The sequence below is a fragment of the Streptomyces jumonjinensis genome (assembly GCF_009600885.1).
GTDB lineage: Bacteria > Actinomycetota > Actinomycetes > Streptomycetales > Streptomycetaceae > Streptomyces > Streptomyces jumonjinensis.
This window is the reverse complement of sequence record NZ_VCLA01000191.1, coordinates 1-56,105: the sequence shown is the minus strand read 5'-3', so window position 1 is coordinate 56,105 and position 56,105 is coordinate 1. Positions and strand designations below refer to the sequence as shown.

Here is a 56,105-nt window from a genome sequence, read left to right as displayed (position 1 = left end):
AGACCGGCGACTCGTCCCCGGTGCCGTGTACGGGCACCGGGGACTCGCCGTCAGGGGCGGGGCGGCCGGCCCTTGCCGTACAGCCATGTCCTCCACACCCCGGACAGCTCGCGCCCCGAGACCCGCTCCGCGTACGCGGTGAAGTCCCCGGTCGAGGCGTTGCCGTGCCGGTGCTCCCGGGCCCAGCCCCTGAGCAGCGCCGAGAAGGCCCGCTCGCCCACCGCCTGGCGGACCTGGTGCAGCACCATCGCGCCCCGCCCGTACACCGGCGCGTCCGAGATCCGTGCCGCGGACGGCGGCGCGGCCGGGGGGAAGGCCCAGTTGTCCTTCTCCGCGAACGCCTCGGCGAAGCTCTCGCTCACCGGTGTGCCGGCGGACTCCTCCGCCCACATCCACTCCGCGTAGGTCGCGAAGCCCTCGTTGAGCCACATGTCCCGCCAGGACTCGGGCGTCACCGAGTTTCCGAACCACTGGTGGGCGATCTCGTGGACCAGGGTCTCCGGATTGAGCTGACCGGCCGGGAGGACGGGCCGGTTCTGTGTCTCCAGCGCGTAGTCCACCGCGCCGTCGGGGACCGCGATCGCGCCGATGGAGGAGAAGGGGTACGGGCCGAAGACCTTCTGCGACCACCGCCGGAACTCCGGGATCCGGTCGAGCGGCCGTCGTTTCGCGGGCGGCACCGAGGGGTGCACGGCGGTGACGACCGGCGGCCCCCCGGCCGGCCGGGACGAGGTCAGCTCGTACGCGCCGATCGCCACCGTCGCCAGATAGGTGGCCATCGGCTCCGCCGTCCGCCAGACGAAGGTGCTCTTCGCCGCGGTGGTGGTCTCCCGGGCCGGCTCCCCGTTGGAGACCGCCTTCAGGCCCTTGGGGACGGTGACCGCGAGATCGAAGGTCGCCTTGTCGCTGGGGTGGTGGTTCCCCGGGAACCAGGCCATCGACCCCGCCGGTTCGCCCACCGCCAGGGCCCCGGCCCGGTCGGGCAGCCAGCCCTCCTTCGAGCCGTCCGCGTCGATGACCGTCCGGGGCGTGCCCGAGTAGCGGACGACCGTACGGAAGGTGCTGCCCGCCGTCAGCCCCTCGCGGGGGCGTACGGACAGCTCGTCGCCGGTCACCCCGGCTGCCGCCCGCTCGCCGTCGACCGTCACCTCGTCGGCGGACAGCCGGTGCAGATCGAGATGGAAGGAGCGCAGATCGTCCGTGGCGCGGGCGACGATCTCCGCCGTGCCCGCCAGCAGGCGGGTGCCGGGGTCGTAGTCCAGGGTGAGCCGATAGTGGAGTACGTCGTAGCCGCCGTTGCCGAGCCGGGGGAAGAGCCGGTCGCCGAGCCCGGCGCCGCCCGCCGCGCCCCGGACATCGCCGCGCCCGCCGTCCGAGCACCCCGCGAGGAGCGCCACCGCGACGGCGGGCGACAGGACACTGAGCGGGATCGACCGGCGCACGCGCCCGATCCTAGGCCGCTGGTCGTGGAAGGTCAGCGGCCGAGCGCCGCGACACCCGCCTTCGCGAACTCCTCGTCCTGCGCGCCGCTCGGCGCGCCGGCCACTCCGATGCCCGCGATCGGGGCGCCCTTCACCTGGACGGGAGCGCCGCCGCCCAGGAACAGGGTGCCCGGGATGTCCTTCAGGTTCGGGGTCGACTCAAGGCGCTTGACCAGCTCGGAGGTGGGGGCGTTCCAGGAGACGGCCGTGAACGCCTTCTTCTCGGCCGACTCGTAGGACTGCGGGCCCGCGCCATTGCCGCGCATGGTCACGATGGTGTTGCCGTTGCGGTCGACCACGGCGACCGTCACCCGCTGGCCGGCCCGCTCGGCGGCGTCCAGCGTGGCCTTCGCGGCCTTGTTCGCGGCGTCGATGGTGAGATGGGTGGTCTGCTGGAGATGACGGCTGGAGGGGTCGGCCTTCACCGCGGCGCGGGACTCGGCCGAGGGGGCGGAGGCGCTCGCGGAGACCGCGCCGAAGGCGCCGGCGCTCAGCGCGACGGCAGCGGCGGTGGCGGTGAGGACACGGGTGCGGGTCGACGTCTTCTTCATGATCGGTTCTTCCTCCGGGCTGGGGTTCGGGGACCTTCCGCCATCGATCCTCCAGCGGGGGCGGGCCCTGGGCGGTCGGCGTAGCGGCTGCTCGGCGCAGGCATGATGGATGAGGCGCCGGTCAGCCGATCGGTTGATGCGGGAGCCGGTCCGGCCGGGTCACGATGCGAGAGGAACCGTCCTGGAGCGGCCCCGGTGCCTGCCGTAGGGCAGGCGTCGCACGCACCGCACGCACCGCACGCACCGCACGCACCGCACGCACCGCACGCACCAACAGGTTCAGCAGGCTCAGCAGGTTCAGCAGGAGAGAAGACCCATGTCCCGTCGTACAGCGCCCGCCGCCGCGGGGACGACCTCCCGGCGGCCCCGGCCGCCGTCCGAGGGGGATCCGGCGATACGGGACGCCCAGGGCGCGGACCGGGACGACCGATGGCTCGACACCGTCATGAACACGGCGTTCATCGCCCTGCTCGCCGGGTCCCTGCTGCGCTATCTGATCAAGCACCCGGAGAGCCCCCGGGTCCCCTGGGTCATCGGGCTGAGCGCCGCCCTCGCCGTGTTCCAGCTCGCCGGGCACCGGCTGGCGGCCCGTACGCGCGGCCGGGGCGATCTGGTGCGGCTCGGGCTCGTCGTCGGCTGCTGGGTCGTGATCGTGCTGCTCGCGCCCAGCTTCGCCTGGTGCGCCGTCCCACTCATCTACACCGGGCTGCGCTCCCTGCCGACCCGTGCCGCCGTCGCCCTGGTCGCCGTCCTCTGCGCCCTGGTCATGATCGCCGAGTGGCGGCTGCGGCAGGGCGTCGACCCGCTGCTCCTGCTGCTGCCGCCCGCCGTCGTGGTGCTCGCCACCGCCGTCTTCCTCCATATGCGCCGCCAGGCCGACCGGCTCCGGGCGCTGGTCGACGATCTGCTCCGCACCCGCCGCGAGCTGGCCGCGATCGAACGGCGCGAGGGCGTCCTCGCCGAGCGGCAGCGGCTCTCGATGGAGATCCACGACACCCTCGCGCAGGGCCTGTCCAGCCAGCAGATGCTGCTCCAGGCCGCCGAGCGCGTCTGGGACAGCGACCCGGACAAGGCCCGCGGCCATGTCCGTACCGCCGAGTCCATCGCCGAGCGCAGCCTCGCCGAGGCCCGCCGCTTCGTCCACGATCTGGCCCCCGCCGAGCTGGCGGAGGGCGGCGGTCTCGCGCGGGCGCTGCGCGCCCTCGCCGAACGGGAGAGCACCGACGCGCTCCGGGTCCGGTTCCATCTGGACGGCGTGCCCGTGCCGCTGCCCGACCGGGTGGAGTCGGCGCTGCTGCGGATCGCGCAGGGCGCGCTGGCGAATGTGCGCGAACACGCGGACGCCTCCGCCGCCGCGCTCACCCTGAGCCAGCTCGGCGATCAGGTGGTGCTGGACATCGCGGACGACGGCGCCGGGTTCCTGCCCGTCGAGCGGGCCCCCGGGGTGCGCGGGCACGGTCTCGCGGCGATGCGGGCCCGGCTGCGCCAGCTCGGCGGCGCCCTGACGATCGAGTCGGCGCCGGGCCAGGGCACGGTGGTCTCGGCGGCGATCCCCCTGGAGCGTCCCCGTCCCGTGGACGGCGGCGCCGATTCCCCTCTGGAGCACGGATGACCGCGGTACGGATCCTGTTGTGCGACGACCACGCCGTGGTACGCGCCGGACTGCTCGCGCTGCTCGGCAGCGAACCGGGCATCGAGGTGGTGGGGGAGGCGGGCGGCGGCGAGGAGGCCGTCGCGATGGCCGCGAAGCTCCGGCCCGACGTGGTGCTGATGGATCTTCAGCTCGGCCCGGGCATCGACGGGGTGGAGGCGACCCGGCGGATCGCGGCCCCGGATGTGCATGTGCTGGTGCTGACGACCTATGACACGGACGCGGACGTCACCCGCGCGATCGAGGCGGGCGCGACGGGCTATCTGCTGAAGGCGGAGCGCCCGGAGGAGCTGTTCGCCGCGATCCACGCGGCGGCCCAGGGGCGTACGGCGCTGTCGGCTCCGGTGGCGAGCCGGGTGATGGACCGGATGCGGGGCACGGGCCGTCCGTCGCTCACGGAACGCGAGCTGGACATTCTCGGCCAGCTCGCCCGGGGTCTTGGCAACCGGGAGATCGCGCGGGCGCTGTTCATCAGCGAGGCGACGGTGAAGACGCATCTGGGCCGGATCTACGCCAAGCTCGGGGTGGACACCAGGGCGGGGGCGGTCTCGGTGGCGAAGGAACAGCGGCTGCTGCCGTAGCCCGCTGCGCCGGGTGCGGGCCCGGCGCCTGCGCCGTCCGGTCGTCCTGGGCGCGATCCGGCGGGGCCCAGGGGCCGGGGGAAAACCGGATGCGGATCCGGTGGGCGGTGGTGAGAATCCGGGTATGACTGCCCAGATCGACCGCGTCAACCCCGACCGGCTCCACTCCACCCCCGGCTACCACCACATCACCGTCGTCGAAGCGGCCCGCACCGCCTATCTCGCCGGACAGTGCCCCCTCGATCCCGCCGGGAGCGTGGTGGGCCCCGGCGATCTTCCGGCCCAGATCGATCAGATCGCCGCCAACGCCGTCATCGCCCTGGGCGCGGTCGGCGCCCGGCCCGAGGACGTCGTGCGGTCGGTGATCTACGTCGTCAGCGAGGACGCCGAGGTCCTCGGCGACGCCTGGACCCGGCTCAACGACTCCGTCATCGCCGGGGCGTTCACCACCGCGAGCACCCTGCTCGGGGTGGCTCAGCTCGGCTACCCCGGTCAGCTGATCGAGGTCGACCTCACGGCCGCGCTGTCGGACTGACGGGAGCGACCGGAGCGACCGGATCGACCGGTTCCGTGCACCGGGCCGCGTACCGGTTCCGCGCACCGGGCCTTCGCCGCCGCCATGGAGCCGGCCCGGAGCGGGGAAGCACCCCTCACGGTGCGCGGGTCCATCCGGGACGAAGCCATCGATCCGGGGCACGGCGACCGCGATGTCGACGGCTATCCGGATGACGCGGACGACGAAGACGACGAAGAGGGAACCGGACCCCTGGTGGAGCCCTCTTGCGGGGCGACACCCGGGCCCGTCGGCTGATCGAGGCTGTGCAGCAGGAGGATCTCGCCGCCGACGACCGGACTGCCCCAGTCGACTGAGAGAAGGGGAGTTCCTTGCTTCTGAGCGCCTCCGTGCGGCACGCCTTAACCGCCGCCGCCGTGACCACCGCCCTGTTCGCGAGCGCCGCGCCCGGCTTCGCCGCCGAGCGGCAGCCCACGGTGCAGACGGGTCAGACAGGGCAGACGGGTCAGGCAGCGCAGGCGGGTCAGGCGGGTCACACGGGGAAGTCAGGCCCGTACGCCCAGCTCCACCCGCTCGCCTCGCTCTCCGCCGAGCGGCTGGCCACGGCCGATCTCGTCGCGGCGGCCAAGTGGGGCACCGGCAGCCCCATCGACGACCCGGCCCGCGAGCAGGTCGTCCTGGACACCGTCCGCAAGCAGGCGGTGGAGACCGGGGCCGACCCGGAGGCGACGGTACGCGTCTTCCGCGACCAGATCGAGGCCAACAAGCTCGTCCAGCGGGAACTGCACCGGCTGTGGACCGCCGACCCGTCCAAGGCCCCCGCCGAGCGCCCCGACCTGGCGGAGGTCCGCAAGGAGATCAACCGGGTCAACACCGCGCTGGTGCAGGCCATCGCGGGCTCGGCGACGGCGCGCTCGGCCTCCTACTGCCGTGGTGTGCTCGCGCTCTCCGCCCTTCAGGTGCGACATGAGAAGCAGCTCGACCGGCTGCACTTCAAGGCGCTCGCGCGCGCGGTCCCGTCCGTGTGCGCGGAACAGGACTGACGATCAGGGCTCCCCGACCCGAGTCGTCATGAAGGGAGGGCCCGGGACTGCTCCCCGGGCCCTCATCGCGTTCGGTGTGTGGGCTGAGGGATCGTCCGGCCTGCCTGAATCGAGGCAAGTCCCCGGTTATCCACAGGTCTTGACGGTCGAAAAGCGGCGGACGGATCATCGAGTGCAGACGTGACGGCACGGCGCGGACGAACGACAGACGTGACGGCACGGACAGCAGTCGAGACGAGACGGCACGGACAGAGGAGCGCCCTCATGACCACCCCGCCCCAGCAGCCGCTCTTCATCGACGGCGAATACACCGCCGCGCCGGACGCGCGGAGCTTCGAGGTCATCAGCCCCGCCACCGGCGAACCGGTCGGCTCCATCCCGCTGCCCACCGCCGCCGACCTCGACCGGGCCGTGGCCGCCGCGCACCGGGCGCAGCGCTCCTGGGCCGGGGTGAACGTCTGGGAGCGGGCGGCCGTCTGCCACCGCATAGCCGACGAGATCGACCGGCGGCGGGACGCGCTCGCCCGCCTCCAGACCCTGGAGCAGGGCAAGCCGCTCGCCGAGTCGGTCGCCGACGTCACCGAGGCGGCCCAGCTCTTCCGGCTGCATGCCGAGGACGCCGTACGGCTCAACGGCGAGACGCTGCTCTCCCGCGACAACTCCAAGCGGATGTTCACCTTCCATCGCCCGGTGGGCACCTGGGGGATCATCACCCCCTGGAACTTCCCGCTGCTGATGTTCGCCGAGTTCGCCGCGCCCGGACTCGCCACCGGCAACGCCCTGGTCGTCAAGCCCCCGGCCCACACCCCGCTCACCGTGCTGAAGGCGATGGAGGCCGTGTCCGCCGCCGGACTGCCCGGCGGCCTGGTGAACATCCTCCCCGGCGACGGCTCCTTCGGCGACGCTCTCGTACGCCACCGGGGCATCCATGCCATCGGTTTCATAGGCTCCTCCGCCACCGGCGCCGCGATCCAGGCCGCCGCCGGGCTCAAGCGCTCCCTCATGGAGTGCTCGGGCAACGGGCCGCTCGTCGTCCTCGCCGACGCGGACGTGGACGCCGCCGCCAAGGCCGCCGTCGACGGCGCCTATCCCTGCGCCGGTCAGGTCTGCTGCGCCACCGAGCGCGTCATCGTGCATACGGATGTGCACGACGCCTTCGTCGATGCGGTACTGCGCGAGTCCGAGCGGGTGGTGCTCGGCGACCCGCTCGACGAGCGGACCGTGCTGGGTCCGCTCAACAACGAAGGCGTCGCCCGGAAGATGGACCGGCATATGGCCGACGCGCGCGAGCGCGGCGCCCGGGTCCTCCTGGGCGGACGGCGCCGCGCCGGTATGCCGACCGGGCTCTACTACGAGTTCACCGTCGTGGACGGGGTGCCGGAGGACAGCCTGCTCTCCCAGGAGGAGTCCTTCGGCCCGGTGGTCCCCATCATCACCGGCCGCGACGAGGACGATCTGCTGCGCATAGCCAACGACGACGCCCTCGGACTCCAGGGCGCGGTCTTCACCCGCAGCATGACCTCGGCGTACCGCTTCATCGAGGAGATGGAGGTGGGCCAGGTGATCGTGAACGAGTCCAACAACTGGTGGGACATCAACATGCCGTTCGGCGGGGCCGGGGCCCGGTCCACCGGCTGGGGCCGGATCGGCGGCAAGTGGACGCTGATGGACATGACCGACACCCGCACCGGGGTGATCAGCCTGTAGCCCGCGCCGAGGAGCCGGTCCCGGTTTCGGAGGCGGCGGCTTCGGAGACGCCGGGCCCGGCCTCGGGAGCGCCAGGCCCGGTGCCGGAACCGCCCACCCCCCGGAGGCCGAACCAGTACGTGCAGCAGAACCCGGCCGCGTACCCGGTCAGCAGCCCCCCGGCGTACACCGCGGCCGTCATCCCCAGCCCTCCGCTCCCCTGGAGCAGCGGGAACAGGGCCCAGCCCGAGGGCCCGATCGCCGTCGACCCCACCGTGTCGCCGAACATATGGAAGAGCCCGATGAAGCCGCCGCCGAAGGCCCCGCCCACACAGGCCGTGACGAACGGGCGGCCGAGCGGCAGCGACACCCCGTAGATCAGGGGCTCGCCGACCCCGAGCAGCCCGGCCGGAAGCGCCGAGCGGACCGTGGCCCGTACCGCCGGATCGTGCGGCAGCCGCAGATACACGGCGACCGCCGCGCCGACCTGGCCCGCGCCCGCCATCGCGAGGATGGGCAGCAGCACGGTGAAGCCCTGCTGCTCGATCAGGGTGGCGTGGATCGGGATCAGCGCCTGGTGCAGCCCCAGCATCACCAGCGGCAGGAACAGCCCGCCGAGCACGAAACCGGCGATCGCCCCGCCGCCCGAGAGCAGCAGCCCGGCGAAGTCCCCGATGGCGGTGGAGACCGCGCCCGCCACCAGCATCAGCCCGAAGACGGTGACCAGCCCGGATACGAGCACGGTCACCGTCGGCGTCACCAGCACGTCCAGCGCCGCCGGCACCCGGTTCCGGCACGCCTTCTCCGTGTACACCGCGAGCAGCGCCGCCCCCAGCGCGCCCAGGACGCCGCCCTGGCCGGGGGAGAGCCGGTGCCCGAAGACCGCGATCTGCGCGACGCCGGGAAAGACGACGATCGCGGCGACCGCGCCGCCCAGCACCGGAGTGCCGCCGAACTCCTTGGCCGTCTGATAGCCGACGAAGACCGGGATCAGCGCCATGAATCCGCCCGCCAGCGCGGCGACGGCGGCCGTGAGACCGGGGAGCAGCCCCATATTGACGAGCAGTCCGTTCAGCCCGGCGATGACGCCGCAGCCGATCAGCGCGGGGATCAGCGGTACGAAGACATTCGCGATCCGGCGCAGAAAGGCTTTGAAGGGGGTGGCGTTACGGGCCTTCCGCGCTTCCTTGATGGCCGCGCCCCGCGCCACGAGCGAGGGCCCCCGCGCCACGAGCGAGGGCCCTGCCGCCGCCACCAGCGCCTCGAACGCGGGGGCGACCCGGGCGACCGTGCCCGGGCCGAGGACGATCTGGTACGTATCGTCCTCGACCAGGCCCAGCACGGCGGGCAGCGCCCTCAGCTCCTCCTCGCGCACCAGGGAGCGGTCCTGGAGCCCGAGGCGCAGCCGGGTCATGCAGTGGGCGACGGACGTGACGTTCGCCGCGCCGCCGACGAGGGGAAGGATCGCGGCGGCGACGGCCCGGTTCTCCGATGTAGGCGGTGTGGGCATAGGGGGGAGCCTTGCTGTGCGGTCACTCTCTGGCGGTGGCGACGCGGAGGGCCGCGCGGAGATGGCCGCGGCTCTCGGTGAGCAGCCGGGCGGCGGTGGGGGCGTCGACCGAGCCGAGGATGGTGAGGATGGCGTTCTTGACCTCGCCGCCGGTGGCGGCGAGGGCGGTCTCGATCTCGTCGTCGGACGCGCCGGTGGCGAGCGCGACGATACGGCGCGAGCGGGCGCGCAGCTTCTCGTTGGAGGCGCGTACGTCGACCATCAGATTTCCGTAGGTCTTGCCCAGCCGGATCATGGTGATGGTCGAGAGCATGTTGAGGACCAGCTTCTGCGCCGTGCCCGCCTTCAGCCGGGTCGACGCGGTGAGCAGCTCGGGCCCGACGACGACTTCGATGCCGTGCTCGGCCGCGGCGGCGAGCGGGCTGCCCGCGTTGCAGGAGAGCCCGATGGTGAGCGCGCCGAGGGAGCGGGCGTGCGCGACCGCGCCCACGGCGTAGGGGGTGCGCCCGGAGGCGGAGATTCCCACCACCGTGTCATCGGCGGTCAGCTCCAGTGCCTTGAGGTCCGCGGCGGCGAGTTCTCCGCTGTCCTCCGCGCCTTCGACGGCCTTGACGATGGCGGAGGGGCCGCCCGCGATGAGCCCCACCACCTCGCCGGGGTCGGTGTTGAAGGTGGGCGGGCACTCGCTGGCGTCCAGGATGCCCAGCCGACCGGGGGTGCCCGCGCCCGCGTAGATCAGCCGTCCGCCGCGGGCCATCCGCTCGGCGGTGGCGTCGATGGCGGCGGCGATCCGGGGCAGCTGGGCCGCGACGGCCCGGGGGACGGTCTGGTCCTCGCCGTTCATCAGCCGTGCGAGGTCGAGCGTGGGCAGCCGGTCGATGTCCGCGAGCTCGGGGCGGAACGCCTCGGTGGTGAGCGTGTCGAGCTGGGCGCGGAGTTCACCGGGGGCGGGGGAAGTGGAGGTCATCGGGGACGCTTTCTTCGAGGGTCTCTTCGGTGTGTGGTCTCTGGTCCGTCCGGGTGGCGCTTCAGGTTCAGGGGCGGTCTTCAGCGGGCGGTGCTCAGCGGGCGTTGCTTCAGCGGATGCTGCTCAGCGGGCGTTGCGGGGAGTGTGCCGATGGGCGAGGGCTTCGTACGAGGCGGCGAGTGCGGGCGCGGCGGTCTCATAGGTCCGCTGGGCCACCCCTATGAACAGGCAGTCCACGACGAGGAGCTGACTGGTACGGGAGGACATGGCGGCGGGCCGCAGCTCGCTCTCGCGGGCGGTGGAGGTGGTGAGCACATGGTCGGCGTACTGGGTGACGGGTCCGTCCGGGCGGCCGGTGATCGCGACGGTGGTCGCGCCGCGCTCGAAGGCGACCCGCAGGGGTTCGATCACATCGCCGGTGGAGCCGGAGTGGGTGATGGCGATGGCGACGTCGCCGGAGCGCAGCTGTACGGCGTTGGTGACGGCGAGATGGGGATCGGCGTGGGCGTGGGCGATCAGTCCGATACGGAGCAGTTTCTGTGCCAGGTCCATGCCGACGAGGGAGGACGCGCCGACTCCGTAGACATCGATCCGGCGGGCGGTCGCGGCGGCGGCGACGGCGGCGGCGAGCTGGACGGTGTCGAGTCCGGCGGCGGTGTCGGCGAGGGTCTGCTGTTCGTCGTAGGCGAGTTTGGCGACGACCTCCGAGATCGGGTCGTCGACGGCGATGTCGGCGGTGACGCTGGGGGCGCGGCCGGACTGCTGATGGGCGGCGAGTCCGGCGAGCGCGAGGCGTAGATCGCGGTAGCCGGGGTATCCCAGGAGCCGTGCGGTGCGCACCACGGTGGCTTCGCTGGTGCCGGTGAGCTCGGCGAGGCCGGTGACCGTGAGGGCGGCGCAGCCCGCGGGGTTGTCGGCGACGGCTTCGGCGACGCGCTGCATGGAGCGGGTCAGCGACGGGGTGAGGGTGCGGACCTTGGCGGCGAGGGCCGCGGGGGCGGGCGGCAGACCGGTCGGCTGGGAGGCGTTGAAAATTTCCTTCACATGATCAGTCACATATTGAAAGATATTTTCGTTATACGGGCGGGGTCAACCCCGCCGGGGCGGACGGTGCGACCGCCGGGGGGCGACAATGGCGGCATGAATGACGCCGATCCCCTTGAGCAGGCCCTTCACACGGCCCGTGCCCTGGTCCTCGCGGACCTCGCCGCCCGGGACGCGGCGGACGCGGAGGTGGTGTCCCTGGTCGAGAAGTCGGTGACGCACCGCCGCTGGTGGGTGGAGCAGTGGCCGGACGGGCTGGCGTATCTCACGGGCCTGGTCGCCCAGGATGTGCAGGACGCCCTGCTGGAGAGCCATGGCCGCTGGCCGCTCTGCCCGGTCTGCGACGAGGGCGATCCGCATGCGCTGGAGGTGGAGCCGGAGCTCGGTCCGGACCCGCAGTGGGTGTGCCACAAGGCGGGTGTGGTGGTCGCGCCGGTCGGCGGACTCGTATGACGCGCTCGTACGGCCCGTCGCCGGGCGGCGGTCGCCGGTGACCGTCTACATCGACCCGCCGACCTGGCCGGGCCACGGCAGGATGTGGTCGCATCTGATCAGCGATGTGTCGTACGACGAGCTGCACGCGTTCGCGTCGTTGATCGGCGTGCCGTCGCGCGCGTTCGAGCGGGACCACTACGACGTCCCGTCGCACCGTTACGCGGACGCCGTGGCGGCGGGGGCGGTGGAGGTGTCGAGCCGCGAGGTGGTGCGACTGCTGGTGAAGGCGGGGCTGCGGCGGCCGAAGGGGCGACCGGCGTAAGGCGGTACGGGGCCGGGTCTTCCGGGCGTACGGTGCCGGGTCAGCCGAGTCCGGGCGTACGGCACCGGGGCTGCCGGGTTCGGGCGTACGGCACCGGGGCTGCCGGGTTCGGGTCCTCCGGGTCCGGGCGTACGGCGCACCGGGCGGGCCGCCCCTGGAGACGGCCCGCCCGGCCGGGCTCAGACCCGCTCGCCCGTGGCGGCGGCGGGCACGTCAGCGGGCTTCCGGACGACTGCCGGGGAGGCGGCTACCAGCCGTGACCTGCCGTGCAGCCGCAGCGACACGGCCACAAGACCCAGCGCCACGACCGTCATCGCGGCACCCGCCCAGGCCGTGGACGCGAAGCCGAAGTCCGCGTCGATCACCGTGCCGCCGAGCCATGGCCCGCCCGTGTTGCCGAGGTTGAAGGCCGCCGTCGTGGTCGCGCCCGCCAGGGTCGGGGCCGCGCCCGCCACATTGAACATCCGGGCGTTGAGGGCCGGAGCGGTGAAGAACGCCGAGAGGCCCAGCAGGAAGGCGAGCGCGATCGTCACGGCCGGGCTGGACGCGAAGAGCGCGAGCGCCGCGAGGAACACGGTCGAGGCGGTGATGCCGCTGAGCAGCACCCCGAAGAGATGGGCGTCGGCGACCCGGCCCCCCACCGTCGTACCGATCAGCGCGCCGAGCCCGAAGAGCCCGAGCACCCAGGGCACCCAGCCCTTGTCGAGCCCGGCGACATCGGTGAGCAGCGGCGCGAGATACGAGAACGCGCAGAACACCCCGCCCGCCGCGAGCGCGGTGATCGCGATGGACAGCCAGACCTGCCGGTCGCGGTAGATCGAAAGCTCCCGTCGCAGCACCGGCCGCTCGGCGGGCAGCGGGATGCGCGGAATCAGCGTCACCACGCCGACGAGCGCGATCGCGGACGCGAGGCCCACCGCCCAGAACGCGGACCGCCAGCCCAGATGGTCCCCGAGGAAGGCCCCGGCCGGGACGCCGAGGACATTGGCGATGGAGAGCCCGCCGATCATCACGGCCATCGCCCGCGCCCGCGAGTTCATCGGCACCATCGCGATGGCGACCGCCGCGCCGAGCGCCCAGAACCCGGCGCAGGCGAGCGCGCTGATCACGCGGGAGGCGAAGAGGATCTCGTACGTGGGGGCGAGCGCGCCCGCGACCTGCCCGAGGCCGAAGACGGTGATCAGGGCGATGAGGGTCGCCTTGCGGGGCAGCCGGAGCGTGGCCACGGCGAGCAGCGGCGCGCCGATCACCATGCCGATGGCGAAGGCGGATATGAGCAGACCGGCCTGGGGGATGGTGACGTTCATGTCGTCGGCGATCGGCGGGAGCAGACCGGAGAGCATGAATTCGCTGGTGCCGAGGGCGAAGACGGAGAGGCCGAGGATATAGACGGCGAGGGGCATACGGGGGCGCGGAGGGGCGGCTTCGGGCATGACGTGGCTAACCGTGGGGGTCGCGCCGGGCATTCCCGGGAACGGTGTGTGATTCGCCCTGTTCAGAGCTCGGTCCGGCTCGGTCCGGCTCGACTCGGCTGCTGGTCCGGCTGCCGGTCCGGCCCGGCCCTCGATCCGGCTCAGCTGCCGGTCCGGCCCGGCTCAGTTCGGCCCGCGGCCCGCTCAGCCCTCGGTCTGGCTCAGCCCTCGGCCCCGCTCGGCCGTCGGCCCCGCTCGGCCGTCGGCCCCGCTCGGCCGTCGGCCCCGCTCAGCCGCCGGTCCAGCCCGGCCCGCCCTGCCGCGGCCCATGCCCATGCCCGATCCTGCCTCCGGAGTCCATTCGGTCGTCCCTCGGCCGCCGGAAGGTCAGCGTCAGCCCCCTGGCCCCCTGCACCTGGCCGCCGCCGATCAGCTGGACGCCCCCGCTCGACGTCACCTGGAACCACAGCTGCGCCTCCGCCAGCGGCAGCGTGCCCCCGCGCTCGGCGATCTCCGCGAACACCTGCTGGAGCGCGTCCACCGTGTCCGCGAGATTTCTGCGCAGCGGCCCGAGTGGCACCGACCGCAGTATGGAGCCGCCGTCCCGGCTGAACAGGGCCCGTGCGCCGTCCAGCGCGGTTTCCCCGGCGTCCTGCTCGTTGGCGTCGACCCAGAAGAGGAGGGACTCCACGGCCGGTACGGACGCGTCCGCCGTTTTCTCGCTCATGGCGGGGACTTTAGGGCCTGAGCCCCGGATCCTGGGTGAGCCGTGCCAGCTCCGCCGTCAGATTGCGGCGGGCCGGCTCCTCCCACTCCCGCCGTCCGTACGGGGTGTGGAAGAGCCTCGGCAGCGCGAGGAGCCCGTGGAGCACGGCGGCGCGGCCGGTGCGGAAGGCGTCGTCGGGCACGAAGGCGTACTCCTCCCGTACGGCGGCCGTGTACGCCTCGTACGCCGCAGGTTCCGAGGCGAGGATCGCGAGGTCCGCGTCGCAGAGCACCGCGCCGTTGGCGTCGGACTCCCCGGGGTCGTGGGTGAGGGTGAGCCGGACCAGCCGGGCGACCTCCCCGGCGGCCTCGGGGGAGAGCCCGGCTTCGGGGAGCGCCCGCTCGGCGAGCCGGGCCGAGCGCTCCTCGTTCTCCGAGCGGTCGGGGAGGTAGACGGCGTCGTGGAACCAGGCGGCGAGGCGTACGAGATCGGGGTCGGCCGCATGGGCGGCGAGGGCGTCGACGTGGTCGAGCACCGCGGTGAGGTGGGCGACGGTGTGATAGCGGCGCTGGGGCTCGGCCCAGCGGGCGAGGAGGTTCTCGGCGTAGGGGAGCGGATCGGGTCCGTCCGCGCCGCTGCCGCGTGCGGCGAGCAGGGCGTGCGACCACCGCTGGCTGAGGTCCGGGCTCATACGCCGACTCTAGGCCGTCCGGATTCCGCGGCGGCCCGGTGGCGTGGGCGGCCGGCGGTCTGGCGGCCCGGCGGTGGGAGGGAGCCACTTTCGGCCCCCTTTCGGCCCTCTTTATCGGGGTGAAACGGGAGAAAAAGGTTCACACTGGGGTCAGAGAATGTGTGCCACCCAGTTCGACGGAGGCAGACACCATGGTCACAGTGATCATCGTCATAGGCGTTCTCCTGGTGGTTCTGCTCACCGCGTCCATGTGGTGGGACGCCATCCGCCGGGAGAAGTACGAACCACCGCGCCCCGATGAGCAGCCCGAGGTTCCCGACCACCGGGAGCACCTTGAGGAGATCCGGGAGGCGGACGTGGACGCCTTCCCGCCCGAGGGCGCCGACCGGCTCCTTCCCTACAACATGCACACCCACAGCAGCCACAGCACCGGAAAGGGCCGCGAGTCCCGGCCGGACCACGGCCCGAACGTCGGCGGCGGGGCCTTCGGCAGCGGGGGCCTGGGCGGCTGACCGGCTGGTTTCCCCCATACGTACGACCGCGGGGGCCCGGGTGGCTGACCACCCGGACCCCCGCGTCTGGGGAGGAATCTTTACGACGCTGCCTTGAATCCGCGCAGTCGCAGGCTGTTGCCGACGACGAAGACGGAGGAGAAGGCCATCGCCGCACCCGCGATCATCGGGCTGAGCAGGCCCAGCGCCGCGAGCGGCAGGGCGGCGACGTTGTAGGCGAAGGCCCAGAACAGGTTGGTGCGGATCGTGCCCAGCGTGCGGCGGGCCAGCCGGATGGCGTCGGCCGCCGCCCGCAGGTCGCCGCGGACCAGCGTCAGATCCCCGGCCTCGATGGCCGCGTCCGTGCCGGTGCCCATCGCCAGTCCGAGATCGGCCTGGGCGAGCGCCGCCGCGTCGTTGACCCCGTCGCCGACCATGGCCACGCTGCGGCCCTCGGCCTGGAGGCGCTTGACGACGTCGACCTTGTCCTCGGGCATGACCTCGGCGATGACCTCGTCGATGCCCACCTCGGCGGCCACGGCCTCGGCCACGGCCTTGTTGTCGCCGGTCAGCAGGATCGGGGTCAGGCCCAGCTTCCGCAGCCGGGTGATGGCCTCGGCGCTGGTGTCCTTCACCGCGTCGGCGACCTCCAGGACCGCACGGGCCTCGCCGTCCCAGGCGACCGTGATGGCGGTCCGACCGGCGGCCTCGGCCTGCTGCTTCGCGAGGACCAGCCCGGCCGGCAGGCGGATCTCCCACTCGGCGAGCAGCTTCTCGCGGCCGACCAGGACGGCATGGCCCTCGACGATGCCCTGGACGCCGAGTCCGGGGATGTTGGCGAAGTCCTCGGGGGTCGGGAGCGCCCCGGTCCTGGCGGCGGCTCCGGCGGCGACGGCCTGGGCGATGGGGTGCTCGGAGGCGTTCTCCAGGGCTCCGGCGAGCCGCAGCACCTCGTTCTCGTCGGTGGTCTCGGCGGTGTGGACGGCGAGCAGGGTCATCTTGCCGGTGGTGACGGTGCCGGTCTTGTCCAGGACGACGGTGTCGACCTTGCGGGTGGTCTCCAGGACCTCGGGCCCCTTGATCAGGATGCCGAGCTGAGCGCCCCGGCCGGTGCCGACCATCAGCGCGGTCGGCGTGGCCAGCCCCAGGGCGCAGGGGCAGGCGATGATCAGTACGGCGACGGCGGCGGTGAAGGCGGCGGTCCAGCCCTCTCCGGTGGCCAGCCAGACCCCGAGGGTGCCGAGGGCCAGCAGGATCACGATGGGGACGAAGACGGCGGAGATCCGGTCGGCGAGGCGCTGGGCGGCGGCCTTGCCGTTCTGGGCGTCCTCGACCAGCTTGGCCATCCGGGCGAGCTGGGTGTCGGCGCCGACGCGGGTGGCCTCGACGACCAGCCTGCCGCCGGCGTTCAGGGTGGCTCCGGTGACGCCGTCGCCGGGGGAGACCTCGACGGGCACGGACTCGCCGGTGAGCATGGCGGCGTCCACGGCGGAGGAGCCCTCGACCACGATTCCGTCGGTGGCGATCTTCTCGCCGGGGCGGACCAGGAAGCGGTCGCCGACGGCCAGCTCCGCGGTGGGCACGCGGACCTCCTTGCCGTCGCGGAGTACGGTGACCTCCTTCGCGCCCAGCTCCATCAGCGCCTTGAGCGCGGCGCCCGCCTTGCGCTTGGAGCGGGCCTCGAAGTAGCGCCCGGCCAGGATGAAGGCGGTGACTCCGGCCGCGGCCTCCAGATAGATGTTGGAGGCGCCGTCGCTGCGGGAGATGGTCAGCTCGAACGGGTGGGTCATGCCGGGCATCCCGGCGTGGCCGAAGAACAGCGCGTACAGGGACCAGAGGAAGGCGGCCGAGGTGCCGACCGAGACCAGGGTGTCCATGGTCGCGGCGCCGTGCCGCAGATTCGTCCAGGCGGCGCGGTGGAAAGGCCAGCCCGCGTAGGTGACGACGGGCGCGGCCAGGGTCAGGGAGAGCCACTGCCAGTACTGGAACTGGAGGGCCGGGATCATCGCCATCGCGATGACGGGCACGGAGAGGGCGACCGCGGTGATCACGCGCTGGCGCAGGGTGCGCAGCTCGTGGTCGTCCTCGGGGGCCGGTCCGTCGCCGCTCTTGCCGGGCTCGGCCGCCTGGGCCCGGGGCCTCGGCTCCGTGGCGGTGTATCCGGTCGCCTCGACGGTTCCGATCAGGTCCTGGATGGAGACCTCGTCGCCGACGAAGCTGACCTTGGCCTTCTCCGTGGCGTAATTGACGGTGGCCTCGACGCCGTCCATCCGGTTGAGCTTCTTCTCGATGCGGGCCGCGCAGGAGGCGCACGTCATGCCGCCGATGGCGAGTTCTACCTCTTGGTGGGTGGCTGTGTGCGCCACGGTTCCTCCCTGTCCCGTGATTTATACCCCTGGGGGGTATCCCTTCCGAGTTCATGTATACCCCCTCTAGGTATGGAAAGCAAGTGCGGGCGAGGTTCCGGATCTCCTGGGCGCTGCTGCGCTCGCAGAGCGTGCGCACTAGGCTTGGCATTGGACTAGACCTATTGATGCAGCAGTTCGTCTCCCAGGAGGATTGGGTTCCCATGAGCAACCGTGCGGTCCTGGAGGTGATCGCCCTGGACGCGGCGGACGCGATCGCGGCGCGGTCCGGAGGCGCGGACCGGCTGGAGCTGGTCACGGACATGGCGGCGGACGGGCTGACGCCGTCGCGGGAGACGTTCGGCCGGATCCGGGCGGCGGTGGACATCCCGCTGCGGGTGATGCTCCGGCTGACCGATGGATTCTCGGCCGGTACGCATGACGATGTGGAGGCGCTGGTACGCGTCGCCGGGGAGCTGCGGGCGGAGGGCGCGGAGGAGTTCGTCTTCGGCTTCCTGGACGCGGACGGGAACCCGGACCTGGTGACCGTGGAGCGGCTGGTGGCCGAGATCCAGGGCTGCTCCTGGACGTTCCACCGGGCGATCGACCGCGCGGCCGACCGGGACGAGCTGCGCAAGCACCTGGCGGAGCTGCCGGGCCTCGACACCTTCCTCACGGCGGGGGCGGCGTCCGGTGTGGACGAGGGCCTGCCGACCCTGCTCGCGGAGGCGGAGCGCAAGGGGCAGCCGGGGTACCGGACGCAGATCCTGGTCGGCGGGGGACTGCGGCTGGACCATGTCCCGGTGCTGCTCGGCGCGGGGATCGACGGCTTCCACATCGGCGGCGCGGCACGGCCGAAGGGCTGGGCGGGGCCGGTGGACGCGGAGGCGGTCAGGGAGTGGCGCCGGGTGCTGGACGCGTAGTCCGGCTGTCGCCGGGGGCGGCAGGGTTCCTTTGGATGCGCGAAGGGGCCGGGGGCTGAGCCCCCGGCCCCTTCGGCCGTATCAGGAGGCGCCTCCGGCACCATGGCGCGGGAGGAGGTGCCTCCGGCACCACGGCGCGGCCCGGACGCCGCTCCATGGGACGGATTCACGGCGTCCGGCGGACCGCCTACTGCCGTCCCCGGGCCGGGCCGCCTACCCGGCGGGCCGGTGGAAGACGACCTCCGGGTTCCCCGGGGTCGGCCCGTTGAGCAGCCGCTGCGGGATTCCCTTCAGATGCCGGTCGAAGAAGGCCGAGACATACCCCCGGGTGATCCCGGCGGCCCGCTCGGCGGAGAGCGCGGGCTCCTGTGGTGCGCCCAGCAGCTGCTCCAGCAGGACGGGCGCGTCCGTGAAGCTGCCGTGATCGCTGCCGTTGACCGTGATCCACCGCTTCCAGCCGTCGAGACGCTTCCACGCCTTGCCCCAGCTCGCGTCCGGGCTGCCGGGCACGCTGTCGGCCGCGCCCAGCATCATGAACGGCCGCCCGTCGAGCCCCTTCTTGGGCACGGGGGCGAAGAAAGTGCCGTCCATGTTGATCCCGGCCTTCACCCGCCGGTCGTCGGCCATGGTGCGGGACGCGCTGTTCCCGCCGATGGAGTGCCCGGCCATGCCGATCCGCTTGCGGTCGATCGTCTTCGCGTACCGCCAAGCCGGATCAGGCCCGGTCAGCTCGTCGAGGACGAAGGAGACATCCTTCGAACGCCCCTTGGGCACGGTGGAGAACGGCACTTCTCCCGACTCGGCCTTGTCGCAGGCCACACAGTCCAGCACGCCCCGGCCGGGGAAGGCGGTGGCCAGGGACTCGTACGCGTGGTCGACGGTGGCGACGACATACCCCTTGCTCGCCAGCTCCTCCGCCAGGAGCGTCAGCGTCATCCGGGACATGGTGAACCCGGGCGACAGCACCACCAGCGGGAACTTCCCGCCCTTGGGCCGGGCGTCCTCCCGCGCGTACGTCCGGGTCTTACTCAGCTTCTTCGCCGAGCCGGCCGGGAACGTCATCCCGGCACCGTTCCGCTCCAGCAGCAGCCGGGCCTCCTCGGCGCTCATATACCTCTTGGCGGGGGCGCCGCTCCCCGCCCGCGCCGGGTAGTGCAGCGACACCATCAGCTGCCGCGCCCCCGAGGCGGGCACCCAGTGGTCCACCCGGCCGGCGTCGGTCATCGGGAGCGTGGTCAGCCCCACGGCGTACGGCCCGGTGGGACGCGGCAGCTCCATCCCGGCGGAGACGGAGACGGAGACGGCGGCGGCCACCGGCGCCCCGGACGGGACGGCGGCGGACGCCGCCCCCGCGAGCGGCAACGGCAGGGTCAGCGCGAGCAGTGCGGCGATGGTGCTGCGACGGAGTCTGGTCATGCCCTGGACCGTATGTGCGCCCGCCCCCGCAGATCATCGCCGCCGGGGATGACACCCACTCAGACATTCGTCATAGCTCCGCGCCCGCCGCCTCCACCTCAGGTCTGACCCGCGCCTGTCGCGGTACGACCCGGGGGCGATGCGCGCATATCAGGGCCTGGGCAGACCCCACGGTCATGCAGGCCCCCGCCTTCCTCGACACCCAGCTCCCCGGGGCCCGCGCATGGGCCGGCGTGGTGACGTCACCGGTCTGCTGGAGAGTACGGCCCTTCGGCCAGGGCCGTGTCACCAGGACGGACTCATTTCCGCCGTACCGCTGTACGCGATGGGTGTGACGAGCAGCCGTCAACCTGTCTCAACCTGGAGGTGTCTCAGGTACTCGCTATCGCCTGGCCGCCCGGGAGTACCGTACGGCCAGGCTTCGGCGTGCCAACGGTCACGGACACCCGCCGTGCGGTGTGATCCACCTAACGGTCTTCCGCAGCATCAGGCTGCGGCGGGCAGCTCGGTGCGTGTGCGGTGGATGAGGTCGGCCACCTCGGGCTGTCCTTTCCACGGGGTGAGGGCGCGGGCGGCCTCGTGGAGGTAGCTGTGGGCGCGGCTGGAGCGGACGTTGCTGAGGATGCGCAGTGAGGTGTTTGCGGCGGTGAGGCCGCGTTCGAGGTCGCGGTTTTGGAGGTGGCTGGTGGCCAGGACCGCCATGCGGATGCCGGTGGCGCGGGTGAAGTGGTCTGCGGGCATGGGCTCGGCAAGCTCGTTCCAGGTGAAGGCGCCCTTGGGGTCGTTGAGGTCGCGGTGTACTTCGGTGGCGTCGGCGGCGAGCCGGGCGTGGGTCATGTAGGCGAGCTGCTCAGGGTCGTGGCTGCCTGGCCGGATGGAGTCGAGGAGCTCTTCGGTCCGGCCGAGCGCGGCCTTGGCGGCCTTGGCGTTTCCGGCACGCCCGTGGGCGCGGGCCTCGGTCAGCTTGGCGAAGGCCAGCACCCGTGGTGCGGCGTGTCCGAGACCGCGTTCGTAGGCGCCTTCGGCCATGTCGGCGGCTTGTTCGGGGTAGCCGCGCAGAGTGGTCTGGAGGGCCATGGTGGCCATCACGTAGCAGCCGCTCTCCACATTGCCCGCGGCCCGCGCCAGGCGCAGGGCCTGGACGAAGTGGCGCTGGGCGATGTCGTGGTGGCCGGTGTCGACCGCTGACCAGCCCACGACCCGGGAGAGCTCGGCGGTCGCCGCGAACAGCTCGCGCCCGATGGTCTCGGTGTAGGTGCCGGTCAGCAGCGGTGCGGCGTTCAGGCGCAGACATTCGGTGACCGAGCTGGCCTTCCAGTTCCCGCCGCCGAAGCGCGAGTCCCACAGGCGGGCTTCATCCGCGGCCTTCCACAGTTCGTCGAGGTCGCTACGGCCGACCTGCCGGCCTCCTTCATGCGCGGTCGGGGCGTCGGTCGGTTTGGCCAGCCAGCGGGTGACAGGCGTGGCGAAGGCAGCGATGGCGAAGCCGTTGCTGATGACCTGGCGACGGGAGCGGTCCACGGTTCTCCAGTAGGTGGCGGCGACACGGATTGCATCGACGGGGTCGCGGGCGAAATCCAACCCCATGTCAGGGTTTCCGCCTGACCGGCTATACATGCCGATCTCGGTCACGCTCACCACTCTGCCGAGGCGTTCGCCCAGCGCAGCGGCCAGGAACTCGGGCGTGCGGCCGCGCGGGATCATTCCGAGATTCACCCACCTGGCGACACTGGTGTGCTCGTACCTGAGCGGAACACCGGCCGCGGCACCGATCCTGTTGATCTGCGCGGCCAGGGATTTGTGACTCGCGCCGGCCTGCTTGACGAGCCGGGCCAGATCCTCGTTGGGATCACCCCGGCGGTCCTTCCTGGGCGCCACCGAGCCCCCTCATGCCAGCCGGTGTCCTGCGACGCGGATGCCGCAGGCGCGGGATCCGAGCCTAGGACGCGAGGGCGACGCGTGGAACCGGATGTGCGTTGTTCGCCCCCCTGGTTCGCCTCCCGCGCACACCGGCTCCGGCAGTTCTCTGGATGCAGGCGGTGGCTCGCCGGAGTCCTGGGAGTCCACCGTCCCTTCCCGGTCCACGACCAAGGTGGGAGTCATATGTACGAAGTCCTCGTCATAGCCCCACGCCCGCCGCCTCCACCTCAAGGCTGACCCCCGCCGCCCCTCGGTACGCCTGCGGTCCGGCCCGGGGACGATGCGGGCGCGTCAGGGCCTGGGCAGCGACAGCTCGGGCAGCTGCGGGTGCCGCAGCTGCTGGCCGCTGTCACCGATGTGCAGGGTGAAGGTCTCCGGCCCGGGCCGGTTCGCCGCGTCGTAGGCGCTGAGGACGTTCTCGATCAGCTCCCACAATCTGACCGACCCGCCCTCGCGCACCTTCCAGCCGCCGTCGTGCGGGGTGAGAGCGGCGGCGGAGCCGGTGACGGCGTCGATCAGGTGCACCTCATCGCCGACCGTGGCCAGTTGGGCTCCCGGCACCGCGCACTGGGCGAGGAAACGCAGATGGAACGCCTCCTCGGTGGCGGCGGTGATCCACTCGGGACCGTGCAGGGCCGCCCGGGCGCGCTGTGGCAGGTCCGCGGCCCAGTGGGCGGGGTTGCCGAAGGCCGGTGCCGTGTGGGTGCGCGCGGACATGAACGAGACGGTGCCGCCCAGCAGCCGGCCCTGGGCCGTGCCGTCCCCGGCGACCGTGAGCAGGACGCGGGCGTATCCGTAGAGCCAGCCCGAGAGAGTGAGCAGGATCTTTCCGCCCGGCCGGGTCTGCGCGAGCAGCGCGGGCGGGACGGCGCGGAACGAGCAGGCGGCCACGACGCGGTCGAAGTGCGCCTCGGGCCAGTAGCCGTACAGCCCGTCCGCCACCGCCAGGGTCGGGGTGTAGCCGCACTCGTACAGCGCGCTCGCCGCCTGCTCCAGCCGACGGCCGTCGACCTCGACCGAGGTCACCGAGGCCGAGCCGATGCGTTCGCGGAGCAGCGCGGTCGAATAGCCGGTCCCGGTGCCGATCTCCAGGACCGTGTGCCCTTCCCGTACGTCCGCGTCGGCCCACATGCGGACCACCAGGGAGGGCAGGGTGGAGGAAGAAGTCGGTGCCCCGCCGTGCCGGACGGCAGGCCGTTTCCAGTCCGGTTCATCGCCGTCGAACTGTGTGATCAGCGTCGTATCGGAGTACGCGGCGGCCAGCCACCGGCCGTAGTCGATCTCGGCGGTGACCGGCTCCCACACCGTCAGCCCCTGCCCGTCGAGCCCGTCAGTGGGCAGATAGAACCCGGGCACGAACCGGTGCCGGGGCACGGCCCGTACAGCCTCCCGCCAGCCGCCGGGGACACCGCTCCCGGCGAGAGCACGGGCCAGACGCTCCCGCAGACGGGCCGCGTCGGTCTCAGGGACGCCGGTCGCGTTCACGGCGTTCTCCGTTCTGCAGAAGGTCGGCGAACGCCGGTGATGTCAGCGGCGTCCGGGAGTCAGCCCACTGGCTGTGTTGGGGGGTTTCACTCGGTGAACGTCCAGTCGAGCTCTGGGGTACGCCTACGGTCCGACCCGGGGGCTACGCCCCGTCCACGGTGAGCAGGCACCAGATACGGCTGCCGTCGTCGCTGACCCCCCACGCGTCCGCTAGCATCCCGACGAGCTGGAGCCCGCGCCCGCTCTCTTCGTCGGGGCCCGCCTGGCGCGGGCACGGCCGCTGGGGCCCGGAGCCGCTGTCGACCTCGATGCAGACGTACGCGTCGGTCCGCCACAGCCGGACCCGGACGGTGTCGCTCTGCCCGTGCTGGAAGCCATTGGTCACCAGCTCCGACATCAGCAACTCGGCGGTACCGACCAGCTCCCCGAGCCGCCAGATCCACAGATGCGCCCGCCCGGCCCTGCGCATCAGCCCAGGCCAGGACCTGTCCTGATCGCTCATCGGCTCGCCTGGGTTCGCGGTGCGGGAGAGGCGTACGTCGAATCCGGGGGTGATCACGGGTTGGTTGGGGGCGAGGTCGCCGAGGTGGCGGCGGGTGGGGGTGTCCGGCTGTGTGGCAGTGAGCGACATGGGCGTGCCCTTCGGGTTTCGGACAGGGCGAGGCTGGGCCTTGGGGGAGGGAGGTCCAGATTTGTGCATCGCCGTCCGGCTTGGCTCTGGCTCAACTACGGTGCTGTATGCGCGATTTAATCTGCAAGCCAATCCGCGAAGGCGGAAAAATTGGCACATGCCAATACACCGGCAAGGGTTGCAGTAGAGGTAACTGAGCGTGCAAGACTCGTGACACGCCGACGCTGAGCGTCGACAGCACGTCAGGAAGGACGTACAGGTGGCAGCACGAAGGGGACCGACGTTCCGCAGGCGGGAACTGGGCAAAGAGCTGAGACGCTTGCGGGAGAAGGCGCAACTGACGATCCAGGAAGCCGTCTCGGGCCTCGGTTTCAGCGACACGAAACTCGGCAGAGTGGAGACCGGGCACAACGGTCTCCCGCGTGTGGAGGACCTGGAGAAGCTCCTCGATCGCTACGGCGTCAACGACATCGATGACCGGGACGCCCTGCTGACCCTGCACCGGGACTCGCTGAGCCGCGATCCCTGGATGCCGTACCGAAACGTCATGCCGTCCGGCATGCCGATGTACATGGGGCTGGAGACCGACGCGCGCGAGATGCGGGCCTGGCACCCGATGTATGTCTTCGGCCTGCTCCAGACCGAGGCGTACGCCCGCGCTCAGTTCATGGTCGCCAAGCCGATCGAAGAGACCACGACGCAGTTCGTCGAGAACAACGTCCAGCTTCGGATGGAGCGCAAACAACTGCTGACCCGCGAGGACAGCCCGTTGTTCCTTCGCGTCATCCTCGACGAGTCGGCGCTGCGCCGCATGATGGGCGGCCCGGACATAATGAGGGAGCAGTACGAGGAGATCGAGCGCATGAGTGCGCTGGACAACGTGACCGTCCAGGTCCTCCCCCAGAAGCTCGCCACCTACCGAGCCGACATCAACTTCGCCGTCTTGGACTTCGACGCTCCCGTGGATCCGATCGTCCAGACGGAGATCCCGGGCACGATCACTGTGACCGACAAGCAGTTCGACGTCTGGAAGTACAACCAACGATTCGACAGTATGCGGAGCGAAGCTCTGGGGCCCTCGGCGACAGCCGGGTTCCTGCACCAACTAGCGCGAGAGTTGTAGCCATTAACACTCAACTGACGGCACCCGATGTGGCTGCCGAACACATCTGGAAGAAGTCCTCCTACAGTGACAGCCACGGAGGATCCTGCGTCGAGGTCGCGGCGCTGACCGCCCGGGTCGGGATCCGCGATTCGAAGGATCGGCTGGGCCCCGCCTTGGTCGTTCCGTCGGCCGCATGGTCGTCGTTCGTCGGTATGGTCCGCGCGCTCGACCAGTAGCAGCCCGAGTCGGCTCGGCCTGTTCCGGGAAGAGGTGAAGCATGACGTTCAGTAGAGCCACTGATGTGGCACCCGAGAGCGCCTGGTTCAAGTCCTCCTACAGCGACAGTCAGGGAGGGTCCTGTGTGGAGATCGCAGCCCTCTTCCCGGAACACGCCTGGCACAAGTCCTCCTACAGCGACAGCCAGGGAGGGTCCTGCGTCGAGGTCGCGACCCTGACCCCCCGGGTCGGGATCCGCGACTCCAAGGACAAGCAGGGCCCCGCCCTCCTCGTCCCCACCCCCGCCTGGCGCGACTTCGTCGCCTTCGCGGCTGGGCCGATCATCCCCGAGTGACCCGGGGCGCGGTGCCCGGCTCCGTCAAGACGATGCTGGCTTATTCGGCTTCAGCCGGATAAGGGAGTCTTGGCGGAGCCGCCACCACGGAAGGCGTCGCCATGCTGTTGTGTTCGAGGGAGATCGGGTCCAGCTCGACGCTCCGGATGAGGACGCCCGGGAAGTACTCGAAGCGGGCGATGGCCTCCGTGATGGCTTCCGTGAGGGTCGTGGCTTCGAAGTGGCAGACGAACTTCGCGTAGCCGGGACCTTCGATCAGGCTCATCAGCCCGTCGTTGAAGCAGTCGAGCCTGTCGAGCGTGTCGTTCTGCTCCGGAGTGAGCGGGTCCTGCATGTGGAGGCTGAAGCGCCACTCACACATGGCCGCGGTGATCTCGGGTGAACTCATCGATGCTCTTCGCTTCCGTTCCTGCGCTCCTGGGCGTACACGAGATTCGCACGCTCTCTGAGCACGGACAGCAGATCAAGTACCCCCAATTGTGGCCGTTCTGTTTGTGGAGCACCTTAAGTCCGCATGCCTCAGCCCTCTTGAGTGCAGCCTCAACGTCCTTCTTCGGATGCCGATCCCCTTTGCCCATACCGGTACGGCTTACTCCAGGTCGCACAGAGGCGGGGGCCGACCATCTGGATGCCACTCGATCGGGTCAGGTCCACGTGATCAGTCGCGGCCGTCAAGAAGGACAAGCGTCCTCCCGTACCCCGGGAGGACGCCCGTGTTTCACCGCAGCGGATCGAGGCGTTCGGCGCGGCGGCCCATCAGATACATGGGGCCGTTCGTCTTCCGCATCTCGTGGATGAGTGCGAACCCCTGGCGCTGGTAGTAGGCGACCAGACCGGGGAAGCGGCAGCCACGGCGTACCCACTCCCTGCCTTCGCGGGCAGCCCGGTCGATCGCCCACCGGGCGATGAGCGTGCCGGGTTTCGTCTTCCGCAGGGCCGGGTCGGTGACCGTGCCGTACAGATACAGGGAGGGCTCGGCGAGCTCTTCGTTCGTCCAGGCCATCGGCGGGGTGGTCGTCGTCACCGTCGTGCAGCCAACAGGCCCTCCATCGGCCTCCAGGACGAATGTCGAACCGTCCTTGTTGCTCGTCAGCGCCGCGAGCTTCTCCGCGCTGTCACGCCAGCTCGGCAACCCTCGTTCCTCAAGCCAAGCCGAGCGAGCCAGAACGATCCGCACGACGGCATCGGCGTCGTCGGACCGGGCCGGCCGCATCGCGAACTTCATCCGGGCTCCTCGTGATGCACTCGGGTGCGACTCCTGATCCATGGGGCGGCCCCGGCCGAGGGCTACCCCAACTGCCCCGGCAGCTCCCCCTGATGCACCACCGTCAGCCCCGACACCGCCCGGGTCAGCGCCACATACAGCCGGCGCAGGCCCGTGCGCTCGTCGGGCTCGCCCGCCACCACCGTCGAGGGGTCGTCCAGGACGACGTAGTCGTACTCCAGGCCCTTCGCCAGCGACGCCGGGACCAGGGTCAGACGGGAATCCGCCGTCGTCTCCGTGCCCGGGTCGAGCCAGGGGAGGCCCGCTGCCGACAGGGCCTCCGAGAGGGCGGGGATCCGGGTGTCGGCGGCGATCAGGCCGATGGAGCCCTCGTGGAGCAGGGACTCCTCGCAGGCGGCGATCACGGCCGAGGTGAGCTCGTCCGGGCCGCCGGGGATCTGCCGTATCTCCAGGGAGCCCGGCGACTCACGGACCGAGCGGACCTCCGCCAGGCCCGGGGACATGTGCGGGAGGAGCCGTGAGGCGTAGGCGATCACCTCGCGGGGGACGCGGAAGCCCGCCGTCAGCTCCTCCACCACCGCGTCGGGCTTGCCCAGGTGGGAGAGGGCCTCCTCCCAGCTGCCCGTCGCCCACGGGGTCGTCCCCTGCGCCAGATCCCCCAGCACCGTCGCCGAACCCGTCGTACAGCGCCTGCCCACCGCCCGGTACTGCATCGGGGACAGATCCTGCGCCTCGTCCAGGACGACATGCCCCAGCGAATGCGTACGCTCCACCAGATCCGCCGCCTCGTCGATCAGCACCGCGTCCGCCGACGACCACTTCGCCGCCCGCACGCTCCGCACCGGCTTCGGCCACAGCACCGTCCGCTGCTCCGCCTCGTCGAGCACGCCCTCCGCGTGCGCCGCGAGGAACTCCGCGTCGGAGAGCAGCCGCAGCACCAGCTTCGCCGGATCGACCGGCGGCCACACCGACTTCACCGCCGCCTTCACCGCAGGATTGCGCGCCACCGCGTCCTGCACCCGGTCGTCGCAGACCTCCCCCGACTCCTCCATCCGCACCAGGACCGCATGCGCGATCCGCTGCGGCAGCGCCTCCCGGGCCGCCCCGTACCGCATGTCGCGGCCGAGCAGCTCGCGGACGATCTCCTCCAGTTCGTACGCAGGGATCCGCCACCGCCGCGAACCGCGCACCACCATCACCGGCTCGGCGGGGATCGTGACATGCGAGCGCACCGCCCGCCGCAGCACCTCCGCCATCCGGGCGTCGCCCTTGATCACGGCGGCGTCCGCCGGGTCCTCGCCCCGCACCTCGACGCGCGCCACCAGATCGTCCACCGTCGCCTGCCGCACCTCCAGCTCGCCCAGCGCGGGCAGCACCTGCTCGATGTAGTGGAGGAAGGACCGGTTCGGCCCGATGACCAGCGTGCCCGTCCGGGCCAGCCGCTCCCGGTGCGCGTACAGCAGATACGCCACCCGGTGCAGCCCCACCGCCGTCTTCCCGGTCCCCGGGCCGCCCTGCACACAGACCGTGCCCGACAGTCCGGACCGTACGATCTCGTCCTGCTCCGGCTGGATCGTCGCGACGATGTCCCGCATGGGGCCCACGCGCGGGCGCTCGATCTCCGCCTGGAGGAGCCTGCTGGTACGCGCCTCCTCCACCGGGTCCGTCAGCCGCTCGTCCTCGTACGCCGTGAGCTCGCCGCCCGTATAGCCGAACCGCCTGCGCAGCTCGACCTCCTGCGGGTCGATACGCGTGGCCCGGTAGAACGGCTGGGAGACCGGGGCCCGCCAGTCCACCACCATCGGATCGCCGACGGCGTCATGGACATGCCTGCGGCCGATATAGAAGCGGGACCCGTCCTCCGCCGTCCGCTCCGGGGTGGGCAGATAGTCGAGCCGGCCGAAGAAGAGCGGGGTGTGCGTGAGATCCGCCAGCTCCTTGATCCGCGCCTCCATCTGGGCTCCCAGGACCCTGGCGTTGACCCAGTTCGCGGTCACGTTCTTGAGGTCGAGGGCCTCCACCTCATGGCGCATCGTCCGCAGCGCGGCACGGGAGGACGACAGATGGGTGCGCTCCCGCTGAAGAGGATCGCTCTGCGAGGAATCGCTCTGGCGGGAGTCAGGGGCATGCGCGGACACAGGTCGCCTCCAGCGGGCTTACGGGGTGGGCATGGCGTGACCGGCCGGTTTCCGTCCGGCAGGCGGCGCTCCACGGCGGGAGGCGGGCAAGACGGGGCAGTCTAGTCACCGCCAGGGCCGACCGCGAACGCGTTTGTCGGCGGCAGGGAGGACACCCGGCTCCTCCTCAGGTGCCGCACCCTGAGGGGAACCCCTATATCTGGAGTCGTAGGCGGCCGGGGCCAGGTTTCAGCCCACGGGCCGATGTAACCGAAGGGGCCGAAATCCACTATGGATACATGAGCACAGCGACTTTCACCCCCAGCGCCCAGGCCCCCCGCACCGCCGCCGCCGAGGCCCACGCCCCGCACTCCGTCGGCGGCGCGCTCCGCGCCGTCAAGGTGTTCGTCGGCGCGGTCTTCAGCGTCGCCGTCCTCGGTGAGTACGGCGAGGAGGCGGGCGTCCGCAGGCACTGAGCGTCCCGCACGGAGCCCCGGCACGGAGCCCCGCACGGAAACGCCGGCTCACTTCAGCAGCTCGTCCGCGTCCATGATCCGGTACGCATAGCCCTGCTCCGCCAGGAACCGCTGGCGGTGCGCCGCGAAATCCTGGTCGATCGTGTCCCGGGCGACCACCGAGTAGAACCGCGCCTCATGCCCGTCCGCCTTCGGACGCAGCACCCGGCCCAGCCGCTGCGCCTCCTCCTGGCGGGAGCCGAACGTCCCCGAGACCTGGATGGCCACCGTCGCCTCCGGCAGGTCGATGGAGAAGTTCGCCACCTTCGAGACCACCAGCACCGAGATCTCGCCCTCCCGGAACGCGTCGAAGAGCTTCTCGCGCTGCGCGTTCGACGTCTCGCCCTTGATGACCGGCGCGTCCAGATGCTCGCCCAGCTCATCCAGCTGATCGATGTACTGCCCGATGACCAGCGTCTGCTCGCCCCGGTGCTTGGCGACCAGCGCCTCCGTCACCTTCCGCTTGGTCGCCGTCGTGGCGCAGAAGCGGTACTTCTCCTCAGCCTCGGCCGTCGCGTACGCCAGCCGCTCCGCGTCGGTGAGATTGACCCGCACCTCCACACAGTCGGCGGGCGCGATATAGCCCTGCGCCTCGATCTCCTTCCACGGCGCGTCGAACCGCTTGGGCCCGATCAGCGAGAACACGTCCGACTCGCGCCCGTCCTCCCGCACCAGCGTCGCCGTCAGCCCGAGCCGCCGCCGCGCCTGGAGATCGGCGGTGAACTTGAAGACCGGCGCGGGCAGCAGATGCACCTCGTCGTAGACGATCAGACCCCAGTCGCGCGAGTCGAACAGCTCCAGATGCGGATAGATCCCCTTCCGCCTGGTCGTCAGCACCTGATAGGTGGCGATGGTGACCGGGCGGATCTCCTTCTTCGTACCGCTGTACTCGCCGATCTCGTCCTCGGTCAGCGAGGTCCGCTTCACCAGCTCGTGCTTCCACTGGCGGGCGGAGACCGTGTTGGTGACCAGGATCAGCGTCGTCGCCTTGGCCTGCGCCATCGCACCGGCCCCGACGAGCGTCTTGCCCGCGCCGCAGGGCAGCACGACCACGCCGGAGCCGCCGTGCCAGAACCCCTCCACCGCCTGCTGCTGGTACGGGCGCAGCGCCCAGCCGTTCTCGTCCAGGTCGATGCGGTGGGCCTCGCCGTCGACGTATCCGGCGTGGTCCTCGGCGGGCCAGCCCAGCTTCAGCAGGGTCTGCTTGATCTGCCCGCGCTCGGAGGGGTGGACGACGACCGTGTCCGGGTCGATCCTGGCCCCGACCAGCGGCTGGACCTTCTTCGAGCGGAGGATCTCCTCCAGCACCGGCCGGTCGGTGCTGGTCAGCACCAGACCGTGGGTGGGGTGCTTGGAGAGGGTGAGCCGGCCGTAGCGGGCCATCGTCTCGGCGACGTCGACCAGCAGGGCGTGCGGCACGGGGTAGCGGCTGTACTGGACGAGCGCGTCCACCACCTGCTCGGCGTCGTGCCCGGCCGCGCGGGCGTTCCACAGCCCGAGCGGGGTGATGCGGTAGGTGTGGATGTGCTCGGGGGCGCGCTCCAGCTCCGCGAAGGGAGCGATGGCGCGACGGCAGGCCCCGGCCTGCTCGTGGTCGACCTCAAGGAGGAGGGTTTTGTCGCTTTGAACGATGAGCGGTCCGGTCACGCCTGCGCCCTTTCGGTAAGCCAAACCTCCAGTGTGCCGTACTCATCCTGAGTATCCGCCCGGGGAAGCGTGAGTACGCGCACGGTGCCATGGGCCCGGGGCGGCGCGGTTCGCTGGGGGCATGACTGATCACCACCGCCCCGGCCCCGGGCCGGACGGAGCCGCCGGGCGCCAGTGGGACGAGCGCTGGTGGGATGAGCGGGACGAGCGGGACGAGCGCCGGTGGGACGAACGGGATGAACGGGACGAGCGCTGGTGGGCGGTGCCCGCGCTCGCCACCCCGCTCCTCCTGTTCCTGCTGTACGTCGACTACACCGCCTACCCGGCCCGCCCGGCGGTCTGGGCGCTGGGCTACTCCGTGCCGCTCGCCCTGCTCGGCTGCGGCTGGCTGCTGGAGCGGACCGTCCGCAGACGGCCGCTGCGGACCGTGCTCACGGGGCTGGGCTGCCTGCTCGCCCTCGGCTATACGCAGGTGATGGTGACGGTGCTGACGGGGATGGCGGTGGTACAGCTGTTCTTCCGGGTGGCGGCGGACCTGGTCGGCTGATCAGCCGACCGGTCGCGGGCGGGGGCTCAGGCCAGATCGTCCGCGAGCTCCGCCACCCCCGTGATGCGGTGCAGCGGATAGGTGCGGACCTGGTCCGACGTATGGTCGTACGCCGTCACGAAGCCGCCCTCGACCCGTACGGGCGCGATCACCCGCTGGCTCGCCGCGCCCTCCGCGTTGACATAGCCGATCCAGATCGCCGCACCGGTCATGACCGCAGCCTGCACGGTCGCCAGTGTGTCCGCCGAGGTCGAACGGGGCAGCCCGCCGTTCTGCGCGGACGGCTGCACGGGCTGCTCGGCGGCCGGTTTCCGCTCCACCGTGGACGCCATGTCGCCCGCGCGGATCGCCCGCACCGCCGCCCCCAGCAGCACGGCGTCCGGCAGCGGCGGACCGTCCGCGACCGGCAGGGGCGGGGTACGCGGCGGAGTGCGGCGGGCATGGGCACGGGCGATCAGGACATCCCCCTCGGCGGACTCGGCCGCAGGCGCGTACCCCATCGACCGCAACCCCTCCAGCAGCGACGACGGATCGGTCTGGGCCGCGAGGACCGTGGGCGCGAGGCGGCGCAGCCGCAGCCCCTGGGAGCGCCGGTCGGCGAGGATCTCGTCCAGCAGCGCCTCGTCGTCGCAGCGGACGTACGCGGAGGCCGCGCCGATCCGCAGATGGCCGTGGCGGCGTGCCATGTCGTCGATGAGATAGCTGAGCGGCTGCGGTACCGGGGTACGGGAGTGGGCCGAGAGGAAGGCGTGCAGATCGGACGCGGAACGGCCCGCGTCCAGAGCGCGCCGTACGGAACCGGGCGTGAAGCGGTAGACCGTCGCGCCGCCCTTGGACTCCACGTCGGCGACGACCGCGAGCGTCTCGGCGAGCGGACGCCGCAGCGGTCCGGGGGCGACGGCGGTGAGGTCCGCCTGGAGCAGGACGTGATCGACCGGCTCGGGCAGCAGCGGGGCGAGGGTCCGCGCGGCGGCGATCTGCGCCGCCGCGCGCTCGACGGTGGTGAGGGGGGCGGCGGCTTCCGGCGCATCGGAGGCGGGGGCGGGGGCGGTTCCGGCTCCGGCTCCGGGTGCTGTGGCGGGGCCGGCGGCTCCGGTTCCGGCTCCGGGTGCCGTGGCGGCCCCGGTTCCATGCGCCCCGGTCCCGTACGCCCCGGTCCCGTACGCCCCGGTCCCGGACTCCGCCGTGGCGGCTCCGGGAGCTGCGGCCGGGACGCTCAGCAGGGCGCGGCCGTGGCCCGAGAGCGCGCCCCGGCCGGTCACCCCCAGCGCCTCGGCCTCGATCAGCGTCCACGCCGCGATCCGCGACCGGGTGTCCACCGATCCCTCGCCGCCGGCGCCCCCGGTGACGGCCCCCCGCAGCGGGCGCTCCCAGCGCAGCCGGCCGAGCACCGACTCAGGGTCGGCCGCCGTGCCCTCCGGCAGCGACCCCAGCAGCTCCAGCACCCGGCGGCGCACCTCGGGCGCGGCCGGGCGGTCCAGATCGGGCCCGAGCGCGGAGAGTGCGCGCCCCTTGGCGTCCTGGCCGCCGACCAGACCCGGGGTACGGGTCGCGGTGAGCCAGGCGTCCGCCAGCAGCGCCCAGCGCTCGGCCGCCGGGAGGGTCAGCCACTCGTCGTACACGGGGGTCGGGGCGTACCGCTCGTCCACCTCGCCGTCCGACGCCAGCAGCCCCGCCGCGTACGCCACCTCGACCCAGAAGGCGGCCGTCGGCTCGTCGGCGTCCAGCGCGGCGGCGGTCCGCTTGAGGTCGCGCACCGAGAGCCCGCCGGACCGCATCACCGGCGGGCCGCCCTCGTGCCAGTCCCTGAGCAGTTCCTCCACCGCCGACAGCGCGGCGAGCGCCTGCCCGGCCGCCGCGCTGTCCACAAGCTGTGGACGGCCCGCGCCGATGGCCGCCGCCGGGGTGATCTCCGGCGGGAGCGGCTCCGGGACGCGGTGCGCGCGGCCCGCCCGCAGATACAGCGCCACCTCGCGCGGCAGCACCACCGTGCGCGCGGACGCGGGCAGCAGCAGCCCCCGGTCCCGCAGCCAGCGCACCGGCGGGGTCGGGCTGGCCGTGACCTCCCCGTACGGCGGTCCCCACACCAGCCGGTCCAGCACCGTCAGCGCCTCCGGCGGGGCGGAGTCCAGCAGCGCGCCCATCCGCCGCCGGTCCGTGAACAGCGCCGTCAACGCGGCTACCGCCGACACCGGATCGTGGGTGGTCCCGAGGCCGGCCGCCGCGAGGATCTCCTGGACCCGGCCCGGCGACATCCCGGCCGTCGCCTCCGCGACACCGGGGCCGAGACCGGTCGGGGACGGCCGGGTGGGAGACGGTGTGAGCAGCTCACGCGCGGTCCGCACCAGCCGCAGCCGGTCGTCGCCGCCCCAGACGAGCGCCTGGGCGCGCAGCGTCTCCACCGCGCGCGGCAGCGCCGCCGCCACCGTCTCGTCTCCGTCGTCGCCGGTCAGCAGCGCGAGCAGGGTGCGGTACGGGGCCGGGTCGGGCGCCACCGCCAGCGCCTCGGCGGCCTGGAGGGTGAACCGGTCGAGCCGTTCCAGAGCCCGGACGACCGAGGCGCGCGTGCCCGCGCGGGTGGCCAGCTGGGTGAGGTCCCCGGGCACGGGGCTGAGCAGATCGGGGCGGGCGCGCAGCAGCGCGGTCAGCTCCTGGTCGCCGCGGGCGCGCAGCGCCTCGGCCAGCGTGCGCGGACTGCTTCCTTCGGGCATGGTCCCCATCCGCCCCACGGTAGTCGCTGGAGGGCCCGACGGAGCCCCCGGAGCGCTGAGGTCGCGCTACCGTCGGCGGGCACAAGGTCGGGGAACGTCAGGGGAACGGCTGTGGGGATCGAGAGCGACCAGCTCGTCTACGACTATCTGAGCCGGGTCGGCGATCTGGCCCAGCGGCGACAGCTGTCGTCCGGTACGCGGATGGAACTGGTGTCGGCGCTGCGCGGGGAGATCGACCGGCAGCGGGCGAAGGCGGTCCTGGACAACCCCGCGTCGGTACGCCGGATCCTCGGGAGACTCGGCACCCCGGACGACGTGGTGACGGCGGCGACCGGCGGCGTTGTCCCGGGCGCGGCGTCGTCGGCCGGTCCGGCGACCGGGTGGGAGGACCGGCCCTCGGCTCCGCCGCCCGACGAGCCCCGGGGGTCCCGGTCGTCTCGGCTGTCTCGGCCGTCCCGGCCGTCCCGGCAGCCCCGGTCGTCCCGGGCCGACGTGCCGGAGCAGCGGGTACGCCGCCGGATTCCGCGCCCCCGCAAGACCGCCCCGGCCGAGCCGCCGCCGCCCCCGCCCGGCGCGCTGCCGCCGCATCTCGCGGGGCTGGACGAGCTCGGTCCGTCGGACCGGGACGGCGTGGACTGGTGGAGTGTCACCCCGCAGCCGTTCGGGCCGGGCGAGCGGGTCGCGGGCTTCACGGGCGGGGTCGAGATCCCGGAGATACTGTCGCCCCCGCCGAGGAGCGACGAGCTCGCCGAGCCCGAGGCGGAGGGGGCGGAGGAGCTGGGGGAGCTGGGGGAGGCGGAGAAGGCCCCGGAGGGGCGCCGCCCGCGCTTCCGGCTGCCGCTGCCGCTGCCGCGCCGGGGCAAGGCAGGCAAGGCAGGCAAGGCGGGCAAGGCGGGCAAGGCGGCGGCCCCCGCTGCCGCCCCGGCCCTCGGCCATCCGTTTCTGCTGCTGGCCGCCGTGTCGCTGCTGGCGGGCGCGCTCTTCGGCTCCTGGATCGCGCTCGGCCTCGGCTGGCTCATCGCCTACGGCTCCCGGAAGCTGACCCCCGCCGAGCGGAAACTGGCGGTCTTCGGTCTCCCCGGGGCCGTCCTGGCGACCACGCTGGTCTGGCTCTGGGGCCGGGCGAACGACCGCTGGGGCGCACCGGTCCCCGAGGAGGGCATGAGCGAGGTGATGGGGGCCGCCTGGCCCTGGGCCCTGAAGGGGGCGGCGATCGCCTCGGCGCTCTATCTGGTGTGGCGCTCGCGGCGGCGCTGACCTGGAACGGCGGAGGCATCGACTCGGGCGGGCGGCTCTGGAACGACGGGGGCGCCGGCCGCCGCCTGCCCGGGATCATCGTCCACTCTCCCGCCCCGCCCGGCCCGGTGGCCACCTCACCACCCGGTCGCCCGGCTCCCATCGCGGGCAGACCGCCCGTCCTCTGAGCCCGCTCCCTGATCCAGCTGATCCAGCTGATCCAGCTGGTCCAGCTGATCCAGAGGTACGGATGTAAAGGCCATTGATGGGCACAATTGACCCCATGGCTCCCCATCCGGAACGGCCGTCGACACCGGCCGCACCCGCCCCCGTACCCGCCCCTGCGATCACGCCCACCCCCGGCTCCTCGCCGGACGGGCTCACCGTCGGGTTCGACCTCGATATGACCCTGATCGACTCCCGCCCCGGCATCCGCGCGGCCTATCGCGCGCTCACCGCGGAGACGGGGGTGTGGATCGACGCCGATCTCGCCGTCACCCGGCTGGGCCCACCGCTGGAACAGGAACTGGCGCACTGGTTTCCCGATGATCAGATTCAGGCCATGGGCGATCGCTACCGCGAGCTCTACCCGGCGTACGCCATCGAGCCGAGTCCGGCGCTCCCCGGCGCGCGGGCGGCCATCGCCGCCGTCCGTGCGGCGGGCGGCCGGGCGATCGTCGTCACCGCCAAGCACGAGCCCAACGCCAAGCTCCACCTCGACCACCTCGGCATCACCCCCGACGCGGTCATCGGCTGGCTCTGGGCGGAGGCCAAGGCGGAGGCGCTGCGGGAGCACGGCGCGAGCGTGTACGTCGGCGACCACATCGGGGACGTGCGCGGGGCGCACACCGCCGGCGCACTCGCACTCGCTGTGCCCACCGGCCCCTGCACCGCCGGTGACCTGCGCGAAGCCGGTGCCGATGTGGTGCTGGACGATCTGACGGGGTTCCCCGCGTGGCTGCGTGGGTATCTCTCCGAGGGGACCGGCACGGGACCGGGACCGGGCTAGGAGACGGACTTCGCCGTGCGCCGCTGGGCCGCGATGGAGCGCAGCACCCCGGCCCCCGCGATCACGAATCCGACGCCCATGAGCATGCACACGGCATAGGCGATCGGCGGAAAGGGATCTGTCCCCAGAAAGAGCGGTGCCATAGTGACGAGAGTGGCCACCGCGCCGACGATGAAGACGATGCCACCGGCACGGACGAGCCCGTCACCCGGGGCGCTAGGAGTAGCAGTCATCCGGCCAGGGTAGTTGCCGGCGGGTACGAACCGATCGGCGACGTCTTGTCAGCGGCCCCTGGACCATTAGCCTTGGGTCAGCGGGTCGGAAGACCCGCTGTAGTGCTTCCAGAGCCGAATATCGGCGTCAAGCTTCCGGTGGCCTCAGCGCCCCAATGAGTACGAAGACGAGGACAGACGTGCCTACCGGCAAGGTCAAATGGTTCAACAGCGAGAAGGGCTTCGGCTTTCTCTCCCGCGATGACGGCGGCGACGTTTTCGTGCACTCGTCAGTGCTGCCCGACGGGATCGACGCGCTCAAGCCCGGCCAGCGCGTCGAGTTCGGCGTCGTGGCCGGCCAGCGCGGTGACCAGGCGCTCTCCGTGACGGTTCTCGATCCCACGCCGTCGGTCGCGGCGGCCCAGCGGCGCAAGCCGGACGAGCTGGCCTCGATCGTCCAGGACCTGACGACGCTCCTGGAGAACATCACCCCGATGCTGGAGCGCGGGCGTTACCCCGACAAGGTGCAGGGCAAGAAGATCGCGGGCCTGCTCCGGGCTGTCGCCGATCAGCTCGACGTGTAAGACGTGTAAGACGCGTAAAACGTGTAGGACGCGTAAGACATGTAAGGCATGTAAGACGCGTCAGGCATATAAGACGTAAGACGTGTGAATCGATGTGCGGCCCGGGGCCTCAGGCCCGTGCCCTTCGGCCGCAGCGCGGGCGTACGGATGCGCCGCGTACGGCCCGCGCCCCCGCCGTACCGGCGTTCACGCCCCCGCCCCAGCCTCAGCCTTCGCCAGGTCAGCCGGTCAGCCGAAGGCGAGCGCGCCCGGCCCCAGTGGGGGCACCAGACCCTCGGCCGCCGCCCGGGTGAGCAGCCCGCGCACCGCCGCGTATCCGCTCTCGCCGAGGTCCGCGGTGAACTCATTGACGTACAGACCGATGTGCTGGTCCGCCACCGCCGGATTCATCTCCTGGGCGTGCGCGCGGACATACGGCCGTGACATCTCCGGGTCGTCCCACGCCATCCGTACAGACGTACGGATCGATTCGGCCGCCAGCCGCAGCGTCTCCTCGCCCAGCGACCGCTTGGCGATGATCGCGCCGAGCGGGATGGGCAGCCCCGTCGTGGACTCCCAGTGCTCGCCCAGATCGGCGAGGCAGTGCAGACCGTACGTCCCATAGGTGAACCGCGCCTCGTGGATCACCAGACCGGCGTCGACCTTGCCGTCCCGCACCGCGGGCATGATCTCGTGGAACGGCATCACGACCACCTCGCCGACCCCGCCCGGGACCCGCTCCGCGGCCCAGAGCCGGAAGAGGAGATACGCCGTCGACCGCTCGGCCGGCACCGCGACCGTCTTCCCGGTGAGCTCAGCGCCCGGCTCCCGGGTCAGCACCAGCGGGCCGCAGCCGCGGCCCAGCGCGCCGCCGCAGGGCAGCAGGGTGTACTCCTCCAGCACCCACGGCAGCACCGCGTACGACACCTTCAGCAGATCGCCCTCGCCGCGCTCGGCCATCCCGTTGGTGACGTCGATGTCCGCGAAGGTCACATCGAGGGCGGGGGCGCCGGGGACCCGGCCATGGGCCCAGGCGTCGAAGACGAACGTGTCGTTCGGGCAGGGCGAGTACGCGATCCGCAGGGTCACGGCGACTCCTCGAAAAGGGGGTTTCCGGCGGGGAGGTCTCCAGTGTCGTCCGCGAACGGGTCCGCGAGGAGGGGGCCGAGCCGCTGGAAACCGTCCCGCAGGGCGTTCAGCGCGTCGCCGATGCGCCAGGCGGCACGGTCGCGCGGGCCCACCGGATTGGAGATCGCGCGGATCTCCAGCACCGGAACGCCGTGGACGGCGGCGGCCTCGGCGACCCCGAACCCCTCCATCGCCTCGGCGGCGGCCCGGGGATGACGCCCGCTCAGCTCGGCGGCGCGGGCCGCCGTACCGGTCACAGTGGAGACGGTGAGCACGGGCGCGCAGAGCGCCCCGGCGGCCTCGGCGGCACGGGCGGCCAGCCCGGCGGGCGGCAGATGGACGGCGCGGCCGAAGCCGAGCTCTTCGACGGAGAGAAAGCCGTCCGGGCCGTCCGCGCCGAGATCGGCGGCGACGATCGCGTCCGCGACGACCAGCGAGCCGACCGGGGCCCGGTGCGGGAAGCCGCCGCCGATACCGGCCGAGACGACCAGACCGTAAGGGTCGTCGGCGCTGCTCGCCAGCGCCGTGGCGGTGGCAGCGGCTGCCGCGGCCGGGCCGACTCCGGCGATCAGGGTCTCGGCGCGCGCACCGTGCCCAGAGCCGGAACCGGCACTGGAACCGGCACTGGAACCTGCCCCGGCGGCGAGCCCGGCGGCGACGGATTCGGCCTCCGCCGCCACCGCGGTCACGACGAGTACGCGCACGACCGGACCCCTCGGATCACTTCTTCTCAAGCGTGAACAGCCAGATGCCGATGAGCTTCTTGCCGTCGGTCTCCACGATGCTGATCTTCGTCTTGCTGGCGGTCTCACCGGTCTGCGAGGTGAAGAAGGCGCTCGCGGGGATGGAGCGGTACGTCTTCTTGTACGGCTCCTGCTCGGCCGGCTGACCGCCGATGAACAGGGTCCAGCCGTTCTCCGCGATCTCCGGGTCCACACCGAAGCGGATCTTGTCGTCCAGGGCGACCTTCACGGTTTTCCCGGAGTCCTTGTTCAGACAGTCCTGGACCAGCGACTCCTTGATGGGCTTGCCGTCGTTGTAGCAGGCGGCCTCGGAGTTGACGGACTCGCTCCCGACCGTCACGGTCGCGAGCGGTGTCGGCTTTTCGCAGGCCGAGAGTACGAGAAGCCCGGCCGAGACGGCGCCGATGGTGGCAGCGGCCCGGCGGCGCTTGCCGGAGAAGAACGCAACGGTCATGGCCAGAAGGCTATCGGTCCCGCCCCGCCAACCCGCGCGGGGGTGCGGCGCGCCGCGACGCGGACCGGCGGGGCGGGCGCAAGCGCCCATAAACCGGACGCGGGGACCTGCCGGGTGGGTGCAAGTAGCCGTAAACCGGACGCGTGGACCCGGCGAGTGGGCACAAGCGCCCACGTGTAGACCCGGCGGATGGGCACAGGTATCTACAAACCGGACTTACGCCACCCTCGGCCGGGATCTGCTGCTGCCGCCACGGGCCGCGCCCAGCAGCCCCCGTACCGACATCCCCGCCCCCGCGCCCACGATCCCCGCCGCCACCGACATCCCCAGCGCCCCGTTCAGCGGCAGCACGATCCCGATCGCCCCGCCCACCACCCACGACATCTGCAACAGCGTCTCCGAGCGGGCGAACGCCGAGGTGCGCACCTCCTCCGGCACATCCCGCTGGATCAGCGCGTCCAGCGACAGCTTCGCCAGCGCCTGGCAGAACCCCGCCGTCGCGGCGAGCACCGCCACCATCCCCGCGCCGAAGAACACCGCCGCCAGGATCGCCGCGCTCAGCACCACACCGAGCACCGTCGCGATGATCATCTCCGGGCCCCGGGCCCGCAGCCAGGCCCCCACGGCGGTCCCGAGCGCATTGCCCAGCCCCGCGGCGATCCCCGCCATGCCCAGCGACACGGCCGCGCTCTGCCCCGCGAGCGGATGCTCCCGCAGCAGAAACGCGAGAAAGAAGATGAGGAACCCGGAGAGCATCCGGAAGGACGCGTTCGCCTGGAGGCCGTGCATCACCGACGGTCCCACCGTACGGAGCCCGGGCTTCTTCGCGCCGATCGGCAGCATCAGCGCCTTCCGCTCGCCCTTCGCCGAATCCACCTTGGGCGGCAGCCGCAGCGCCCAGTACGTCCCGAGGCAGAAGAGCACGCACGCCCCGTACAGCGGCCACTCCGGCCCGATCCGGTGCAGCCCCGCCCCGATCGGCGCGGCGATCCCGGTCGCCAGCAGCCCCGAGAGGGTGACCCGCGAGTTCGCCTTCACCAGGGAGAACCGGGGCGGCAGCAGCCGGGGCACCACCGCGCTGCGGACCACTCCGTACGCCTTCGACGCGACCAGGACCCCGAGCGCCGCCGGATAGAGCTCAAGGCCCCCGGTGGCCACCGCCCCCGAGAGCCCGAGCGCGAGCAGCGCCCGGGTGAGCATCGCGCCCGCCATCGCGGCGCGGCGGCCGTGCGGGATCCGGTCGAGCAGCGGGCCGATCACCGGCGCGAGCAGGGCGAAGGGCGCGAGGGTGATCGCCAGATAGAGGGTGACCCGGCCCCGGGCCTCATCGGTGGGGACGGAGAAGAAGACGGTGGACGCCAGCGCGACGGTGATCATGACATCGCCCGCGCCGTTGACCGCGTGCAGCTCGATCAGTCTGCCGAGGCCCGATTCGCCCGCGCCATGGGCATGGGTGGCCCGGCGGATCCGGCGTCCGGCGCCCGTGAACGGAAGCCGAAGGGCACGCCCGACCGCCCGGCACGCTCTGCCGGGCGCTCCGGGCCCGTCGGACGACCTGGCGGCTGTCACCTCGCCATAGTGCCCCAATCACCTGTGAGAAGAGGTGTGATGCGGCCGTGGAGGGCCCCGGCCGGGTCATGCCCTGATCCTGTTGCCGGAGCGCGCAGGTGGGCTCGGAGCTGCGGAAGGGGTAGCGTGCGTAGCGTGCCACCGGCGATTGTTCCCGGCCGCGCGCCTCTTCGGCATCCCGCAGAATGGATGACGGTAGGTGTGCCCGGGACGGATTGGTCCGGGCGCGGACGTCGATGCGGCCCTCTGGTCCGCTCCGCCTGCGCCTTGGACCTCGGGACTCGGCAGGCGCACCCGTGAGACGGCGTAGGAGATGAGCGAGACCTGTGAGTGCTGCGACGACGCGAAGCCGTACCCCTGACCGCCTGTGCGCCGAGGCGGTGGACCAAGCCCGGTCGGCGGCCGAGGAGGCCGCGGCCCCTGGGGTGGTCGGAGAGCATGTGGGACTGGTCTCCGAGGGAGACCGTGTCGTCACGCACTTCTTCGAGTGCAAGGAGCTCGGCTACCGGGGGTGGCGCTGGGCGGTGACGGTGGCGCGCGCGTCCCGCGCCAAGCTCGTGACCCTGGACGAGACCGTTCTGCTGCCGGGCTCCGACGCGCTGCTCGCGCCGGAGTGGGTGCCGTGGAGCGAGCGGCTGCGGCCGGGGGACCTGGGGCCGGGGGATCTGCTGCCCACTGAGGCGGAGGATCTCCGGCTGGAGCCGGGCTTCACGGGCGAGGAGGGGCCGCCGCCGAATTCGGTGATCGCCGAGCCCTCCCACGATCTGGCCGAGCGGGTCGAGGCGGAGGACGCCGAGCTGACCGACCGCGCGCCTGCCGCCGCTGCCCGTGGCGGGATCGCGTCGCTGGCGGAGGAGCTGGGCATGCGGCGGGCGAGGGTGCTCTCCCGCTATGGGCTGCATCTCGCCGCGGACCGCTGGGACGAGGCGTTCGGCGCGAGGACCCCGATGGCACAGGCGGCCCCGGCGGCCTGTGTGACCTGCGGGTTCCTGGTGCCGATGGCGGGATCGCTGCGGCAGGCGTTCGGGGTGTGCGCGAATGAGTTCTCGCCTGCGGACGGGAGGGTGGTGTCGCTGGCGTACGGGTGCGGCGGGCACTCGGAGGCCGCGGTGATGCCGAAGCCGCCGCAGCCGTCCCCGCCGGTGCTGGACTCCCTGGCCGCGGACGAATTCCCCCTCCACCCACCCCGCCCCTCGGGCTCCGTCCCATCCCCCACCCCCGACGAGGACCTGGGCCACTCCTAGCCCGGGGACCGAACCCCCAGCCGGTCCGGACCTGGGCAAGCTCAGCCCGTCCGGACGGCTGATCCCAGCCTGTCCGGGCGGCTGAATCTCAGCCTGTCCGGGCGGCTGAATCTCAGCCCGTCCGGCGTTTGAGGACGGACCCTGGGCCTCAGGGGCCCGCGCTGGACAGGCGGGCCAAACTCAGCCTGTCCGGGCGACCGAATCCCAGCCCGTCCGGCGTTTGAGGACGGACCCGCGGGTCGTGGGCCCGCGCGGTACGGGTTGGCTAAATTTCAGCCCGTCCGGCGCTTGAGGACGGAACCCTGGACCCCAGGAACCCGCCTCGGACGCGGTACCTTCGCCCGGAGCACCCGAACCCCACCCGGCATCACCACCTCCTGAGCACAGCGCACAGATGCGGAGCCCCACCGTGAGCGTCAGCGTCACTCCCCCCGAGGCCTCCGACCCCTTCGGCACCGCCCGCCTGCGCCGGGGAGTGCTCGACGCCTGGGCCGCCAGCCCCGCCCGCTTCCGCGAGGACGCCAACGCCGAAGAGGACCTCGTCCTCGGCGGCTACCGGGACCGCCTCATCGTCGAGCTCGCCCAGAACGCCGCCGACGCCGCCGCCCGCACCCGGACCCCCGGCCGCCTCCGCCTCACCCTCAAGCCCGCCTCGGGCGACGCCCCCGCCGTGCTCGCCGCCGCCAACACCGGGGCGCCCCTCGACGCCGCGGGCGCCGAATCCCTCAGCACCCTGCGCGCCTCCGCCAAGCGGGACGCCGAGGAGCCCACCGTCGGCCGCTTCGGCGTCGGCTTCGCCGCCGTCCTCGCCGTCAGCGACGAGCCCGCCGTCGTCGGCCGCCACGGCGGCGTCCGCTGGTCCCTCGCCGAGGCCCGCGAACTCGCCACGGAAGCCGCCCGAGCCGCCCAGTCCCAGGAGGCCCAGGGAACAGCTCAGGAACCCCAGGACGGCCTCGCCGGAGAACTGCGCCGCCGCGACGGCCAGGTCCCCCTGCTGCGGCTCCCCCTCCCCGCCGAGGGCACCGCCCCCGAGGGATACGACACCGTCGTCGTCCTCCCCCTGCGCGACGGCGCCGCCGTCGACCTCGTCCAGCGTCTGCTGGCCGGCATCGACGACGCCCTCCTCCTCACCCTCCCCGGCCTGGCCGAGATCGTGATCGAGACCCCCGACGGCGTACGGACGCTCCAGCGGGACGAGGACGGCCCCTACATCAGCGTCCGGGACAGCGACCACGGGGAACGCCGCTGGCGGACCGTCACCCACAACGGCCCCATCGACCCCGCCCTGCTGTGGGACCGCCCCCTGGAAGAGCGGCTGCGCCCCTACTGGACCATCACCTGGGCCGTGCCCGTGGACGGCGACGGCACGCCCGTCCGCCCGCTCACCGTCCCCGTCGTCCACGCCCCCACCCCCACCGACGAACCCCTCGGCGTCCCCGCCCTGCTGATCGCCTCGCTGCCGCTGGACACCACCCGCCGCCACCCCGCCCCCGGCCCCCTCACCGACTTCCTCGTCCAGCGCGCGGCGATCGCGTACGCCGGACTCCTCGGCGACTGGCGTCCCGTGACCACCGGAACCGTCGACCTGGTGCCCGGCCCGCTCGGCAAGGGCGAGCTGGACGGCGCGCTCCGCGCCGCGATCCTGGAGCTGCTGCCCCGTACGGCGTTCCTGGCGGCGGCCTCCCCCCGCGACCCGGATCAGGAGGACACCCGCGACCTGGACCGGGAGGACACCGGACTGCCCGGCCGCGCCGCCCCCGACGCGCTGCGGCCCATCGAGGCGGAGGTGCTGGAGGGCGCGGGAGCGGACACCGTACGCGTCCTCGCCGAGGTGCTGCCGAGCCTGCTCCCCGCCGGTCTCGAACGCCGCGCCGAGCTCCGTACGCTAGGCGTCGCCCGGGTCCCGCTGACCGAGGCCGTCGACCGCCTCGCCGGGCTGGAGCGCGAGCCCGCCTGGTGGCGGCGGCTCTACGACAGCCTCGCGGGCGTCGACCCCGACCGCCTCTCCGGGCTCCCCGTACCGCTCCAGGACGGCCGTACGGCCATCGGCCCCCGGCAGACCCTCCTCCCGCTGTCCGACACCCCCGCCGGCCTCGCCCGGCTCGGGCTGAAGGTCGTCCACCCGGACGCCGCCCACCCCCTGCTGGAGAAGCTGGGCGCACTGCCCGCCTCCCCCCGCGCCGTGCTGACCACGCCTCAGGTGCGCGCGGCCGTCGCCGGGTCCCTGGACGACGGCGGAATCTGGGACGAGGACGCCCTCGACGCCGGGGAGCTCGCCGAGTTGGTTCTGGCGCTGGTACGGGACGCCGAACTGGAGCCCGGCGACGAACCCTGGCTCGGCGCGCTGGCGGTGCCCGACGAGGACGGCGAGATGGCCCCGGCCGGTGAACTGGTGCTCCCGGACAGTCCCTTCGCCTCCGTGATGCGCGAGGACGAGCTCGCCTTCGTCGACGCCGAACTGGCCCGCACCTGGGGCGAGCAGCCGCTGGCCGCCTGCGGAGTGCTGGCGAACTTCGCGCTCGTCCGCGCCGCCGACGTCGTCCTCGACCCCGATGAGCTGGAGCCCCGCGAAGGCGACTGGGCCGAGCCCGACGACGCCGGACTGCTGGACGCCGTGGACGTCTGGTGCGAGGACGTGCTCGACCGGCTGCCGGAGACCCCCGTACCGCCGGTGGCGACCGAGATCACCGCCGTCCGCGACCTGGATCTCGTGGACGACGACCGCTGGCCGCAGGCGCTGGCGCTGCTCGCCCAGCCGCCGCTGCGGGACGCCCTGACCCAGCCCGTACGCGTACTGCTGCCGGACGGCACCACCGAGTCGGTACGTCCGTACACGGCGTGGTGGCTGCGCGACCACCCCGTGCTCGACGGCCGCCGCCCGGCCGGACTGCGCGCCGCGGGCGGCGATCCCCTGCTGGACGGGTTGTACGAGGCCGTGGACGCCACCGGCTTCGACGACGCCCAGGTACTGCGGGCACTGGGCGTACGCACCTCGGTGGCCGCCCTCCTGGACGAGCCCGGCGGCGCGGCGGAGCTGCTCACCCTGCTCGCGGACCCGGACCGTCCGGTGCGCCCCGTCCAGCTGCACGGCCTGTACACGGCGCTGGCGGAGCTGGAGCCGCGGCAGGTCACGCTCCCGGACGAGGTGCGGGCGGTGGTCGACGGCGGGACGGCCGTCGTGGACGCGGCGGACGCGGTGGTGGCGGACTCGCCCGATCTGCTGCCGCTCGCGGACGGCCTGCCGCTGCTTCCGGTGGCCCCGGAGCGCGCGGCGGAGCTGGCCGAGCTGTTCCAGGTGCGCCGGCTGAGCGAGACGGTCGTGGCGGAGGTGACGAGCGAGGGGGAGGAGCACGCTGTCCCCGAGTCGGTGCGGACGCTGCTCGGCCCCGGCGTCCCCGCCTTCTACGTCGAGCACGACGAGCTCATCGCGGGCGGCGCCGCACTCGCATGGCGCCGCACCCCCGACGGCGTACTGCACGCCGCGACCCTGGAGGGCGTGGCGGCGGGCCTCGCCTGGGCGGCCGGCCAGTGGCCCCGGCGCTTCGAGGTCGCGGCCCTGCTGGAGGACCCCTCCCGTACGGAGGAACTGGCCCGCGACCGCTGGTTCGACCCGCTGCGGTAGCCGGCGCCGGAGGGGCCGCGCCCGTGTGGCAGGGGCACTCGGACGACCGGGCACCCCTGCCACTGCGGAGTGCCCGCCTGGGAGTGCCCGCCCGGGAGCACGCCGCCCACCCGACCGGACGAGGCCCCCCCGCGCGCCGCCCCGGCCCGGGGTCCCTCGCGCGCTCGGCCCTACGCCGGAACGCGCCCGGCCCTACGCCGGAAACCTCCGATCCACCCAGCGCCAGCTGAGCTCCAGCAGCACCCCGCCCGCCGCCGCGATCCCCACCGCCGTCCACGGCAGCACCACCCCCACCAGCTTCAGCGCGAAGAACTGCTGAAGCCAGGGCACCACCAGCACCAGGACGAATCCGAGCCCCATCGCCGCCACCAGCGCCACCCGCCACCAGGTGTAGGGGCGGGCGACGATCGCCAGGACCCACAGCGACACCAGGAACAGCGTCAGCGTCGCCGCGCTCGTCTCGGCGTCCAGCGCGCCGGGCCCGCTGTAGTGGGACCGCGCCAGCAGATAGGCGGCGAAGGTGCACGCCGCCGCGATGATCCCCGCGGGGATCGCGTACCGCATCACCCGCCGGACGAAATGTGCCCTGGCCCGCTCCGTGTTCGGCGCCAGCGCCAGGAAGAAGGCGGGGACGCCGATCGTCAGCGTGGACAGCAGCGTCAGATGCCGGGGCAGAAAGGGGTACTCCACCTGGCTGCACACCACCAGGACCGCCAGCAGCACCGAGTAGACCGTCTTCGTCAGAAAGAGCGTGGCGACCCGGGTGATGTTGCCGATCACCCGGCGGCCCTCGGCCACCACCGAGGGGAGCGTGGCGAAGCTGTTGTTCAGCAGCACGATCTGCGCCACCGCCCGGGTCGCCTCGGAGCCCGAGCCCATCGAGACCCCGATGTCCGCGTCCTTGAGCGCCAGCACGTCGTTGACGCCGTCGCCTGTCATCGCGACCGTGTGCCCCCGGGACTGGAGCGCCCCCACCATGTCCCGCTTCTGCTGCGGGGTGACCCGGCCGAAGACGCTGTGGGCGTCCAGCTCCGCCGCCATCGCGTCCCGCTCGGCGGGCAGGGTGCGCGCGTCGACCGTGTGGTCCGCGCCGGGCAGACCGAGTTTGCCCGCCACCGCGCCGACCGAGACCGCGTTGTCGCCGGAGATGACCTTGGCGGAGACGTTCTGCTCGGCGAAGTACCGCAGGGTGTCGCCCGCGTCGGGCCGCAGCCGCTGCTCCAGGACCACCAGCGCGGCGGCCCGCGCGCCCTCGGCCGCCTCGGCTGCCCCAGCCGCCTCCAGCGGTCCGGCGGCCCTGGCCAGCAGCAGCACCCGCAGACCGCGCTCATTGAGCCCCTCGATCCCGGCGAGCGCGGGATCGTCCGGCGCCAGCAGCACATCGGGTGCGCCCAGCAGCCAGGTCACCGGCCGCCCGTCGCCCTCGTCGAAGGTCGCGCCGCTGTACTTGCGCGCCGAGCTGAAAGGCAGCGCGCCGGTCCGCCGCCACCCCTCGCGCCCCTCCCCCTCCGGATACGCGTCGATGATCGCCTGGAGGGAGGCGTTGGGACGCGGGTCCGCCGCGCCCAGCGCGCCGAGCACGGTCCGTACGTACGCCTCGTCCGCGCCGTTCAGCGGGCGCAGCTCGGTGACGTCCATCCCGCCCTCGGTGAGGGTGCCGGTCTTGTCGAGGCAGACCACGTCCACCCGGGCCAGCCCCTCGATCGCGGGCAGCTCCTGCACCAGGCACTGTCTGCGGCCGAGCCGGATGACCCCGATGGCGAAGGCGACCGAGGTCAGCAGCACCAGCCCCTCCGGGATCATCGGCACGATCCCGCCCACGGTCCGCGCGATGGAGTCCTTGACGTCGTTGTGCTCGGCGACGAGCTGGCTGATGACGAGCCCGGTCGCGGTGGGGACCATCATCCAGGTCACATATTTGAGAATGGTGCTGATGCCGCTGCGCAGTTCGGAGTGGACGAGGGTGAACCGGGACGCCTCTTCGGCGAGTTGCGCGGCATAGGCTTCGCGGCCCACTTTGGCGGCCGTGAACGCGCCGCCGCCCGCGACCACGAAACTCCCCGACATCACCTGGTCGCCGGGGCGTTTGAGCACGGGGTCGGCCTCGCCCGTCAGCAGCGACTCATCGATCTCCAGCGCATCGGCCTCCGCCACCACGCCGTCCACCACGACCTTGTCGCCGGGGCCCAGCTCGATGAGATCGCCGAGGACGATGGCCGAGGTGGAGACCTCCACCGGCCGCCCGTCGCGCCGGACGGTGGGCTTCGCCTCGCCGATGACCGCGAGGGAGTCGAGAGTCCGCTTGGCGCGCAGCTCCTGGACGATGCCGATCCCGGTGTTGGCGACGATGACGAAGCCGAAGAGGCTGTCCTGGATGGGCGCGACGATCAGCATGATCACCCAGAGCGCGCCGATGAGGGCGTTGAAGCGGGTGAAGACATTGCCCCGGATGATGTCGGCGGTGGAGCGGGAGGAGCGGACGGGTACGTCGTTGACCTCGCCGCGCTCGATCCGGCGGGCCACCTCGGCGGCGGTCAGCCCGGCGGCGGCACGGGGCGCCGGGGGTTTCACCGGGTGTACGGGGTCGAGCTCCGCGCCCGCGTCGATGACGGGGTCCGGCGGGTGCTCCGGCCCGGTGGGTCCCCCCGGGCCGGCCCGCCCGTCCGGCTCCGGGCCGTCCCTGTCGATCCTCGCCCGCTGGGTCATGGTTCGTACGGTACGGCGGCGGGGTCGGCTCCACCCTTCGAACACCGCGCCGCGCCAAGAGAACGGCGCGGCGTCATCCGGCGGGGCGCCCCGGCGGCCCGCCTCGGCCGGAGGGGCGGCTCAGCCCTGCCCGGCGCCCCCGGCCGTGGACGACGACGCCTCCGGGCCGGTCCCGCCGGCGCGGTCCTCCCCGGCGGCCCGTGCCGCCTCCGCCCGCTTGATCGCGGCGTCCCGCTTCCGTACGTACCAGATGCCGATCAGCCCCAGACCGGCGCCGGCCAGACAGGTCCACACCCACCACATCAGATCGCGGTCCGCGAACCAGCTGTAGAACGGGATCTGCACCAGGAAGAGGACGAACCAGAGGATCGTGCCACCGGTGATGGTGGCGACGACCGGCCCTTCCAGGGGCTCGGGCGCCTCGTGCTTGGGAGTCCACTTCGCCATGCGAACAGTCTAGGCGTGCGCTCCACGGCACCCTCCGTGCTACGCCGAGTGGGGCCACCAGGCCAGTAACCCCAAGGGTCTACGCGCGGAGATGGCGATCTTTCCCTTATATATTCATACTGAAACGGTTTGCCCATGACCTGAAGTGTTCGTAGGAACATCCAAGCCAAATGAGGATGGAATGACCTCGTCGGCCTCTGCCGCCGCCCCCGAGCATCAGCCGAAGGGCACCCTCAGCGGCCTGGACCGCTACTTCAAGATCTCCGAGCGGGGTTCCACGGTCGCCCGTGAGATCCGCGGCGGTTTCGCCACCTTCTTCGCGATGGCCTACATCATCGTGCTGAACCCGATCATCCTCGGCAGCGCCAAGGACATGTACGGCCATCAGCTCGACGGCGGCCAGCTGGTCACCGCGACCGTGCTGACGGCGGCCTTCTCCACCCTCCTCATGGGCGTCATCGGCAATGTCCCGATCGCGCTCGCGGCGGGCCTCGGAGTCAACACCGTCGTCGCCCTCCAGCTCGCGCCCCGGATGTCCTGGGCCGACGCCATGGGCATGGTGGTCCTCGCGGGCTTCGTCGTGATGCTGCTGGTCGCCACCGGCCTCCGCGAACGGGTGATGAGCGCGGTCCCGCGCAGCCTCCGCAAGGGCATCGCCATCGGCATCGGCCTGTTCATCATGCTGATCGGCCTGGTCGACGCGGGCTTCGTCTCCCGTATCCCGGACGCCGCCCAGACCACCGTCCCGCTGACGCTGGGCAGCGGCGGTCATCTGATGGGCTGGCCGGTGCTGGTCTTCGTCCTCGGCGCGCTGCTCACGCTCGTACTGATCATCCGCAGGGTGCCGGGCGCGATCCTGATCTCCATCGTCGCCATGACGGTCGTCGCGATGATCATCGAGGCGGTGGCCGAGGTCCCGAGCTGGGGTCTGACCACCCCGAAGTGGCCCGGCAACCCGATCGACACCCCGGACTTCGGGCTGGTCGGCGAGGTCAGCCTGTTCGGCGGCTTCGAGAAGGTCGGCATCCTCACCGGCTCGCTCTTCGTCTTCACGGTGCTGCTGTCCTGCTTCTTCGACGCGATGGGCACCATCCTCGGCGTCGGCGACGAGGCCAAGCTGCTGGACAAGGACGGCAATCTGCCGGGCATCAACAAGGTTCTCTTCGTCGACGGCATCGCGGTGGCCTCCGGCGGCGCGACCTCCTCGTCGGCGACGACCTGCTTCGTGGAGTCCACGGCGGGCGTCGGCGAGGGGGCCCGCACCGGCCTCGCCTCCGTGGTCACCGGCGGGCTCTTCTCGGTGGCGCTCTTCCTCACCCCGCTGGCCACGATGGTCCCGTCCCAGGCGGCGACGCCCGCTCTGCTGGCGGTCGGCTTCCTGATCCTGGCCGGCTCGATCCGGGACATCGACTGGAACGACTACACGCTCGCGGTTCCGGCGTTCCTGGCCATGGTGATGATGCCGTTCACCTACTCGATCACCAACGGCATCGGCATCGGCTTCATCACCTTCTGCGTGCTGCGGCTAGCGGCGGGCCGGGGCCGTGAGGTGCCGGTGGCGATGTACGCCGTGTCGGCGGTGTTCGTCTTCTATTACGCGATGCCCGCGCTGGGTCTCACCTAGACGCGAGCGCCCGGCGGGGACGCCGGGTGCGGAAGGGGTCATGGCCGGTCGGCCGTGGCCCCTTCCGCCGTTCCCGCCGCCTGTACGCCTGTGCGTCTGTACGCCTGTACGCCCCCGCGCCCCGGCCCCCTGAGGCGGGCCGGGAGCGCCCCGCTCCCACCGGGTATCACTCGTGGGGGAGAGCATTTATCGAGTGGTCCTTAGTTAGAGTAATGAGTTATGCTAATGAACATGTCTGACCTGCCTCATGGCGCCGCCGATGCCACCGCACCACCGGTGACCGACGCCGCCGCCGTGGACGCCCTCCGCTCGGCCGTGATGCGGCTGGGCCGCCGGCTGAAGCACCAGCGCGTCGATGAGTCGCTGAGCCCCACCGAGATGTCGGTGCTCGGCACCCTCGCCCGCTGTGGCTCGGCCACCCCCGGTGAGCTGGCGCGCAAGGAGCATGTCCAGCCGCCGTCCATGACCCGGATCGTGGCGCTGCTGGAGGCCAAGGGCCTGGTCCGGCTGGAGCCGCACCCCGACGACCGCCGCCAGAAGGTCGTCACCCAGACCGGGCGGGCCGAGGCCATGCTCGAAGAGAGCCGCCGCAAGCGGAACGTCTGGCTCGCGGGTCTCGCCGAAGGTCTGGACGCGGACGAATGGGCCAGGCTCCGCGCGGCGGCCCCCGTCCTGGAGAAACTCGCGCATCTGTAGAGCACCGCAAGGAGGCGAACCCTTTTGAGTACGGGACCCGGAGCAGACTCCGCACCCGCACCGTCCACCACGACGACCATGTTCAGCTCGCTGAGAATCCGCAACTACCGGTTCTTCGCGATCGGCGCCCTGGTCTCCAACACCGGCACCTGGATGCAGCGCATCGCCCAGGACTGGCTGGTGCTGACCCTCACCGGATCGGCGTCCGCCGTCGGCATCACCATCGCCCTCCAGTTTCTGCCCATGCTGCTCTTCGGCCTGTACGGCGGCGTCCTCGCCGACCGGCTGCCCAAGCGCCGGCTGCTGCTCGTCACCCAGTCCGCGATGGCCGTCACGGGTCTGGTGCTCGCCGCCCTCACCATCACCGGCCGGGTCGAGGTCTGGCACGTCTATCTCACGGCCTTCGCGCTCGGTCTGGTCACCGTGGTCGACAACCCGGCCCGCCAGACGTTCGTCTCCGAGCTGGTCGGCCCCGACCAGCTCGCCAACGCGGTCAGCCTCAACTCCGCCAACTTCCAGTCCGCGCGGCTGGTCGGCCCCGCCGTCGCCGGTGTGCTGATCACCGCGGTCGGCAGCGGCTACGCCTTCCTCTTCAACGGGCTCTCCTTCCTCGCGCCCATCGCAGCCCTGCTGCTGATGCGCCCCGCCGAGCTGCACCACGCCGAGCGCGCCCCGCGCGGCAAGGGCCAGCTGCGGGAGGGCCTGCGCTATGTCTCCGCACACCCCGAGCTGATCTGGCCGATCGTGCTCATCGGGTTCATCGGCACCTTCGGCTTCAACTTCCCGATCTGGCTCACCGCTTTCGTCCACGACGTCTACGACGCGGGCGCGAGCACCTATGGCCTGCTCAACGCCCTGATGGCGGCCGGATCGCTGGTCGGGGCCCTGCTCGCGGCCCGGCGCGGAACCTCGCGGCTGCGGATACTGGTGGGCGCGGCGGTGCTCTTCGGCATCCTGGAGATCGTGGCCGCCTTCGCCCCGGCCTTCTGGGTCTTCGCGCTGGCGATGGTGCTGGTCGGCATGTTCGGTCTCACCGTCAACGTCACCGCCAACTCCAGCATCCAGACGGCGACCGATCCGGCGGTCCGGGGCCGGGTGATGAGCCTGTTCATGATGGTCTTCGTGGGCGGCACACCGCTGGGCGGGCCGCTCTTCGGCTGGATCACCGACGCGTACGGGCCGAGGGTCGGCCTCGCGCTGGGCGGTGCGATCTCGCTCGCGGCGGCACTGGGCGTCGGCGCGATGCTGGCCCGCGCGGGCGGACTGCGGCTGAAGGTCGATCTGCGCCGGGGCCATAAGCATCTGGAGTTCGTGCCGAAGCGGGGAGGGCAGCCCGTGAAGCGGCTGCCGACCGCCGTGTGAGCCGCCTCCCCGTACGTCTTCCCCGTACGACCCCCGGGTGAGCGGCCTCCCCTCGTACGCCTCCCCGTACGGTCCGGTCGTACGCCTCCCCGTACGGTCCGGGTGAGCCGATCCCCGGGTGAGCCGTCCTCCGGGTGGGCCAGACTCGACGGTATGAGACTCTTCGCCGCTGTACTGCCGCCGGTCGAAGCGGTCGCCGAACTCGGGGTGACCGTGGACCGGTTGAGGAAGCTGCCCGGCTCGGACGGTCTGCGCTGGACCGGCCGGGCGGGCTGGCACCTCACCCTCGCCTTCATGGGCGAGGTGGACGAGGGGCTGCTGCCGGAGCTGCGGGTGCGGCTGGCCCGGGCCGCGGGCCGCACCGCCCCCTTCCCGCTGCGGATCCGCGGCGGCGGCCACTTCGGCCACCGCGCGCTGTGGGCCGGTGTGGCGGGCGGCCTCGACGAACTGCGGCTGCTCGCCGAGCGCAGCGACGCGGCGGCCCGCAGAGCGGGCGTCGCGATGACGGAGCACCGCCGCTATCTGGCCCATCTCACCCTCGCCCGCAGCCGCGCCGAGGCCGATCTCGGGCCGTGTCTGGCAGAGCTGAGCTGCTTCGAGGGCACCCCCTGGGAGGTGACGGAGCTCGCGCTGGTCCGCAGCGACCCCCCGGTCCCCGGGGTCCCGGGAGCCCGGCCCCGGTACGGCATGGTCGACAGCTGGCCCCTGGGGCGCTCCTGACGGATCCCGCCGGGACGCCCCGGGTGCCGGTCCCCGCTCTCCGAGCCCCGCCCGATCCCCCGGACCGGCCCTGGGCGCGGAGGCTGTCAGCGGGCCGGGTTAACCTCGTGCTGTGAACACCAAGACCAGAAACAAGATCATGGCGGGCGTCCTCGTGCTGATGTTCGCGGTCATCGCGGTGGCCGCCGTGGCCGGCCAGTAGCGGGTCTCCCGCCCGGACCCACGCCCCCGACGGCCCAGGCCCCGCCCGGCCCACGCCCGGGTACGGCGGCCCACGGCCGCCGTACCGCTGCACCGCCTACCGCCGCCCGCCGTCTACCAGGCGAACGCCTCCGGTGACGGACCGCTCGCCGGGAACACCCCGTCGAGCGAGTCCAGCAGCTCCTGGCTCAGCTCCAGCTCCAGCGCCCGCAGCGCACCCGCCAGCTGCCCGGCCGTACGCGGCCCCACGATCGGCCCGGTCACCCCGGGCCGGGTCAGCAGCCAGGCGAGCGCCACCTCCCCGGGCGCGAGCCCGTGCTTCTCGACCAGCTCCTCGTACGCCCCGATCCGCTCACGGACGGCGGGGTCCTGGAGCCGCTCCGCCGCCATCCCGGCGGTCCGGCGGGCGCCCGCCGCCTCCTTCTTGATCACTCCGCCGAGGAGACCGCCGTGCAGCGGCGACCAGGGGATGATCCCGAGCCCGTACTCCTGAGCGGCGGGGATCACCTCCATCTCGGCCCGGCGCTCGAAGAGGTTGTACAGGCACTGCTCGCTGACCAGCCCGTACGAGCCCCTGCGCCGGGCCGCCTCATTGGCCTGCGCGATCTTCCAGCCGGGGAAATTGGACGACCCGGCGTAGAGGACCTTGCCCTGGGCGATCAGGGTGTCGACGGCCTGCCAGATCTCGTCGACCGGGGTGTCCCGGTCGATGTGATGGAACTGGTAGAGATCGATGTGGTCGGTGCCCAGCCGCTTCAGGCTGGCCTCGACGGACCGGCGGATGTTCAGCGCCGAGAGCTTGTGGTGATTGGGCCAGGGAGTCCCGTCCTCGGTCATGGTGCCGTACACCTTGGTCGCCAGAACGACCTTGTCCCGCCGGTCGCCGCCCCGCGCGAACCAGCTGCCGATGATCTCCTCGGTACGGCCCCTGGACCCGGGCCCGCCGTAGGCGTTGGCAGTGTCGATGAAATTGACGCCCGCGCCCAGCGCGGCGTCCATGATGGCGTGGCTGTCGGCCTCATCCGTGTGCGGCCCGAAGTTCATCGTCCCGAGGACGAGCCTGCTGACCTTGAGTCCTGTACGTCCGAGCTGCGTGTACTCCATGAGCGACAAGCCAACGCCGTACAGCGCACTCCAAGCAAGGACTTTTACGGGCGCGTCCGGGCGCGTCCGTACGCGTACGGACGCGGTCGCGGGAACGCGGCCGGGCCCGCGCGGCGCGAGGGCTCCCCGGAACCACCCCGCCGCGCACCGGCGGGTGAACGCGAACGGACGCAAACCGCGGAACACGGGGGAAGCCGCGCCATAAGGGCGCTGAATTCCCGGCTCCAGCCCCGGCGCCTCGCACTATGGAGACCATGCAAGACCAGGGCGGTGAATACGGATCGAATGGGAAGCAGCGACCCAGAGCCAGGAAAGCAGCAGCAGCGATGCCACAGATTTCGATTGTCGTACCGTGCTTCAACGAGAGCGAGGTGATCGAGACTTTTCACGCCACGCTGATCCAGGTGCTCGAAACCACGGGGAAGACCTGGGAACTGTGTTACGTGGACGACGGAAGCAGCGACCACACCCGCGCCCATCTGCAAGAACTCGCGTCCGCCGACCACCGGACGCGCTATACCTCCTTCAGCCGTAATTTCGGCAAGGAATCGGCGATGCTGGCGGGGCTGCGGATGTCGCGGGGAGACGCCGTCATCCTGATGGACGCCGACCTCCAGCATCCGCCCGCCCTCATCCCCCGGATGCTGGAACTCCACGGGCACGGCTACGACCAAGTCGTCGCCCAGCGGGACCGCGCCGGTGAAGGCATCGTGCGCACCCGGCTCAGCCGGGCGTACTACCGGCTGGTGCGCCGCTTCATGGACGTCGAAGTCATCGACGGCGCGGGAGACTTCCGGCTGCTCTCCCGGCGGGCCGTGACCGCGCTGCTCTCGCTCCCGGAGAACAACCGCTTCTCCAAAGGGCTCTTCTCCTGGATCGGCTTCGACTCGATCGGTTTCACCTATGAGAATGTGCGGCGGGCGGCCGGCCAGTCCAAATGGGGCGGGCGGCGGCTGCTGAACTACGGAATCGACGGACTGCTCTCCTTCAACAGCCGCCCGCTGCGGATGGCGATCCACGGCGGTCTCTGGCTCTTTCTCTCCGCCCTTTTCTACGCGCTGTGGATCGTCGTCAATGTGCTCGTCGACGGCGTCGAGACGCCCGGCTACGCCACGCTGATCACGGTCATCGTCGCCCTGAGCGGAGTGCAGATCGCGACGCTCGGAATCATCGGCGAGTATGTGGGCCGGATCTACTGCGAATCCAAGCGGCGTCCGCACTA

At 72.2% G+C, this 56,105-nt stretch carries 52 protein-coding genes; 25 read left to right on the top strand and 27 right to left on the bottom strand.

The features are described 5' to 3' along the window. Window positions 1–50 precede the first annotated feature (50 nt). Together FF041_RS30175 and FF041_RS30170 are read right to left on the bottom strand one after the other, a co-directional pair. Window positions 51–1,442 carry a M1 family metallopeptidase gene (locus tag FF041_RS30175; RefSeq protein ID WP_323393136.1) on the bottom strand — a complete coding sequence of 464 codons (1,392 nt, stop codon included), beginning with the start codon at window positions 1,440–1,442 and terminating at the stop codon, window positions 51–53. Window positions 1,443–1,474: 32 nt separating this feature from the next. Beyond that, the gene (locus FF041_RS30170; RefSeq protein ID WP_153525733.1) at window positions 1,475–2,032 is read right to left on the bottom strand and encodes a GlcG/HbpS family heme-binding protein; all 558 of its coding nucleotides are present in this window, start codon (window positions 2,030–2,032) and stop codon (window positions 1,475–1,477) included. A gap of 316 nt (window positions 2,033–2,348) precedes the next feature. Between FF041_RS30170 and FF041_RS30165 the strand changes: the two genes are divergently transcribed. The 6 genes from FF041_RS30165 to FF041_RS30140 all read left to right on the top strand — a co-directional run bounded on the left by FF041_RS30165 (window position 2,349) and on the right by FF041_RS30140 (window position 7,528). Further along, window positions 2,349–3,644 carry a histidine kinase gene (locus FF041_RS30165; protein ID WP_153525732.1) on the top strand — a complete coding sequence of 432 codons (1,296 nt, stop codon included), beginning with the start codon at window positions 2,349–2,351 and terminating at the stop codon, window positions 3,642–3,644. Then, window positions 3,641–4,264 (top strand): response regulator, encoded by a 624-nt coding sequence (locus tag FF041_RS30160; protein ID WP_153525731.1) that lies wholly within the window; start codon window positions 3,641–3,643, stop codon window positions 4,262–4,264. Before FF041_RS30165 ends, FF041_RS30160 begins: the two co-directional genes overlap by 4 nt. Before the next feature lie 124 nt (window positions 4,265–4,388). After that, window positions 4,389–4,799, top strand: coding sequence for a RidA family protein (locus FF041_RS30155; protein WP_153525730.1), 411 nt, complete (start codon window positions 4,389–4,391; stop codon window positions 4,797–4,799). 120 nt (window positions 4,800–4,919) lie between these two features. After that, complete coding sequence (locus FF041_RS30150; protein ID WP_153525729.1) at window positions 4,920–5,075, top strand: hypothetical protein; 156 nt, start codon at window positions 4,920–4,922, stop codon at window positions 5,073–5,075. 74 nt (window positions 5,076–5,149) lie between these two features. Then, on the top strand, window positions 5,150–5,821 hold the full coding sequence (locus FF041_RS30145; protein WP_153525728.1) for a chorismate mutase: 672 nt from the start codon (window positions 5,150–5,152) through the stop codon (window positions 5,819–5,821). A 264-nt stretch (window positions 5,822–6,085) separates the two neighbouring features. Then, window positions 6,086–7,528 (top strand): aldehyde dehydrogenase family protein, encoded by a 1,443-nt coding sequence (locus FF041_RS30140; protein ID WP_153525727.1) that lies wholly within the window; start codon window positions 6,086–6,088, stop codon window positions 7,526–7,528. On the opposite strand, the gene FF041_RS30135 is transcribed toward FF041_RS30140, so the two are convergent. From FF041_RS30135 to FF041_RS30125, 3 genes are all read right to left on the bottom strand, one after another. Beyond that, window positions 7,518–9,017: a PTS transporter subunit EIIC gene (locus tag FF041_RS30135; protein WP_153525726.1), complete on the bottom strand. Its 1,500-nt coding sequence runs from the start codon at window positions 9,015–9,017 to the stop codon at window positions 7,518–7,520. The genes FF041_RS30140 and FF041_RS30135 overlap by 11 nt on opposite strands. A 22-nt stretch (window positions 9,018–9,039) precedes the next feature. After that, window positions 9,040–9,984 carry an N-acetylmuramic acid 6-phosphate etherase gene (gene murQ / locus FF041_RS30130; RefSeq protein ID WP_153525725.1) on the bottom strand — a complete coding sequence of 315 codons (945 nt, stop codon included), beginning with the start codon at window positions 9,982–9,984 and terminating at the stop codon, window positions 9,040–9,042. 123 nt (window positions 9,985–10,107) lie between these two features. Beyond that, window positions 10,108–11,040: a MurR/RpiR family transcriptional regulator gene (locus FF041_RS30125; RefSeq protein ID WP_323372458.1), complete on the bottom strand. Its 933-nt coding sequence runs from the start codon at window positions 11,038–11,040 to the stop codon at window positions 10,108–10,110. 84 nt (window positions 11,041–11,124) lie between these two features. Between FF041_RS30125 and FF041_RS30120 the strand changes: the two genes are divergently transcribed. Together FF041_RS30120 and FF041_RS39520 are read left to right on the top strand one after the other, a co-directional pair. Further along, window positions 11,125–11,481: a hypothetical protein gene (locus FF041_RS30120; RefSeq protein WP_153487285.1), complete on the top strand. Its 357-nt coding sequence runs from the start codon at window positions 11,125–11,127 to the stop codon at window positions 11,479–11,481. 37 nt (window positions 11,482–11,518) lie between these two features. After that, a complete protein-coding gene (locus FF041_RS39520; RefSeq protein ID WP_323393134.1) occupies window positions 11,519–11,785 on the top strand; it encodes a DUF4031 domain-containing protein in 267 nt (88 codons plus the stop codon). Between the two features lie 179 nt (window positions 11,786–11,964). On the opposite strand, the gene FF041_RS30110 is transcribed toward FF041_RS39520, so the two are convergent. The 3 genes from FF041_RS30110 to FF041_RS30100 all read right to left on the bottom strand — a co-directional run bounded on the left by FF041_RS30110 (window position 11,965) and on the right by FF041_RS30100 (window position 14,594). Then, entirely contained in the window at window positions 11,965–13,188 is a 1,224-nt protein-coding gene (locus FF041_RS30110; RefSeq protein WP_194292240.1) for a Cmx/CmrA family chloramphenicol efflux MFS transporter, read from the bottom strand. A gap of 298 nt (window positions 13,189–13,486) precedes the next feature. After that, entirely contained in the window at window positions 13,487–13,924 is a 438-nt protein-coding gene (locus FF041_RS30105; RefSeq protein ID WP_153525722.1) for a Pepco domain-containing protein, read from the bottom strand. A gap of 10 nt (window positions 13,925–13,934) precedes the next feature. Beyond that, window positions 13,935–14,594 carry an HD domain-containing protein gene (locus FF041_RS30100; RefSeq protein WP_153525721.1) on the bottom strand — a complete coding sequence of 220 codons (660 nt, stop codon included), beginning with the start codon at window positions 14,592–14,594 and terminating at the stop codon, window positions 13,935–13,937. 191 nt (window positions 14,595–14,785) lie between these two features. On the opposite strand from FF041_RS30100, the gene FF041_RS30095 reads away from it, so the two are divergent. Next, complete coding sequence (locus FF041_RS30095; RefSeq protein ID WP_153525720.1) at window positions 14,786–15,106, top strand: DUF6479 family protein; 321 nt, start codon at window positions 14,786–14,788, stop codon at window positions 15,104–15,106. 80 nt (window positions 15,107–15,186) lie between these two features. Here FF041_RS30095 and FF041_RS30090 read toward each other — a convergent pair whose 3' ends face one another. Continuing rightward, the gene (locus tag FF041_RS30090) at window positions 15,187–17,451 is read right to left on the bottom strand and encodes a heavy metal translocating P-type ATPase (RefSeq protein ID WP_323393132.1); all 2,265 of its coding nucleotides are present in this window, start codon (window positions 17,449–17,451) and stop codon (window positions 15,187–15,189) included. A gap of 203 nt (window positions 17,452–17,654) precedes the next feature. Here FF041_RS30090 and FF041_RS30085 point away from each other — a divergent pair, with 203 nt between their 5' ends. Further along, a complete protein-coding gene (locus FF041_RS30085) occupies window positions 17,655–18,353 on the top strand; it encodes a copper homeostasis protein CutC (protein ID WP_153487295.1) in 699 nt (232 codons plus the stop codon). Window positions 18,354–18,566: 213 nt separating this feature from the next. Here FF041_RS30085 and FF041_RS30080 read toward each other — a convergent pair whose 3' ends face one another. The 4 genes from FF041_RS30080 to FF041_RS30065 all read right to left on the bottom strand — a co-directional run bounded on the left by FF041_RS30080 (window position 18,567) and on the right by FF041_RS30065 (window position 23,805). Next, window positions 18,567–19,769 carry an alpha/beta hydrolase family protein gene (locus FF041_RS30080; protein ID WP_153525719.1) on the bottom strand — a complete coding sequence of 401 codons (1,203 nt, stop codon included), beginning with the start codon at window positions 19,767–19,769 and terminating at the stop codon, window positions 18,567–18,569. A gap of 486 nt (window positions 19,770–20,255) precedes the next feature. Continuing rightward, entirely contained in the window at window positions 20,256–21,647 is a 1,392-nt protein-coding gene (locus FF041_RS30075; RefSeq protein ID WP_323393130.1) for a sporulation protein, read from the bottom strand. Between the two features lie 333 nt (window positions 21,648–21,980). Then, window positions 21,981–23,174 (bottom strand): ATP-grasp peptide maturase system methyltransferase, encoded by a 1,194-nt coding sequence (gene tgmC / locus FF041_RS30070; RefSeq protein WP_323393128.1) that lies wholly within the window; start codon window positions 23,172–23,174, stop codon window positions 21,981–21,983. Between the two features lie 142 nt (window positions 23,175–23,316). Further along, window positions 23,317–23,805: an ATP-binding protein gene (locus FF041_RS30065; RefSeq protein WP_153525718.1), complete on the bottom strand. Its 489-nt coding sequence runs from the start codon at window positions 23,803–23,805 to the stop codon at window positions 23,317–23,319. Window positions 23,806–24,064: 259 nt separating this feature from the next. Between FF041_RS30065 and FF041_RS30060 the strand changes: the two genes are divergently transcribed. The 3 genes from FF041_RS30060 to FF041_RS30050 are packed head-to-tail and all read left to right on the top strand — an operon-like array spanning window position 24,065 to window position 25,481. Then, a complete protein-coding gene (locus FF041_RS30060; protein ID WP_323393126.1) occupies window positions 24,065–24,928 on the top strand; it encodes a helix-turn-helix domain-containing protein in 864 nt (287 codons plus the stop codon). A gap of 29 nt (window positions 24,929–24,957) precedes the next feature. Beyond that, window positions 24,958–25,146, top strand: a complete 189-nt coding sequence (locus FF041_RS30055) for a DUF397 domain-containing protein (RefSeq protein ID WP_323393124.1) — start codon at window positions 24,958–24,960, stop codon at window positions 25,144–25,146. 41 nt (window positions 25,147–25,187) lie between these two features. Further along, on the top strand, window positions 25,188–25,481 hold the full coding sequence (locus FF041_RS30050; protein WP_153525716.1) for a DUF397 domain-containing protein: 294 nt from the start codon (window positions 25,188–25,190) through the stop codon (window positions 25,479–25,481). A gap of 40 nt (window positions 25,482–25,521) precedes the next feature. Here FF041_RS30050 and FF041_RS30045 read toward each other — a convergent pair whose 3' ends face one another. From FF041_RS30045 to FF041_RS30035, 4 genes are all read right to left on the bottom strand, one after another. Beyond that, a complete protein-coding gene (locus FF041_RS30045) occupies window positions 25,522–25,869 on the bottom strand; it encodes a hypothetical protein (RefSeq protein WP_228388724.1) in 348 nt (115 codons plus the stop codon). After that, a complete protein-coding gene (locus FF041_RS39515) occupies window positions 25,835–26,059 on the bottom strand; it encodes a hypothetical protein (protein ID WP_228388723.1) in 225 nt (74 codons plus the stop codon). The genes FF041_RS30045 and FF041_RS39515 overlap by 35 nt, the downstream gene beginning before the upstream one ends. 140 nt (window positions 26,060–26,199) lie before the next feature. After that, on the bottom strand, window positions 26,200–26,706 hold the full coding sequence (locus FF041_RS30040) for a GNAT family N-acetyltransferase (RefSeq protein WP_228388722.1): 507 nt from the start codon (window positions 26,704–26,706) through the stop codon (window positions 26,200–26,202). 62 nt (window positions 26,707–26,768) lie between these two features. After that, window positions 26,769–28,739: a HelD family protein gene (locus FF041_RS30035; protein ID WP_194292239.1), complete on the bottom strand. Its 1,971-nt coding sequence runs from the start codon at window positions 28,737–28,739 to the stop codon at window positions 26,769–26,771. 383 nt (window positions 28,740–29,122) lie between these two features. On the opposite strand from FF041_RS30035, the gene FF041_RS38260 reads away from it, so the two are divergent. Beyond that, a complete protein-coding gene (locus tag FF041_RS38260) occupies window positions 29,123–29,299 on the top strand; it encodes a hypothetical protein (RefSeq protein WP_194292229.1) in 177 nt (58 codons plus the stop codon). 48 nt (window positions 29,300–29,347) lie between these two features. Here FF041_RS38260 and FF041_RS30030 read toward each other — a convergent pair whose 3' ends face one another. After that, window positions 29,348–30,985 (bottom strand): DNA repair helicase XPB, encoded by a 1,638-nt coding sequence (locus FF041_RS30030; protein WP_323372465.1) that lies wholly within the window; start codon window positions 30,983–30,985, stop codon window positions 29,348–29,350. A gap of 121 nt (window positions 30,986–31,106) precedes the next feature. On the opposite strand from FF041_RS30030, the gene FF041_RS30025 reads away from it, so the two are divergent. Next, window positions 31,107–31,532, top strand: a complete 426-nt coding sequence (locus FF041_RS30025) for a hypothetical protein (RefSeq protein ID WP_153525715.1) — start codon at window positions 31,107–31,109, stop codon at window positions 31,530–31,532. 26 nt (window positions 31,533–31,558) lie between these two features. Here FF041_RS30025 and FF041_RS30020 read toward each other — a convergent pair whose 3' ends face one another. Continuing rightward, entirely contained in the window at window positions 31,559–34,243 is a 2,685-nt protein-coding gene (locus FF041_RS30020) for a helicase-associated domain-containing protein (RefSeq protein WP_153525806.1), read from the bottom strand. Window positions 34,244–34,354: 111 nt separating this feature from the next. Between FF041_RS30020 and FF041_RS30015 the strand changes: the two genes are divergently transcribed. Together FF041_RS30015 and FF041_RS30005 are read left to right on the top strand one after the other, a co-directional pair. Beyond that, a complete protein-coding gene (locus tag FF041_RS30015; RefSeq protein ID WP_323393121.1) occupies window positions 34,355–35,500 on the top strand; it encodes a hypothetical protein in 1,146 nt (381 codons plus the stop codon). Window positions 35,501–35,762: 262 nt separating this feature from the next. Continuing rightward, a complete protein-coding gene (locus FF041_RS30005) occupies window positions 35,763–36,488 on the top strand; it encodes an HAD family hydrolase (RefSeq protein ID WP_153525713.1) in 726 nt (241 codons plus the stop codon). Here the strand turns inward: FF041_RS30005 and FF041_RS30000 are convergent. Further along, window positions 36,485–36,721 (bottom strand): hypothetical protein, encoded by a 237-nt coding sequence (locus tag FF041_RS30000; protein WP_153525712.1) that lies wholly within the window; start codon window positions 36,719–36,721, stop codon window positions 36,485–36,487. The genes FF041_RS30005 and FF041_RS30000 overlap by 4 nt on opposite strands. Before the next feature lie 179 nt (window positions 36,722–36,900). Between FF041_RS30000 and FF041_RS40440 the strand changes: the two genes are divergently transcribed. Beyond that, window positions 36,901–37,284 carry a cold-shock protein gene (locus tag FF041_RS40440; protein WP_323372467.1) on the top strand — a complete coding sequence of 128 codons (384 nt, stop codon included), beginning with the start codon at window positions 36,901–36,903 and terminating at the stop codon, window positions 37,282–37,284. A 228-nt stretch (window positions 37,285–37,512) separates the two neighbouring features. On the opposite strand, the gene FF041_RS29990 is transcribed toward FF041_RS40440, so the two are convergent. The 4 genes from FF041_RS29990 to FF041_RS29975 form a co-directional block, all read right to left on the bottom strand. Beyond that, complete coding sequence (locus FF041_RS29990; protein WP_323393118.1) at window positions 37,513–38,352, bottom strand: 1,4-dihydroxy-6-naphthoate synthase; 840 nt, start codon at window positions 38,350–38,352, stop codon at window positions 37,513–37,515. Next, window positions 38,349–39,095, bottom strand: coding sequence for a futalosine hydrolase (locus FF041_RS29985; RefSeq protein ID WP_323393117.1), 747 nt, complete (start codon window positions 39,093–39,095; stop codon window positions 38,349–38,351). The genes FF041_RS29990 and FF041_RS29985 overlap by 4 nt, the downstream gene beginning before the upstream one ends. Window positions 39,096–39,111: 16 nt before the next feature. Continuing rightward, window positions 39,112–39,588 (bottom strand): DUF2771 domain-containing protein, encoded by a 477-nt coding sequence (locus FF041_RS29980; protein WP_153487315.1) that lies wholly within the window; start codon window positions 39,586–39,588, stop codon window positions 39,112–39,114. A 216-nt stretch (window positions 39,589–39,804) separates the two neighbouring features. After that, a complete protein-coding gene (locus FF041_RS29975) occupies window positions 39,805–41,157 on the bottom strand; it encodes an MFS transporter (protein WP_323393115.1) in 1,353 nt (450 codons plus the stop codon). Window positions 41,158–41,483: 326 nt separating this feature from the next. Between FF041_RS29975 and FF041_RS29965 the strand changes: the two genes are divergently transcribed. Then, window positions 41,484–42,401 carry a DUF3027 domain-containing protein gene (locus FF041_RS29965; protein WP_323393114.1) on the top strand — a complete coding sequence of 306 codons (918 nt, stop codon included), beginning with the start codon at window positions 41,484–41,486 and terminating at the stop codon, window positions 42,399–42,401. Window positions 42,402–42,795: 394 nt separating this feature from the next. Beyond that, on the top strand, window positions 42,796–46,023 hold the full coding sequence (locus tag FF041_RS29960) for a sacsin N-terminal ATP-binding-like domain-containing protein (protein ID WP_153525709.1): 3,228 nt from the start codon (window positions 42,796–42,798) through the stop codon (window positions 46,021–46,023). Between the two features lie 192 nt (window positions 46,024–46,215). Here FF041_RS29960 and FF041_RS29955 read toward each other — a convergent pair whose 3' ends face one another. Beyond that, window positions 46,216–48,729 (bottom strand): HAD-IC family P-type ATPase, encoded by a 2,514-nt coding sequence (locus FF041_RS29955; RefSeq protein WP_153525708.1) that lies wholly within the window; start codon window positions 48,727–48,729, stop codon window positions 46,216–46,218. A gap of 120 nt (window positions 48,730–48,849) precedes the next feature. After that, the gene (locus tag FF041_RS29950) at window positions 48,850–49,176 is read right to left on the bottom strand and encodes a DUF2530 domain-containing protein (protein WP_153525707.1); all 327 of its coding nucleotides are present in this window, start codon (window positions 49,174–49,176) and stop codon (window positions 48,850–48,852) included. A gap of 181 nt (window positions 49,177–49,357) precedes the next feature. Between FF041_RS29950 and FF041_RS29945 the strand changes: the two genes are divergently transcribed. From FF041_RS29945 to thpR, 4 genes are all read left to right on the top strand, one after another. Further along, window positions 49,358–50,800 (top strand): NCS2 family permease, encoded by a 1,443-nt coding sequence (locus FF041_RS29945; RefSeq protein ID WP_153525706.1) that lies wholly within the window; start codon window positions 49,358–49,360, stop codon window positions 50,798–50,800. 231 nt (window positions 50,801–51,031) lie between these two features. Next, entirely contained in the window at window positions 51,032–51,496 is a 465-nt protein-coding gene (locus FF041_RS29940; protein WP_153487323.1) for a MarR family winged helix-turn-helix transcriptional regulator, read from the top strand. A gap of 24 nt (window positions 51,497–51,520) precedes the next feature. Then, entirely contained in the window at window positions 51,521–52,858 is a 1,338-nt protein-coding gene (locus FF041_RS29935; protein WP_153525705.1) for an MFS transporter, read from the top strand. 153 nt (window positions 52,859–53,011) lie between these two features. Further along, window positions 53,012–53,578: an RNA 2',3'-cyclic phosphodiesterase gene (thpR, locus tag FF041_RS29930; RefSeq protein WP_153525704.1), complete on the top strand. Its 567-nt coding sequence runs from the start codon at window positions 53,012–53,014 to the stop codon at window positions 53,576–53,578. A 315-nt stretch (window positions 53,579–53,893) separates the two neighbouring features. Here the strand turns inward: thpR and FF041_RS29925 are convergent, their stop codons facing one another. Further along, on the bottom strand, window positions 53,894–54,883 hold the full coding sequence (locus FF041_RS29925) for an aldo/keto reductase (protein ID WP_153525703.1): 990 nt from the start codon (window positions 54,881–54,883) through the stop codon (window positions 53,894–53,896). A gap of 326 nt (window positions 54,884–55,209) precedes the next feature. Here FF041_RS29925 and FF041_RS29920 point away from each other — a divergent pair. Continuing rightward, on the top strand, window positions 55,210–56,105 hold an 896-nt coding region (locus FF041_RS29920), incomplete at its 3' end, for a glycosyltransferase family 2 protein (RefSeq protein ID WP_153525702.1).

Excerpts from the sequence above, each read along its gene's own strand:
- FF041_RS30005 (WP_153525713.1), top strand. The coding sequence starts at position 35,763 with ATGGCTCCCCATCCGGAACGGCCGTCGACACCGGCCGCACCCGCCCCC.
- FF041_RS30170 (WP_153525733.1), bottom strand. The coding sequence starts at position 2,032 with ATGAAGAAGACGTCGACCCGCACCCGTGTCCTCACCGCCACCGCCGCT.
- FF041_RS30135 (WP_153525726.1), bottom strand. The coding sequence starts at position 9,017 with ATGCCCACACCGCCTACATCGGAGAACCGGGCCGTCGCCGCCGCGATC.
- FF041_RS29955 (WP_153525708.1), bottom strand. The coding sequence starts at position 48,729 with ATGACCCAGCGGGCGAGGATCGACAGGGACGGCCCGGAGCCGGACGGG.
- FF041_RS29960 (WP_153525709.1), top strand. The coding sequence starts at position 42,796 with ATGCGGAGCCCCACCGTGAGCGTCAGCGTCACTCCCCCCGAGGCCTCC.
- FF041_RS30165 (WP_153525732.1), top strand. The coding sequence starts at position 2,349 with ATGTCCCGTCGTACAGCGCCCGCCGCCGCGGGGACGACCTCCCGGCGG.
- FF041_RS29980 (WP_153487315.1), bottom strand. The coding sequence starts at position 39,588 with ATGACCGTTGCGTTCTTCTCCGGCAAGCGCCGCCGGGCCGCTGCCACC.
- FF041_RS30095 (WP_153525720.1), top strand. The coding sequence starts at position 14,786 with ATGGTCACAGTGATCATCGTCATAGGCGTTCTCCTGGTGGTTCTGCTC.
- FF041_RS30085 (WP_153487295.1), top strand. The coding sequence starts at position 17,655 with ATGAGCAACCGTGCGGTCCTGGAGGTGATCGCCCTGGACGCGGCGGAC.
- FF041_RS38260 (WP_194292229.1), top strand. The coding sequence starts at position 29,123 with ATGAGCACAGCGACTTTCACCCCCAGCGCCCAGGCCCCCCGCACCGCC.
- FF041_RS29940 (WP_153487323.1), top strand. The coding sequence starts at position 51,032 with ATGTCTGACCTGCCTCATGGCGCCGCCGATGCCACCGCACCACCGGTG.
- FF041_RS39515 (WP_228388723.1), bottom strand. The coding sequence starts at position 26,059 with ATGGGCAAAGGGGATCGGCATCCGAAGAAGGACGTTGAGGCTGCACTC.
- FF041_RS30065 (WP_153525718.1), bottom strand. The coding sequence starts at position 23,805 with ATGTCGCTCACTGCCACACAGCCGGACACCCCCACCCGCCGCCACCTC.
- thpR (WP_153525704.1), top strand. The coding sequence starts at position 53,012 with ATGAGACTCTTCGCCGCTGTACTGCCGCCGGTCGAAGCGGTCGCCGAA.
- murQ (WP_153525725.1), bottom strand. The coding sequence starts at position 9,984 with ATGACCTCCACTTCCCCCGCCCCCGGTGAACTCCGCGCCCAGCTCGAC.
- FF041_RS30140 (WP_153525727.1), top strand. The coding sequence starts at position 6,086 with ATGACCACCCCGCCCCAGCAGCCGCTCTTCATCGACGGCGAATACACC.
- FF041_RS30040 (WP_228388722.1), bottom strand. The coding sequence starts at position 26,706 with ATGAAGTTCGCGATGCGGCCGGCCCGGTCCGACGACGCCGATGCCGTC.
- FF041_RS30050 (WP_153525716.1), top strand. The coding sequence starts at position 25,188 with ATGACGTTCAGTAGAGCCACTGATGTGGCACCCGAGAGCGCCTGGTTC.
- FF041_RS29950 (WP_153525707.1), bottom strand. The coding sequence starts at position 49,176 with ATGGCGAAGTGGACTCCCAAGCACGAGGCGCCCGAGCCCCTGGAAGGG.
- FF041_RS30160 (WP_153525731.1), top strand. The coding sequence starts at position 3,641 with ATGACCGCGGTACGGATCCTGTTGTGCGACGACCACGCCGTGGTACGC.
- FF041_RS30120 (WP_153487285.1), top strand. The coding sequence starts at position 11,125 with ATGAATGACGCCGATCCCCTTGAGCAGGCCCTTCACACGGCCCGTGCC.
- FF041_RS30155 (WP_153525730.1), top strand. The coding sequence starts at position 4,389 with ATGACTGCCCAGATCGACCGCGTCAACCCCGACCGGCTCCACTCCACC.
- FF041_RS30100 (WP_153525721.1), bottom strand. The coding sequence starts at position 14,594 with ATGAGCCCGGACCTCAGCCAGCGGTGGTCGCACGCCCTGCTCGCCGCA.
- FF041_RS30110 (WP_194292240.1), bottom strand. The coding sequence starts at position 13,188 with ATGCCCCTCGCCGTCTATATCCTCGGCCTCTCCGTCTTCGCCCTCGGC.
- FF041_RS30045 (WP_228388724.1), bottom strand. The coding sequence starts at position 25,869 with ATGAGTTCACCCGAGATCACCGCGGCCATGTGTGAGTGGCGCTTCAGC.
- FF041_RS30025 (WP_153525715.1), top strand. The coding sequence starts at position 31,107 with ATGACTGATCACCACCGCCCCGGCCCCGGGCCGGACGGAGCCGCCGGG.
- FF041_RS30000 (WP_153525712.1), bottom strand. The coding sequence starts at position 36,721 with ATGACTGCTACTCCTAGCGCCCCGGGTGACGGGCTCGTCCGTGCCGGT.
- FF041_RS30020 (WP_153525806.1), bottom strand. The coding sequence starts at position 34,243 with ATGCCCGAAGGAAGCAGTCCGCGCACGCTGGCCGAGGCGCTGCGCGCC.
- FF041_RS30105 (WP_153525722.1), bottom strand. The coding sequence starts at position 13,924 with ATGAGCGAGAAAACGGCGGACGCGTCCGTACCGGCCGTGGAGTCCCTC.
- FF041_RS29925 (WP_153525703.1), bottom strand. The coding sequence starts at position 54,883 with ATGGAGTACACGCAGCTCGGACGTACAGGACTCAAGGTCAGCAGGCTC.
- FF041_RS29945 (WP_153525706.1), top strand. The coding sequence starts at position 49,358 with ATGACCTCGTCGGCCTCTGCCGCCGCCCCCGAGCATCAGCCGAAGGGC.
- FF041_RS30080 (WP_153525719.1), bottom strand. The coding sequence starts at position 19,769 with ATGACCAGACTCCGTCGCAGCACCATCGCCGCACTGCTCGCGCTGACC.
- FF041_RS30035 (WP_194292239.1), bottom strand. The coding sequence starts at position 28,739 with ATGCGCCATGAGGTGGAGGCCCTCGACCTCAAGAACGTGACCGCGAAC.